The following is a 57671-nucleotide window of genomic DNA, read 5'->3' as shown; positions in this document are numbered from 1 at the left end:
TGGCTAGCCCGGTTGCACACATCTGGTTCTTAAAATCATTGCCGTCACGTATCGGCCTGATGCTAGATATGACATTGCGCGATATCGAGCGTGTACTGTACTTTGAATCTTACGTAGTTACTGAGCCTGGTATGACTACCCTAGAGCGCAGCCAGCTTCTGAATGAAGAAGAGTACCTGGATGCACTTGAAGAGCATGGTGATGAGTTTGACGCGAAAATGGGTGCAGAAGCTGTTTTCGATCTGCTTAAGGTATTAGACGTAGATGCAGATGTTGCTGCTATGCGTGAAGAGTTGCCTTCTATCAACTCTGAAACCAAGCGTAAAAAGATCACTAAGCGTTTGAAGTTGCTTGAATCATTCCAGCAATCTGGTAACAAGCCAGAGTGGATGATCATGACAGTTCTTCCTGTTCTTCCACCAGATTTACGTCCTTTGGTACCTCTGGATGGCGGCCGTTTCGCAACGTCTGACCTTAACGATCTGTATCGTCGTGTTATCAACCGTAACAACCGTCTTAAGCGTTTGTTAGATCTTGCTGCACCTGACATCATTGTACGTAACGAAAAGCGTATGTTGCAGGAAGCGGTAGATGCGTTACTTGATAACGGTCGACGCGGTCGTGCTATTACTGGCTCTAACAAGCGTCCTCTGAAATCACTTGCCGACATGATTAAAGGTAAGCAAGGTCGTTTCCGTCAGAACCTGCTTGGTAAGCGTGTTGACTACTCCGGTCGTTCTGTAATCACGGTTGGTCCTACACTGCGTTTGCATCAATGTGGTCTGCCTAAGAAGATGGCACTTGAGTTATTCAAGCCTTTCATCTATGGCAAACTGGAAGGTCGTGGTCTGGCGACTACCATCAAAGCTGCGAAGAAGCTGGTAGAGCGTGAAGCACCGGAAGTATGGGATGTACTGGATGAAGTAATCCGTGAACACCCTGTATTACTTAACCGTGCTCCAACACTTCACAGACTTGGTATTCAGGCATTTGAACCTACCCTTATCGAAGGTAAAGCAATTCAGTTGCACCCTCTGGTGTGTGCGGCATATAACGCTGACTTCGACGGTGACCAAATGGCGGTTCACGTACCTCTGACTCTCGAAGCCCAGTTAGAAGCTCGTGCCCTGATGATGTCTACAAACAACATCCTGTCGCCTGCGAACGGTGAACCTATCATCGTACCTTCACAGGACGTTGTATTAGGTCTTTACTACCTGACTCGTGAAAAAGTAAATGGTCGCGGTGAAGGCATGGTATTCACAAGTCCGCACGAAGCTGAAAAAGCGTATCGTACTGATGCTGCTGAATTGCATGCTCGTGTGAAAGTGCGTATCACTGAGTACGATGTTGCTGAAGACGGTACTAAGACAGAAAAAGTAACGCTGACAGATACGACTGTTGGTCGCGCTATTTTCTCGTTAATTTTGCCGAAAGGTCTGCCGTTTGAAATCATCAACCAGGCTATGGGTAAGAAGCAGATTTCACGTTTGCTGAATGCTTGTTACCGTACATTGGGTCTTAAGGACACAGTAATCGCCGCTGACCAAATCATGTATACCGGTTTCCACTACGCGATGATTGCGGGTGCATCTGTTGGTATCGACGATATGGTTATCCCTGATGCGAAGAAAGACATCATCGAGGGGGCAGAAGCTGAAGTTATTGAGATTCAGGAACAGTTCCAAAATGGTCTTGTTACCGCTGGTGAGCGTTACAACAAGGTTATAGATATCTGGTCAAATGCAAACGAAAAAGTTGCTAAGGCCATGATGGATAACCTGAAAACTGACACTGTTATCAACCGTGACGGCGAAGAAGAAGAGCAAGCTTCATTTAACTCTGTATATATGATGGCCGACTCCGGTGCTCGTGGTAGTGCCGCACAGATTCGTCAGTTGGCTGGTATGCGTGGTCTGATGGCGAAACCAGATGGTTCAATCATCGAAACGCCTATCACAGCTAACTTCCGTGAAGGTCTGAACGTACTTCAGTACTTCATCTCAACTCACGGCGCACGTAAAGGTCTTGCCGATACTGCATTGAAGACTGCGAACTCAGGTTATCTGACTCGTCGTCTGGTAGACGTTGCTCAGGATTTGGTTATCACTAACGATGACTGCGGTACCTTCGAAGGCGTTAAGATGACACCTTTGATTGAAGGTGGTGACGTTGTTGAGCCGTTGCGTGAGCGAGTGTTGGGTCGTGTGGTAGCAGAAGACGTAATCAAGCCGGGTACTGATGAAGTACTGGTTGAGCGTAACACGCTGCTGGACGAAGCACTGGTAGATTTGCTTGAGCAAAACTCTGTTGACCAGATGATGGTTCGCTCAGTAATCACTTGTGACAATGACTTCGGTGTTTGTGCCAAGTGTTATGGTCGTGACCTTGCACGTGGCCACATGGTTGCCAAAGGTGAATCTGTGGGTGTAATTGCCGCGCAGTCAATCGGTGAACCAGGTACACAGCTTACCATGCGTACGTTCCACATCGGTGGTGCGGCATCGAGAGCGTCTGCTGAAAACAGCGTACAAGTTAAGACGGCTGGTAGCCTGAAGATGCATAACGCTAAGTTCGTTCGTAACACTGACGACAAAGTTGTTATCGTTTCACGTTCAACTGAACTGACTGTAATTGACAGTCACGGTCGTGAAAAAGAGCGTTATAAAGTGCCTTATGGTGCGATTCTGTCTGTCGACGATGGCGCAGCAGTAGAAGCTGGCGAAATCGTAGCAAACTGGGATCCGCATAGTCACCCAATCATCGTTGAGCGTCCGTCTAAGATCTCTTTTGCTGATATCGACGATTCAAACACCGAAATGCAGCAGGACGAACTTACTGGTCTGACGCGTATCGTTGTAAAAGATCTTGCCAAGGTAAATGCCAAAGAGCCTAAGTTGATTCTCGAGAGTGAAGAAACTGGCTTGCAGGAAATCCGTTTGCCAAGCTTTACAACCATTGAAGCGGCTGATGGTAAGCTTGCTCATGCTGGTGACGTGTTAGCACGTATTCCGCAAGAGAGCTCGAAAACACGTGATATTACCGGTGGTCTACCACGGGTTGCTGACTTGTTTGAAGCGCGTAAGCCGAAAGAGCCTGCTATCCTGGCAGAAATTTCTGGTTCCATTGGCTTCGGTAAAGAAACCAAAGGTAAGAAACGCTTAGTTATCACCCCAACTGATGGCGGTGAAGCTTACGAAGAGATGATTCCTAAGTGGCGCCAGCTGAACGTGTTCGAAGGTGAGCAGGTTGAGCGTGGTGAAGTTATCGCAGATGGTCCTGAGTCACCTCATGATATCCTGCGCCTGCGCGGAATCAGTGCGGTTTCTAACTACATTGTGAACGAAGTTCAGGAAGTATATCGTCTGCAAGGTGTAAAAATTAACGATAAGCACATCGAGGTTGTTATCCGTCAGATGCTGCGTAAGTGTATTATTACTGCACCGGGCGATACCCAGTTCCTTGAAGGTGAACAGGTAGAAGTTGCTCACGTTAAGATCGCTAACCGTGAAATGGAAAAAGCCGGTAAATTACCAGCGCTGTATGAAACACAGTTACTGGGTATTACCAAAGCCTCGCTGTCTACAGAGTCATTTATCTCTGCAGCATCGTTCCAGGAAACAACTCGGGTTCTTACCGAAGCTGCGGTTCAGGGTAAAGAAGATGATCTGCGCGGTCTGAAAGAGAACGTAATTGTTGGCCGTTTGATCCCGGCAGGTACTGGATTCGCTTACCACGAACGCCGTATGCAGAAGCGTGCAGAAGATATCGAAGAGATGTCTGTGTCTGCTGCTGAAGCAGAGCAAGCGTTAACTGAAGCGTTAAACGCGGAAGTTGGCAACGACAGCTCAGCAGACGAGTAAGTGTATTGACAGATGGCAGATCGCTGTCATCTGTCTGTGTTTTGGTGGCGATCAAGGAATAATCATGTGGTTATCCTTTGTACACCTTGACACTGGCTTATGAGATCATTAGAATTCCGCGACCCGAATTTGGGATAAACCGCAAAATGCGGCTAACCAACAAAGGTCGCGGTTTTTATTGGTGCAGTAAAAAGATAGAGCGTCTTTTTACTTAAATCAGTAATCACATAATGCCGCAAAAGCAGACCCGTCCATGGTAACGGGTTTTTATTGTTTATAATCAGGAGCTAGTTAATGGCAACAGTTAACCAGTTAGTGCGTAAGCCACGCCGTCAGCCAGTTGCGAAAAGCAACGTAGCTGCACTGCAAGCTTGCCCACAAAGACGTGGTGTATGTACACGTGTATATACTACTACGCCTAAGAAACCAAACTCAGCACTACGTAAAGTGTGCCGTGTACGTTTAACTAACGGTTTTGAAGTTTCTTCATACATCGGTGGTGAAGGCCACAACTTACAAGAGCACAGTGTTGTGCTTATTCGCGGTGGTCGTGTTAAAGACTTACCAGGTGTTCGTTATCACACTGTTCGCGGTACTTTGGACTGCGCAGGCGTTAACGATCGTCGTCAAGCCCGTTCTAAGTACGGCGCTAAACGGCCAAAATCTTAACGGTTCTCCGTTAGTAAGGCCAAACTGAAGTAATTAGAGTTTTGGGATTTCCCTGAATTCATACGGAGAATAGTAAAATGCCAAGAAGAAGAGTCGTAGGTCAACGTAAAATCCTACCTGAACCAAAATTTGGTTCACAACTGCTTGCTAAATTCATGAATGTCGTAATGCTCGACGGCAAGAAATCAGTTGCTGAAAAGATTGTTTACGGTGCGCTTGATATTGTTGCTGAAAAAACCGGCAAAGCACACCTTGACGTGTTCGAAGATGCACTGGACAACATTCGTCCTACAGTGGAAGTAAAATCACGCCGTGTTGGTGGTTCTACTTATCAGGTTCCTGTAGAAGTTCGTCCTGTTCGTCGTAACGCGCTTGGTATGCGTTGGATGGTAGAAGCGGCACGTAAACGTGGCGAAAAATCCATGGCACAACGCCTTGCAGCTGAAATGTTAGATGCAGCAGACAACAAAGGTTCTGCGGTTAAGAAACGTGAAGACGTTCACCGTATGGCCGAAGCGAACAAAGCGTTCGCACACTATCGTTGGTAATCAACGTATAAACTGAGAGAGATGTATGCCTCGTAAGACCCCAATTGAACGTTATCGTAATATTGGTATTGTCGCTCACGTAGACGCGGGTAAAACCACGACCACAGAGCGAGTCCTGTTTTACACAGGGCTATCCCATAAAATCGGTGAAGTACATGATGGTGCTGCCACTATGGACTGGATGGAGCAAGAGCAGGAGCGTGGTATCACCATTACTTCTGCTGCTACCACCTGTTTCTGGTCGGGTATGCAACAACAGTACGACCAACATCGTATCAATATCATCGATACGCCGGGACACGTAGACTTCACTATTGAAGTTGAACGGTCTTTGCGTGTGCTTGACGGTGCGGTAGTGGTGTTCTGTGGGTCTTCAGGTGTAGAGCCTCAATCAGAAACAGTCTGGCGTCAGGCTGATAAATATCGTGTACCACGCATGGTTTTCGTCAATAAGATGGACCGTGCGGGTGCCGATTTTGAACGGGTTATTGCACAAATCCGTAAGCGCTTAGGCGCAAACTGTGTACCGATTCAACTTAATATCGGCGCAGAAGAAGAATTCCGTGGCGTCATCGATTTAATCAAGATGAAAGCCATAAACTGGAATGCCGAAGATATGGGTATGACTTTTACCTATGAAGACATTCCAGCAGAACTCGTGGATAAAGCTGAAAAATACCGCACTGAAATGATAGAAGCGGCAGCTGAAGCGTCTGAAGAGCTCATGGAAAAGTACCTGGAAGGTGAAGACCTGTCCGAAGAGGAAATCCGTGATGCGTTGCGTACCCGTGTTCTGAACAATGAAATCGTACTTGCTGCTTGTGGTAGTGCCTTTAAGAATAAAGGTGTCCAAGCAGTGTTAGATGCGGTTATCGAATATCTGCCTTCTCCAGTGGACGTACCGGCCATTGAAGGCATATTGGAAGATGAATCAGAAGGTGAGAGACACGCCGATGACAATGAGCCATTCTCTGCCCTGGCTTTTAAAATTGCTACTGACCCATTCGTGGGTACGCTAACGTTCTTCCGATGCTACTCTGGTGTGGTTAACACGGGTGACACTGTGTTTAACCCGGTAAAAGGCAAACGCGAGCGCTTTGGACGTATTGTACAAATGCACGCCAAAGACCGTGAAGAATTGAAAGAAGTCCGTGCAGGTGACATTGCAGCTGCAATCGGATTAAAAGACGTGACAACGGGTGACACCTTGTGCGATCCCAATCATGTTATTACACTTGAAAGAATGGAATTCCCGGATCCGGTAATTTCCATCGCGGTAGAACCTAAATCCCAGGCGGACCAGGAAAAAATGGGTTTGGCATTGGGTAAACTTGCCGCAGAAGATCCGTCTTTCAAAGTGCATACTGATGACGAAACTGGCCAAACAATTATCTCAGGTATGGGAGAGTTGCATCTTGATATAATCGTTGACCGTATGAAACGCGAATTTAAGGTTGAATGTAATGTTGGTAAGCCTCAGGTTGCTTATCGTGAAACCATTCGCAAAACGGTTGAAGCAGAAGGCAAGTTTGTCAGACAATCAGGCGGTCGCGGTCAGTTTGGCCATGTCTGGTTGAAGATCGAACCGCAGGAAGAAGGTGCAGGCTACGAGTTCGTAAATGAAATCGTTGGCGGTGTAGTACCTAAAGAGTTTATTCCAGCGGTGGACAAAGGAATTCAGGAACAGCTGCAAAATGGTGTGCTTGCAGGGTATCCGGTACTAGATGTCAAGGTTACGCTGTTTGATGGTTCATACCATGATGTTGACTCTTCTGAAATGGCGTTTAAAATCGCCGGTTCTATGGGTTTCAAGAAAGGGTGCGCTGAGGCAAATCCGGTATTGCTCGAACCCACTATGAAAGTTGAAGTGACAACTCCGGAAGATTGGATGGGTGATGTTGTTGGTGACCTCAACCGTCGTCGCGGCATGATCGAAGGTATGGAAGACGGTGTAGCGGGCGTAAAACTAGTACGCGCGAAGGTACCACTTTCAGAAATGTTTGGGTATGCCACAGATCTGCGTTCACAAACGCAGGGTCGCGCGTCATACTCTATGGAGTTCTTCAATTATTCTGAAGCGCCTAGCAATGTTGCTAAAGCAATTATCGAATCTAGAAATTAAATCTTAATGAAGGTTCGGTCCGGTCTGTATTGGGTCGGACTTTTAACTTAGGAAACGAGAAAAATGGCAAAAGAAAAGTTTGAACGTACGAAACCCCACGTAAACGTGGGTACTATCGGCCACGTTGACCACGGTAAAACTACGCTGACTGCAGCAATCACTACAGTTCTTTCAAAGACTTACGGTGGTTCTGCTCAGGCTTTCGATCAAATCGATAACGCACCTGAAGAAAAAGCGCGTGGTATCACCATTTCTACTTCACACGTAGAATATGACACGCCTACTCGCCACTACGCACACGTAGACTGCCCAGGACACGCTGATTACGTTAAAAACATGATCACCGGTGCTGCTCAGATGGACGGTGGTATCCTGGTAGTGGCAGCAACTGATGGCCCTATGCCACAGACTCGTGAGCACATCCTACTTGGTCGTCAGGTTGGTATTCCTTACATCATCGTATTCATGAACAAATGTGACATGGTTGATGATGAAGAGCTGCTTGAGCTGGTAGAAATGGAAGTTCGTGAACTTCTGACTGAATATGAATTCCCAGGTGACGACCTGCCAGTAATTCAGGGTTCTGCTCTGAAAGCACTGGAAGGTGACGCAGAGTGGGAAAAGAAAATCATCGAGTTGGGTGAAGCATTAGACAGCTACATCCCAGAGCCAGAGCGTGCAATCGATAAGCCTTTCATCCTGCCAATCGAAGACGTATTCTCAATCTCAGGCCGTGGTACTGTTGTAACTGGTCGTGTTGAGCAAGGTATCATCAAGGTCGGTGAAGAAGTAGAAATCGTAGGTATCAAAGATACTACCAAGACTACTTGTACTGGTGTTGAAATGTTCCGTAAGCTTCTTGACGAAGGCCGTGCAGGTGAGAACGTTGGTGTTCTTCTGCGTGGTACTAAGCGTGACGAAGTTGAGCGTGGTCAAGTACTGGCTAAGCCTGGTTCAATCACTCCTCACACTAAGTTTGAAGCAGAAGTATACGTACTGAGCAAAGACGAAGGTGGCCGTCACACGCCATTCTTTAAAGGCTATCGTCCTCAGTTCTACTTCCGTACAACTGACGTAACAGGTGCTGTACAGCTTCCTGAAGGCGTAGAAATGGTAATGCCTGGTGACAACCTGAAATTCGAAGTTGACCTGATCGCTCCTATCGCGATGGAAGAAGGTCTGCGCTTCGCAATCCGTGAAGGTGGTCGTACAGTAGGTGCTGGTGTTGTTGCTAAAATCATCGAGTAATCGTTGATAGCATCACGCTAGTCCAAAAAAAGGTCGCGCAAGCGGCCTTTTTTGTTTTTTTACTAATGCAGATTTGAGTATGCTGAGCTTTGCGGTAAGTTTTAACTTCACAAACCCTATCTCAAAGCTAAACACGTTTAATTTTCAACATGAGACGAAATGCAAAAGTCTTGTGGTGGGCCCATTGGCTTATTGCGTGTAATTGAATACTATTAACAGAATATAAACAATTACCACCGAAAAAAATGTTTTTTAAGGGGTCACTATGCAATCAGTTATGATTGTCGTTCTCGGTATCATCGGCATGATGCTTGGTTGGTTTGTTTACTCAAAATTTATCGCAACAAAGATTTTCAGGCTAGACGAGAAGTTCGTCACGCCAGCCCATGAACTTGCTGACGGTGTAGATTACGTGCCGACAAACAAAGTGGTATTGTGGGGTCATCACTTTACTTCTGTAGCCGGTGCTGCGCCTATTGTCGGCCCTGCTATTGCAGTTTATTGGGGGTGGGTTCCTGCTGTACTTTGGGTTGTGTTTGGTACCATATTCTTTGCCGGTGTACACGATATGGGCGCACTCTGGGCCAGTAACCGGCATAAAGGTAAATCCATGGGAGCGCTTTCGGAAGGTGTTATTGGGAAACGATCCAGGGCGCTTTTCATGGTGGTGATCTTTCTGGTTTTGCTTATGGTGAACGCGGTATTCGGCGTAGTCATAGCCAAATCCTTTGTCAGTCAGCCAAATGCCGTTTTTCCCGCATGGACGGCAATCGTGGTTGCCCTTGTCATCGGCCAACTATTGAAACGAAACTTTAGCCTTATCCCCATGTGTATTATCGGTATTATTGTTCTTTACGCTTCTGTATATGCTGGCAGCTATATACCGATATCACTTCCGGAAAACCTGTTTGGATTAACGGCTAATGCTAATTGGATAATCATTCTCTTTATCTACGCTGCAATCGCTTCTTTGTTACCCGTTTGGATGCTTTTGCAGCCCCGTGATTTCATTAATGGTATGCAATTGTTAGTGGGGTTACTTTTGCTTTACGGCGCTGTATTTATGTCTATGCCAGATATCACAGCCCCGGCGTTTAATACCCAAACGGCAATGGATACACCCAGTATTATTCCCCTTTTATTTGTCACTATTGCCTGTGGTGCTGTATCGGGTTTTCACGGTATCGTCGCATCCGGAACCAGTTCGAAGCAGTTGAATAAAGAAACGGATGCTCGTTTCGTGGGTTACCTTGGCGCCGTCGGCGAAGGAAGTCTGGCGCTAATTACGATTGTTGCGGTGAGTGGCGTGGCGCTAGCAGCATCACCTGAAGAATGGCACGAAGTATACAGCCATTTAGGCGACGGTAGTGTGAGTGCATTCATCACCGGTGGGGCAAACCTGATTCAGCGTGGGTGGGGTTTGCCCGTTGACTTTTCGTCTACCATTCTTGCGGTTATGGTCGTGTTGTTCGCAGGTACAACCATGGATTCCGGAGTAAGGCTACAGCGGTATATCATTCAGGAGTGGGGGGAAATTTATAACCTTCACTTCCTCAAGAATGGTATTGTCGCCACGTTGGTTGCGGTGACAACATGTTTATTGCTGGCCTTTGGCGCGGGCGGCTCATCGGGTTCGGGGGGCATGATCATATGGCCCTTATTCGGTTCCACGAACCAAATCCTGGCGTCACTGACATTATTAGTGATTTCAGTCATGCTGATTAAAATGAATCGTCCCGCAATATATACCTTGGTGCCGATGACATTCGTATTAGTGATGGCGTTTTTTGCTGGTGTTATTAAGCTTCAGGAATACTGGATAGAGCAGAACTACTTACTGGTATTTCTAGATGCAGTCGTACTGGTGGTAAGTGTCATGGTAATGCTCGAAGCCTGGTCAGTCATTGCTAAGTTTAGAAAAGAAAAAGCCCAAACTCATAGTTAAGGTTTGTAGCTAGCAAAATGTTTCTCAATAGGCCGTCTTTTAAAGACGGCTTTTTTCTTTCGTGTTGTTATTAACTTAGCCTGAATGAACTCATATAAGTAAAACAGAGCGGGTAAAGGTGTGATAAGGTGCTAGCGTTAAAATAGCAACCAATCGGAACACATGTTTTTACTAATTGTATACGTGCTAATTGCGCTGGGATTTTCATTTCTTTGCTCCATTGCTGAAGCGGTGATCCTGAGTATATCGTCAGCTTATATTTCGGTGCTTGAAAAAGAGCAAAAACCAACAGGTTCCTTATTGCGTCAACTTACCGATGATATCAATAAACCACTTTCTGCGATTCTTACGCTTAATACCATTGCTCACACAATGGGCGCTGCCGGTGCAGGGGCACAAGCCGCAGTAGTCTTCGGCGACGCTTATCTCGGTGTGATCAGTGCTATTCTCACACTATTAATTCTGGTTTTTTCTGAAATCATTCCCAAAACACTTGGCGCAACCTATTGGCGACTTTTGGCTGCTCCCACGGCCTGGTTTCTAAAATACTTAACCTTGATCCTCGCTCCTTTTGTTTGGTTCTCGGAAAAGCTCACGAAAGGGTTTAAGGAAGACAGTCCCTTGCGAGGACTAAGCCGGGACGAACTTCAGGCCATGGCAGAACTGTCTGGTCAGGAGGGACAATTAGCCGAGAAAGAAACGGCCTTTGTACAGAATATGTTGAATATGCACCATGTCAGTGTAAAAGATGCCATGACCCATCGCACTTCCATGTTCTCTCTGTCTGAAAATATGACCGTTGAAGCGTTTTTTCACAAGCACTCACATATGGAATACTCTCGCATTCCAGTATATAGCGACGACGATAACGAGAACATTCATGGGTTTGTGATGCGTTCAGATTTGCTGTTAGCTTATGCTAGGGGCAATACAGATAAGCAACTGAAAGATTACCATCGCGATATGATCACAGTTCTAAGTAGCATGCCCCTCTCTAACGTGGTGGACTTGTTCATAGAAAAACGCATTCATATTTTTATGGTTGTGGATGAGTACGGCGGGCTGGAAGGCATTGTGACATTGGAAGATGTCTTGGAGCATTTGCTGGGTATCGAAATTGTAGACGAGAAAGACAATACCGTTAGCATTCGCCGCTATGCACAAAATATGGCTCGCCGTAGAGCAGCGATGCTGATGAAAAACGTTCCCGACGATACGCTGCCGGAAAAAGACTAAACGCGGGTACCCTTATTTATGCATTTGAGGGGATCTGCACGATAACGCATACGCCTGTGTTATCCGGGAGATTTGAAAGTTGAATATTGCCTTTGTGATAATTGGCGATCATATTAGCGATAAACAAACCCAATCCAAGGTGAGGGTGGGCAGACGTTTTATGTCTGTCTTCATCCGGCCGAACCGATACCATCGACTGTAATAACTGGTCCTTCATTCCCTCAGGTAGCGCCGGGCCAGGGTTAGTCACAGACAGTTTCATCAATTTGCTTTCCCGCCAAGCATGAACTGTGATGGTGTCACTAATATGACTAAATTCAACAGCATTGGCGATAATCTTATCCAGCATTTGGGCGAATAAATCCGGAGAACCCTTAACAAGGGCCTCTTCTAATGAAAGCGTGAGTTTAAAGTTCCTGTCGGTAAATACATGTGCATAGCCATCGATACAGCCTGCGAGTACCTTTTTTGCATCGAAGGTTTCAGGGTCTTCCTGGGCAATAGCGTGTTCCAGTCGGGTGGCTTCGCTCATACTGTTTAAAATAGTGCTCAACCGCGTGATTCCGCTTTGTGCCCGCTCTATCAATAAGCCTTGTTGCGTGGGATCTTTTATTTCACCAATGGTGTCCAACGACGAGCGCACCACGGCAATTGGAGTTCGTAGTTCGTGGGAAAGGCGAGACGCCATATTCTCCAAGTAGGAATTGTATTGCTGTAATCGCGACAGAACATTGGAAAAGGCGTGATGTAGATCGTCAATTTCATCTACCTGACGGGTGTGAGGCAAGCTGCCGACTATTTTGCCGTTATCGTCAATCACAGCTTCGGTGTCGTCCCTAAGCTTGCGCACTCTGCTGGATATTCGGTTGGCAAAAAGAAATAAGCTTAGGGTGCCTAAAAGCATTACAGCCAGGATCACGTGGAATAATTGCTCAAGGGCTCTGTTTCTTAATGTGCGAATACCGTTTGTGGTTTGCTCAACGACCACGGCGCCCATGACATTGTCGCCAATAAATATGGGGTAAGCTGCAGACAGAATTACAGCTTTATTGTCTGATGTGAGTCGCCACAAAGAGTCCGCCTCTCCGCTCAAGGCTGAGGTAATGTCTTTGCCGGCGAGGGCGTAGGCGTCTTTTAGCTCATCAACAAATTCTGCTGGCGGTTTGGTAAGAATATGGTAATACAGAGGCAGTAAAAGTTTACTTTCTATCGTGTTCCACCAGGAATACTCAGAAGAAGGTTGGCGTCTCACTTTAAAGCCCGTTGCCGTTCGAATGTCACCGGCTTTAGCGAGCACTCGCTTATGATTGTCTACCACCCACACTCGTGAATCGGCGTATTTCAAGCCCGACAGTATTTGTTCTATTTCAGGGGAGGGCGTTAGGACAGTGCCCAGTGCATCAGCTTGATTAGTGTCTGCAGTACCTACTGCATATTTTTTTGCCCTTGTAACAGGGTTATCTATGTCTACCAGCGCGAAGGCGAGGGAGCCCGTCGTCATAGACAATGGAAAGCGTAACTCAATGTTATAACCGTTGTCTTTTTTTTGCCAACGCCCCTGAATATGCAAGGCATTATCCATTGCCCGATAACTGTCAATGTTGCCGTCGAGGTGGTAAGCATTTACCCAGCCAGGTTGGTAAGGCGCAATAATAAAACGCTCTAAGGTGCCTGATTCATCCAGCACACTTACCAAAAGGTGATCACTTTGGTCCACCGCAAGAGAGTTTGGGGCACGCCAGACTACAGTATCATCATCTACATCAAACATGGCATACAGGTATTTGTCATAGCGTCCTACCATGTGTCGGAATGAGAGGCTGACATCATTAAAGTAAGTGGGAGGGTTTCCATACCAATTAACCACTTGCTCGCTACTGTAGGTCTGGCTCAGATTTGCCACAGGCTGCCAGTCGTTGAACTTGCCATCCAGCTGAATGGGCGTGGGAATGGGCGGCGCATAGAGATCGGTACCTGGCCTAACGTTTTTCAAATACGCAGAACGGCTGTCAAACAATGCCTGCCTCTCGTGAAGAGCCGTCGCTACCGAGCGTGCAGTGCCTATCATTGTTTGTTCCTGTCCGGTGCGCAGGTACTGTTCCAACTCCCAAACATAGCGGTAACCCAGCCATGGAATGGTAAATAGAAACAGTGAGAGTACCAGCAGTTGTAAGCGAATAGAGAAACGAAGTTTCAACAGAATTTACCCTTGCCAGCGATAGCCCATACCATACACGGTATCGATATGGTCGAAGGTGGTATCCAATTGGATAAATTTTTTCCGCATACGTTTTATGTGTGAGGTAATAGTGGTGTCATCCACCACCATACGAGATTCATCCATGAGTTGTTGGCGACTTTTCACATGCCCGGGATGTTTAATTAATGCGTGAAGCATCCAGAACTCGGTGACGGTAAGCGCCACGGGTTCGCTTTTCCAGCTTACCGTCATGCGACTGACATCAACCAGTAAATGCCCCAACTGGATTTGTTCACTCTGTTGCTTGGGCGAAGAAAGTAAATCTGTTCTTCTGAATAAGGCTGCGATGCGCGCCAACAAATGTGCCATGCTGATGTCTTTCGTCAGATAATCGTCGGCACCCATTCGCAATCCGCTGATGGTGTCGACGTCATTATCTCTGGCTGTGAAAAAGATGATCGGCAAAGTTTGTGACAGTTGACGAAGCTGCTGGCAAAGCATAAAACCGCCTTCCATTTCTTCTTTTAAACCGATGTCGATGACCGCTAAGTCCGGCAAGGTGTGCGCAAATGCCGTAGAAGCAGAAGGCCGGTCGGCGTACGCGTTTACCTGATAGCCTTGAGCCTGAAGTGCGGCAATATAGTTTTCTCTGATAGCTGGGTCGTCTTCAACTAGGGCAATTGTTCTGGGCATAGGGTTCACAACTTTGATTAATCGTTCTGGTACTTGCAAGACTATACACCAGGTAAAGCTAACATTTCCTGATTCAGACAAAATTCCCCGATAACGCCACTTTTTGGCCATATTTGCCTCATTTATACAGGCTGTCAGCGCGTAAACGTCTTTTTAGGTTTGGATTGCCACTATTTCTCACCACCTTTCCCCATTTCATGTGCCCGACAGACAGAATCTTCGAGTGTAATGAAATCCTCAACAACGCACAGTCAAAGGTAAATAGTATGAAGAAAACAAACCAGCTCTCTCTCGCGCTAATCATTACTCTGGTTATGTCCGGGACAGCTTCTGCAAAAAATTATCAAGCCGAAAAAGACAAAAATGTGGCCATCGGCATGGGCTCTGGTGTGGTTATTGGCGCTTTGGTAGCCGGCCCAATTGGCGCGGGTGTAGCCGGGATTTTCGGCGCTATTGTTGGCGATCACAAAGCAACCTCAGATGAGCTTAAAGACAAACAACGAGAATTGTTAGCTGTAGAGCAGGCGCTGAGCACAACACAGCAACAATTGTTTGCTACTCGTGATGAAATGCGTGCTCTGAAAGATAACGTCACGGTAACGCCGGTTTCCCTTACGGCATATCCGGAGAAACAGGTAATGGCCATGGAAAGTCACGTGCAATTTAAGACGGGCTCTGATGAGGTGCAAGCCGATTATGATGCCCAGCTTAACTTACTGGCAAAAGCACTAAAGCAACATCGTGACCTAACCGTCCGTCTTATCGGCCATGCTGACAACCGGGGAGAGGATGACTTTAATCAGGTCTTATCGGAACAGCGTGCGGAAGCTGTGAAAGTGGCGCTGCTTAGCCGCGGTGTGAAATCTGTTCAGGTTGAAACCGTGGCAATGGGTGAATCGCTAAGCATACGTAGTGATATGGAGAATGCATTTTTCGATCGTAAAGTCGTTGTTCAGGTTATGCCCGGTGCCGCCGCTGTGGCAGCAAAAAGATAGCGTCCAACTTTAGAATTACCCTCCCCAACGTTTCGCGCCCGCAATGGGCGCTTTTTTTATGGTAAACTTAATGGTCTTCGCAGCACTTTCGGTATGGTTAATCTGCCATGCCGAAAAACGCGTAATCCCAAACTATTCATCTTGACCTCATAAATAACACGTATTTACGTGGGATGTGTTATGAGAGGCATAACGAAATTGAGCAGGAAAAACATGAAAGCGCTGGATATAGCGGGTTTGAAAAAATTGTACAAAGGTGGTGTGCAGGCCTTACGTGGTGTTGATTTAACTGTAGAAGAAGGCGATTTTTTTGCCTTGCTTGGCGCAAACGGTGCCGGCAAATCAACCACCATCGGCATTATCAGCTCGTTAGTGAATGCCACCGAAGGAAGTGTTCGGGTATTTGAATACGATTTACAAACTGAAAAGGAAAAAGCCAAAGCTTGCATAGGTTTAGTACCACAAGAATTCAATTTTAATCAGTTTGAAACGGTACTGCAGATTGTTCTTAATCAGGCTGGCTACTACGGCGTACCGCGATCTGTCGCTAAAGAAAGGGCAGAGAAATATCTCAAGCAATTGGACTTGTGGGGAAAAAAGGATATGGCAGCGCGCACGCTATCCGGCGGTATGAAACGCCGGTTAATGATTGCCAGAGCCTTGATGCACGAGCCTCGCCTGCTGATCCTCGACGAGCCGACCGCAGGCGTCGACATCGAAATTCGCCGTTCAATGTGGGATTTCTTAAAAACCATTAATCAACAGGGCATTACTATTATTCTTACCACGCATTATTTGGAAGAAGCTGAAATGTTATGCCGAAATATTGCCATTATCGACAAAGGCAGTATCGTGGAAAATACCAGTATGAAAGCGTTGCTGGCTAAATTAAATATAGAAACGTTCATTCTTGATTTGGGTGAGCACAGTACTTCCCCAGCTATTGAAGGCTTTACGTCCAGGTTGATAGATGCTCACACACTTGAGGTAGATGTGGAAAAAACAGCAGGCCTGAACCCGGTGTTCTCCCAACTTACTGAGCAGGGTGTGCCTGTTTTGAGCATGCGTAATAAATCAAACCGCCTCGAAGAGTTGTTTGTAACATTAGTCGAGCAGGGTAGAAAAACAGCGGGAGACGCCTGATATGCACGAGCAAAATAATCTGATTGCACTAAGTACTATATGGATAAAAGAATGCACCCGGTTTTTACGCATCTGGGTACAAACTCTGGTGCCACCCGCTATCACAATGACGCTTTATTTTGTGATTTTCGGTAGCCTCATCGGTGAACGCATAGGCCAAATGGGAGGTTTTACCTATATGGAGTTCATCGTCCCTGGTCTTATCATGATGTCTGTAATAACAAACTCTTATGCCAACGTATCTTCGTCGTTTTTCAGTGCGAAATTTCAGCGAAATATTGAAGAGTTACTTGTTGCACCGGTTCCTACCTGGGTAATTATCTTTGGCTATGTCGGTGGTGGTGTTGCCAGAGCTATTCTCATCGGAATTATTGTGACGTCGGTGTCTATGTTCTTTGTTGACGTTCAAATTCACAATTTTGCTGCCATCGTCATTACCTTGTTACTTACCTCCACCCTGTTTGCCACCGCAGGGTTAGTAAACGCCGTTTTCGCTCGTACCTTCGATGATATTAGTATGGTACCTACTTTTGTACTCACACCTCTTACCTATTTGGGAGGCGTGTTTTACTCATTGTCGTTGCTACCGGAATTTTGGCAAATTGTCAGTAAAGCCAACCCCATTGTGTATATGGTGAACGGTTTTCGGTATGGTTTTCTTGGCGTTTCAGATGTGAACGTTTCACTATCTATCGGCATTTTGGTTGTGTTCAACGTGGCGCTATATGCCATAGCCCATCATTTACTCACCAAAGGGCGCGGTATTCGGAGTTAAGTGCGGTGTCAGGTAATTCAAGGGAAGTTATCAGCAATCAGCAGGGTATTCACGACAAGTTGGATGACTTGGTTGAACGCTATAAAAATACGGATAACAAGCGCCCGATTAGTGATCATACCCAGGCCGCCTTCGACAATGTGTTAACGTGGCTTGGACACTGGCAGGGCGATGTTATCCTCGATTCGTGTTGTGGCGTTGGGGAAAGTACAGCAAATATCGCCCGACAATACCCTGATTGCAAAGTCATTGGTTTGGATAAATCAGCGCTACGCGTTAACAAGCACGAGCATTATGAATCCGGAGATGATAACTATGCTGTGTTTCGAGCGGACGTGAATGATTTCTGGAGACTGGCGCAAACTCAATCCTGGTCTGTAAGAAAGCACTTTTTACTTTATCCCAACCCTTATCCCAAAAGTAGCCAAATTCAAAAGCGTTGGTATGCCAGTGCGGCTATGGTAGATCTGATGGCTTTGTGTCCTCACATCGAAGTACGTAGTAATTGGTTGCTCTATTTGATGGAATTTAATCGGGCAGCCAGCCACTATGGATTAAAAGGTGATGTGCAGGAATTGGTAGGCCGTGATCCAATGACACCTTTTGAGCGAAAGTACCTTGCGAGCGGGCAGCCGTGTTGGCAACTTATTACCCATTCCGAGGAAGCAGAGTAGAGAGATTGTAAGCACTTGCTAACCTGTTGTTAGTGATTTTTGGGTGACGGTGCGGGTTCACTGAATACATAGCCCTGGGCATATTGAATGGGCAGGTTTCGTAGGCGTTCCAGCGTATCGACATCTTCAATGTGTTCAGCCACAATACTAATGTGCTTTTCATAAGCTATTTCACATACGCTCAGGATAAAGTCCTCCACTTCAGCGTGGGTCTCCAACCTCCTCAGCAAACCACCATCGAGCTTTATACCTCGAATAGGCAAGTTAAGCAGTTTTTTTATGTTCCCAGAATGCTTTCCGAGATTATCGATGAACACGCCCATGCCACTGTGAATGGATTTGTCGATAAAGCGTTGTAAATCTTTGTGGTGATTCAGAGCTGCGTCAGCGCTAATTTCAACACTAACTCTTGATGGGTTAGGGTAGTTGGCCAGTTGGGTTATCAGTGAATTAACGAGATTATCGTTTTGCAGGTCTTCAGCGTTCAGGTTGAAGTTCCACGGTACGTTACTCTCGGCAAAATAAACAGCACTTTTACAGAACATGGTTTCAGCTAATTGCTGTATGTGATTGTTTCGTTCTATGAGATAAAGAAAATCACAGGGAAGAAACACCTTTTGCTCAGGTGTAATAAGTCGAGCCAGGCATTCATAACGCCAAACTGTCTCAGCGTGTATGTCGACGATGGGCTGGAAATAAGGCACAATGCTTTCCAGTGCGTAGCTTTCAGTTATTTCCCGTATTGGCATTTCACTCGCCTTTTGCTGTTCCTGTTCTATCACTATAGCAGAGGATGACAGAATACCAATTCTCTACTGGTAACTGGTTTTTAATATTAAGATAGTCTTCTTTTTGCCGAAAGTTAGCCGTTTTTCATTACTGTTTCTGTGCAGTTCTACTTGGCTGTATTACAATTCTGCGGTAAAGTTCGGCACTTTGTATGATGCGTGCTAAGTTTTCAAAGTAACTGACGAAACGGTCAGTGTGCAGATGGAGTTGTACTTTTGCCCGGGGCGAAGCGCGGTAAGCTCCAATTTTTTAAGAGGTGTGTTGAGTGGGTGAAGCTCAAGTTAGTCTGGAACATTTGTTTCGGGTTTTTACCAAACCGGAACACAAAGACTCAAAACTCGCACAAATCGAACAGCATTTGTCCGACAACATTCTTGATTTTCTTTCGCAACACGTCGTTACTAAGAAAACGTCGCTAGAGGAAATAGAGCAAGATTTTTCTGATGCGTTGGTGCCTGAATCCCCAGAGTTTGTCTCTACACACGCAGAATCTCTGCTGGATAAGCTTGTAGCCCATTCAGTGAATACCTATTCGCCCACGTTCATTGGGCATATGACTTCTGCACTGCCATATTTCCATTTGCCTTTGGCTAAGTTACTGGTTGGCCTGAACCAAAATTTGGTCAAGATTGAGACCTCTAAAGCGTTTACTCCTCTGGAGCGTCAGGTGCTTGGCATGATGCACAATCTCGTGTATGGCCAGGACGAAAACTGGTACCAGCAATATCTGCATAGCGCCAGGCATGCACTTGGTGCATTTTGTTCTGGTGGCACGGTGGCTAACATCACTGCACTATGGGTTGCCAGAAATAAGTTGCTCGGCCCTAAAAAAGGTTTTGCCGGTGTTGCCAAAGCCGGGTTGGCTGCAGCCTACCGCCATTACGGTATTAACAATATGGGGGTTATGTGCTCTAAGCGAGGTCACTATTCCCTGTCTAAAGCTGTTGATGTGCTTGGTATTGGCAGAGACAACCTAATCACCCTGCCGTGCCCAAGACAAACCCTGTCTCCAGAATTGGCATTGGCGGAAGGTAAGCGCTATCAGGAAGAAGGTAACCAATTATTGGCACTGGTGGGCGTGGGCGGAACCACTGAAACCGGCCACGTTGACCCCCTGGATGAATTAGCTGATGTGGCCAGGGAGCTGGGTTGTTGGTTCCACGTTGATGCTGCTTGGGGCGGTGCCACTTTGTTTTCAAAAACTCATCGCGCACACTTAAAAGGCATCGAGCGGGCAGATTCTGTGACCATAGATGCGCATAAGCAAATGTATGTCCCCATGGGGGCGGGTATGGCGTTGTTTAAAAACCCCCAGGACGCCAATACGGTGCGTCACCACGCTCAGTATATATTGAGGCAGGGGTCAAAGGATCTCGGCGCAACAACGCTTGAAGGCTCGAGAAACGGCATGGCGATGATGGTATATGCATCATTACACATTTTTGGTCGTCGTGGTTACGAGCTGTTAATCGATCAGAGCATCAGTAAGGCCAAGGCTTTCGCCAGTATGATTGATGCCCACCCCGATTTTGAGCTGATCACGGCACCTACACTGTCATTGCTGACTTACAGAGTATGTCCGGAAGTTGTCCGTAACAGGTTAAAAACGGCTGATTTAGAAACCAGAGCAAAATTAAACGCTAAAGTAGATGGCCTTGTGGTGAATGTGCAGAAATTGCAACGGGAAGCCGGTAAATCTTTTGTCTCCCGAACCAGGTTGGAAAGCCCAGATTACGACGGTCAAACGATTACCGTTTTCAGGGTGGTGCTGGCAAATCCGCTAACTACGCAGGAAGACTTAGCAAATATACTCGCTGAACAGTCGCGTATCGCCCATGACAGGCACGCCTGGAAAGAATTGGTTAAAAGTGAAGACTCACTAACTGTATAGGTTACTTAGAAAAACTGTATAGGTTACTTAGAAAAGAAGAAGCCGCGTCAATCAAACGCGGCTTTTTTACGTCTTGAAAACTGACTTACTCGTCTGCCACGTCGAAATACAGGTTATCTATCAAGCGCGTACTGCCTAAATAGGCGGCGACTAAAATAACAAGCTGTGATGTATTAACTGAAGCCGGTGTTAAATCGGCGGCATTTTTAATAACCAGATAATCAGTTTTAAAGCCCGCCTTGTCAATTTGTGCAGCAAATCGGGTTTCCAAAGAAGCGAAATTCCGCTCGCCATCCATAATTGCCTGACGCATCGCCTTCAACGTCTGATACAGCATGGGAGCAATGTTGTGTTCGGCCTGGGATAAATAGCCATTTCTCGAACTCATGGCGAGACCGCTGGATTCACGCTCTGTGGGAATACCTACAATATTTAAATCCATCGACAAGTCTTTCGCCATTAGCTTGATTACCTGCAATTGCTGATAATCTTTCTCGCCAAAGAAGGCAACATCAGGCGATACCATATTAAACAGCTTACACACAATGGTTGCTACGCCGCGAAAGTGGCCAGGTCTGCTTGCGCCGCACAATATTGCTGAAATATCGGGCACTTCAACGAAGGTTTGCTGGGCGATGCCTCTTGGATACATTTCATCAACTGATGGGAGAAACAGTGCATCAACTGCCAGCTCGCGGAGTTTCTCCATATCGGCTTCCAGAGTACGTGGGTAGCTGTCTAAATCTTCATTTGCTCCAAACTGCATAGGATTGACAAAGATAGACACAACGACAATGTCGCAGCGAGCTTTGGCAGCTCTGACCAACTGAAGGTGACCATTGTGCAAATTGCCCATTGTGGGTACAAACCCGACGGTTCTCTGATTTATAAAGCTCTCTTTGCGTAATTCACGCAATTCGTCGACAGTGGTGATTTTTTTCATCGGTTACTCAAAACTGTGTTCCGGACCTGGAAACGTCCCGTTTCTAACATCATCAATGTATTTTTTCACTGCACTTCGCATATCGCCTGTATCGCTTAGGAAGTTTTTCGAAAACTTAGGCATGTAATTGGCACTAATTCCAAACATATCATGCATCACCAGAATCTGACCGTCAGTTTCCGGGCCAGCACCAATACCGATAACAGGAATGCTAAGAGCCCTGGAAACAGCCTTTCCAAGCGAAGTGGGTACACACTCTAGTACGAGCATTTGTGCGCCTGCACGCTCCAGAGCTACTGCATCTTCGATGAGTTTGGTGGCCTTCTCATTGTCTCTGCCCTGAACTTTAAAGCCACCAAACACATGCACTGATTGTGGTGTTAATCCCAGGTGTCCGCAAACAGGCACGCCTCGCTCAACAAGGGCTGCAATGGTGTCACATAACCATGCGCCACCTTCCATTTTAACCATACTGGCACCGGCCGCCATGAGGGTTGCTGCATTGGTAAAAGTTTGTTCGGGCGTAGCGTAAGACATAAAAGGCATATCAGCGAGGACAAATGCCTGCTGAGTACCTTTTCGTACAGCTCGGGTGTGGTAGGCCACATCGGAAACAGTGACAGGTAAGGTGTCATCTTCGCCCTGCAACACCATACCCAGAGAATCACCAATCAGCAGTACATCAATGTGCTGCTCATCGAACATTTTCGCAAAACTTGCGTCATAGGCGGTAAGCGCAGTAATTTTAGTGCCTTCAGCCTTTTGGGCTATCAGACGTGAAATGGTGATTTTTTTCATAGAACAACCTCAGTTGATCCCAGGTAACACTGGCTATTGTAAATTGCGAACTATACGGATTTTAGCGCTGATTGGAAGCAGATAGGCGTTTTAAGCCTTCAAGGTTGCACTTTGCAACCCAAAGGGCAATGGGTTTTCCATCAGGCATTATCATATTCGGCGCGATTTCAAACAGAGGAACCAACACAAATTCTCTGTCGGCCATGCCGTAATGGGGAATAGTTAAATCCGGCGTGTCGATGTGTTGATTACCATAGAGAAGTATGTCGAGATCCAGCGTACGCGGTCCCCACCGCTCTGCTTTACGCACGCGGCCGTGAGTTTGCTCGATATTTTGCAAAGCGCTAAGTAGTTCCTCTGGCTGCAACGACGTTTCCACAAGGCAAACTGCATTCAGGAAGTCTGGTTGGTCCTGTGGCCCCATGGGCGAAGATGAATACAGAGAGGACTGAGCTAACAGCCGACTGTTTTCAAGTGCGTTTATCTCGGCCAAAGCTTGCGACAACAGGTTCCCGCTATCGCCCTGGTTACTGCCCAGACCAATATAAACGTGTTCCCTATGCATTGCCTTCGCTCCGCTTTGTTGCAGGTCGTTTTCTGCGTCGCCGTGGGCGAGACGCGCCGCCTTCATCCTGTCGAAGTTGGGTGAGCATTTTCTTCTGCTTGCCGTTATCTGCGTGTTGGAATTGGGTCCACCAATCTGCAAGCTCCATGGTATCTCCACCTTCGATTTCACCACGAACAGCTAAAAAATCATATCCGGCGCGAAATTTAGGGTGAGTGAGAAGTTGAAATGCCCGGCGGCCGAAGCGGCGGGGTAAACGGTGCTGCAAAACCCAAATGTCGCGGATAACCGTTGAAAAACGCTTAGGGATCATAATGCGCTGAACCTGCCGGTGGATCACTTCACCTGACGCAATATTGAAAGCGTCGTGAGGGTTCAGACCGCTTTCAGCCTGTAGTTTTTGAGCGTGTTCTTCTAAGGGGTACCACAATAATGCTGCGTAAAGAAAGGCAGGGGTAACACGCTGGTTGTTATTAATTCTGTGATCTGTGTTCTCCAACACCTTATAGATAAACTGGCATTCACGGCTGTCTGGTGCCTTGAGAATATTTTCCAACTGCGGGAAAAGAGGTGTTAATAATCCATAGGATTGAAGTTGCCTGAAGGTCTCTACACCCGCTCCGCTAAGAAACAGTTTAAGGGTTTCTTCGAACAATCTGGCTGGTGGAATATTTGCCAGTAAATGAGCCAGCTTGGGAATTGGATCACCGGTCCGCGGTGTAATTGTCATACCGAGTTTAGCGGCAAAGCGCACTGCTCGCAGCATGCGTACTGGATCTTCCCGATAACGGGTTTCAGCGTCTCCAATGAGTTCCACTTCCCGTTTGGCGATGGCGTCTCGGCCATTAGCAAAGTCAGTAACAGTGAAGTCTGCCACGCTGTAATACATGGCATTAAAGGTAAAATCTCTGCGTTCTGCGTCTTCTTCTATAGTTCCAAAGACATTGTCGCGAACTAACTGGCCTTCTGAATCCTGCTGCCCGAGTTTCTTAGCACTTTCATCTTCACTATGATGGCCGCGAAACGTGGCTACTTCAATGATTTCCCTGCCAAACACAATGTGGGCTAGACGGAACCGGCGCCCAATAAGGCGGCTATTTTTAAACAGCCCCTTTATTTGTTCTGGTGTCGCATTTGTGACTACATCAAAGTCTTTCGGTGATTTGCCAAGCATGAGATCACGAACACAGCCACCGACTAAATAGGATTCAAACCCGGCGTTGTTCAGTCTATACATCACTTTCAGCGCGCTATCACTGATATCTTCCCTGGAAACACCGTGCTCGGCCCGGGGAAGTGTATAGGCCTGTATTGCTGCATCAGAGGCCGGGTCTTTCGTAAGTGCCCGTTTAACCGATTTTAATACGCGCGTAATAATGATGTTCTCTCCGAGTGAAAGTTAACTACGTATAATAAGTGGATTCTTCGGCTGCCACAATAATTTCCCGCTTCTGTGGGATATTACTGATACGCCAGTTGTCAATCGCCCATTGTAACACGTCCTCAACACAACGGGGTGAATTGGTAGACGGTATAGGGTGATTTAGAAAGCTGAGGGCCTCGCAAAGATTGCGCACAGGCGTATTTGTATCCAGCGCGGCAGCGTGGTTTTGCTTGCTGAGTTTTCTTCCCGGAACCACCGAGGCTACGGGAATGTGCGCGTAGCTAGGCGGCATTTTTTCCATCATGTTGTAAAGGCTCAAGTGTGTAGCTGTCGTTGGTAGCAAGTCACTGCCACGTACGACATGGGAAACACCTTGCTCCATATCATCCAGAACCACGACAAGGTTATAGGAGAACAGGCCATCCCGTCGCTTCAACAGGGTATCTTCCAGTGCATGAGGGTCTGTTACTTCAATGGAGCCGAGTATACGGTCTGTAAATGTATTTACCGGGTGATTGAGTTCAATCCTGACCGCAGCGCCATTTGCTTCTCGCTTTTCTAGACGACACGTCCCGGGATAAACACCGCCGTGTTGTCGAATCATTGCTCGGGTGCAGGTACAGTAATAAGCTTGATGCCTCGATAGCAGGATGTCGAGTTGCTGCTGATAATAGTGATGTCTGCGGGATTGATACACAACGTCGCCATCCCAAACAAGACCGTGTGTTACGAGCGTGTCCAAGATGAGCTTATCGGCATGGGCAATACAACGGGGTTCGTCTATATCTTCCATGCGTACCAGCCACCGCCCGTGGTTCGCCTTGGCGTCGAGATAGCTTGCCAGCGCGGCAATCAAAGAGCCAAAATGTAAAGGGCCGGAGGGTGTCGGGGCGAATCTGCCCACGTATGACGCTGAATCCATGATGAAGCAACGGAACTAAAAAACCAGCGGCGCTGAGTGAATTCAGCGCCGTTGGTACTGCATGTGCCCGTTAATTAGCCCTGCAGTTGCTTTTCTTTGATTTCGGCCATAGTTTTGCAGTCAATACAGAGATCTGCTGTTGGGCGGGCTTCGAGACGGCGAATACCAATTTCGATACCGCACTGGTCACAAAAACCAAAGTCGTCATCTTCTATACGTTTCAGCGTTTTTTCAATTTTCTTGATCAGCTTGCGTTCCCGGTCCCGGGTACGAAGTTCGAGGCTGAATTCTTCTTCCTGTGCAGCCCGATCTACCGGGTCAGGAAAGTTAGCCGCTTCGTCCTTCATATGAGTAACGGTTCTGTCGACTTCTTCGCGAAGTTGATCTCGCCATGCTTTCAATAACAGACGGAAGTGTTCCATCTGCTTATCGTTCATGTATTCTTCATCGGGCTTTGGCTGGTACGGCTCTAGGCCGGCTAAGGCTAAAAGGCCCAGGGATTTCGTTTCTTTTCCTGTTGGCATGTGCCACATCTCCTACACTACGACACCCACATGTCCTGAATCAATCGAGTATCTATAGCAGAATCGCTATATTCAGGCAACGTTACGTGTCAAAGTTACCCTTCCGTTAATTAATGCTTCCAGTGCTCTTTGAAGCAATGCACTGTTGTCAGTGCATTCACTACAACGGTAAAAAGCAAGCCGCAAATATGGCCTTACTTCGTAAAAATGCAACCACTTTTTTACAAAATAACTGGTAGTGCTTGATTTACTGATATATTTTGTTCGTTGATTTCGCACCCAAGGGCGACAATCTGCATACCTTTGTTCAGCGCATCACTTACAGCTTTACCGTAGTTTGGGTCAATATGTTCTGCAATACGAACGCTGTTAATACCGCTGTGCTGTACACAAAAAACCAGTGCAGTGTGTATACCCTGAGCTGCAAGCTCGCCAAGCGTATCACAGTGTTTTGCACCACGGGTTGTTTTAGCGTCAGGAAAATATCCCTGACCATCTTGTAAAAGCGTGACCGATTTAACTTCTACGTAGCGCGTCAGGCCATCGTTATAACGAAGAAAAAAATCAAATCGACTGTCTGCGCCAGGTGGCGTGACCTCCCTTTTGCATTCCACAACATCAGTAAACAGGTCTATAACCTTGTTTTCAACAGCCTCTGCCACTAACGCGTTAGCGGTATGTGTATTAATGCCGATAAAATGGCCGTCATGGGTTCTGGCTAGTTCCCAGGTGTACGCCAGTTTGCGTTTAGGATTGTCTGATCGGCTCAGCCAGACTTCGTAACCGGGCTCAGCACAACCCGTCATGCCTCCTGTATTCGGACAATGTGCGGTCACCTCCGTACCGTCTGGCAACAATACATCGGCGAGAAACCTTTTGTATCGACGAATGAGTTTTCCGCGTAGTAATGGCGTAGTAAACTGCATAAAAACACCTATCTGACAATTTGCGGTAGTGTATCAACCAATAAAGGTATTGTTATGTCAATTTTTTCTGTTTCCTTAACTTCAGACAAGGCCCCTGCCAAGTGGGGCGAAAACGCTCGCCTGAGTATGACGGCTGATGGTGCCGTTATCCACACTACTGGCAGCACTGATATTGAAAGGCAAATACGACAAGCCGCCCGACGCATCGATGGTTTGGGGGTTGCGGAGGTTGCGTTGAAGGGGCAGTGGCTGAAAGATCAGCAATGGGCGTTTGCCTTGAGTTATACCCGGGCTCGAAATCCTGGTCGAATACACTGGGCTGACGACGACAACAAAGCGGAACTGGAGAAGATGTACGCTGCACTTCTGTTTACCCGTAAATTGGTGAATGATACGCCGGAAGATTTGTCTCCTGAAAATTTGGCACAGCGTGCAGCATCCTGGCTACAAACCTTAGGGGGTGACAAGATATCGGTAAAAACCATAGTTGGCGAAGCGTTGAAAGAGGCTGGTTGGACGGGAATATACAACGTAGGACGAGGCAGTGAACGCCCACCGGTACTTCTGGAGCTCGATTACAACCCCACCGGCGATTCAAACGCGCCCGTCGACGCAGTACTGGTTGGCAAGGGCATCACGTTCGACAGTGGCGGTTACAGTATTAAATCCAGTGAAGGCATGCTGGATATGAAATGTGATATGGGCGGTGCCGCTACTGTTACCGGCGCACTGGGGCTGGCCATCAGTCAGGGGCTTGATAAGCGCGTAGTGTTGCTGTTGTGTTGTGCAGAGAACCTGATCAGTGGCCATGCCTATAAACTTGGCGACGTGCTGACATACAAAAACGGTCTCACGGTGGAAATTGTCAACACCGATGCGGAAGGACGTCTGGTATTGGCCGATGGATTGTTGCGAGCGACTGAATTGGGCGCGCCTCTCATCATTAATGCCGCCACACTGACGGGCGCTGCAACGGTAGCTTTGGGTAATGACTATCATGCTGTATTCAGCCTTGACGAAAACGCCAGAAGTACCATGCTGGCTACTGCAAAAGCTGAAAATGAAGGGTTCTGGCCACTGCCTTTGGCGGTTTGGCATCAGGACAAGTGCCCATCGGCCTTCGCTGATACGGCTAATAGCAGACCACAGAAAGGCGGTGGTGGCGGTGGTGCATCTAACGCTGCAGGGTTCTTATCAAGATTCGTAAATAACGAGGGTAAAGGGTGGCTGCACCTGGATCTGGCAGCTGCTTACAATGGTAACGCCACCAATGAAATGCCGGCGGGCGCTACAGGTATTGGCATTCGTTCTATCGCCAGAATGTTAAAAAACTATAGCGGCGCATAAGAGAAACGGGGTGATGCAAGGTAGGCGTTACCCCGGTTTCCGCTATTAAATACCGCCAAGGCGTTCGGCAAGTTTTTTGTATTTTTCTACTTCTTGTTGATCGAACATGGGATTGCCGTCAGCGTCTTTTTCTTTTGCAATTAAAAGGTGTTCGCGCTCCAGGCGCTCAACGCGAATGGGCTGAACGTCAAGAAATTTGGCGACCTCGTCAGTTGACATTAAACTCATAATTTTTCTTTCCTAGTATAAATAGTAAAATAACTGTTTAAATGCGACAATTCCCGCTTTTGCTTGGTGTTGTCGGCGCATTTCCACATTGACCGTTTTTAAACATAGCACTTAATTTTAATTTCGCTCAGGAAAGCCTGTTTTACATTTAAGAGAGGAATAACATGGACACTTGGTCTGCTGCTGTCATGCTGTTTTTGATCATGGACCCACTAGGGAATTTACCGGTATTTATGTCCGTGCTGAAAACCATTGAGCCCAAGCGTCGCCGCATCATACTCATACGTGAATTATGCTTTGCCTTTGCAATCTTACTGATTTTTCTTTACAGCGGTCAGGCTGTGCTGGATTTCCTCAACGTCCAACAGGAAACGGTGAGCATAGCCGGAGGCATTATTCTTTTTCTCATTGCCCTTAAAATGATTTTTCCTCAATCGGGAAATCCTCTCGGGCTTGCCGTCGGAGAAGAGCCTTTTCTAGTTCCTCTTGCTATTCCCATGATTGCGGGCCCGTCAACCCTCGCGGCATTAATCTTATTGGCGAATCAGAACCCAGACCGCATGATTGACTGGACTATTGCCCTCACTGCATCCTGGGTGGTCAGTGCTGTTATTCTACTGTTTTCGAATATATTTCACCGTTTATTGGGTGAGCGTGGCCTGACTGCGATGGAACGATTAATGGGGATGATCCTGGTGATGATCGCAATACAAATGTTACTTGATGGTATCAGCCATTATTTCACCCAGACCACAGGAAGCCAGTGAAATGAAAAAGTTATCCACGTTTGCCAGAGTGCGTAATTTAGAAGGCTGGCGAGCAATTGCATTTAGTGCCGCTTTGCTAGAACGAATGCTGCCAAACTACGCCTTATTTAAAGAGGTGACAGGCTACGATGATGAAGGTGTTTGTCGCAACTGCCTGAACCTTTTATGGGAATCGGTGAAAAGCCCTAAGAGTAAAATTAACTTTTCACTTCAATTAGAAAAAGTTGAGCTAGTCACTCCTGATACAGCCGACTATGACACCTTTGGGGTTTATCCGGCAATTGATGCCAGTATTGCTCTGGCTGCGGCTGTTAACCTGGTGCTTAAACAAGATCTCCAGGGAGCTGTCGTGGTCAGTAAATTGTCTCAGGGCAGTGTAGAGGCTTACTTACTGGCGAGCGGTGTTGATGAGGAAGAGATAAAAAATCATCCGCTGATGGTCTTTGAGGTTGAATTGCAAAATGCGCTGTTAGATGTGGTTGAAAACGACAGGTCACCCCAAGAGGTTTGTGACTCTTTGTTAACACTGGCTTTAGAAGAAGGGATCTCAAACATAGGTCTGGAGATCCATCCTTAGTCTGCTAAAGGCGAGGTTAACACTTGCTTATTGCGTCACTCTATGCATTCAAACAGCTGGTAGTGTAGCAGGGCAAGGCGCTTTTCCTTTGTGAGGCTGAGTTTTGGGTGAGCAACCGCAGGCGCCTCATTTTCTTGCTCGACGTATACTACACTGCCTGGTTTTATTAACCCTTGTTTGAATAGTGCGTCTAAAGCTGGCGCGACAAGTCCCTGATTAAAGGGAGGGTCCAGAAAAATAATGTCAAATGGGTCAGTAAGGGTAGTCACTGATTTTATGGCATCACCCTGATACACGGTGGCATTGGCTTTCAGTGTCAGCACATTTTTTTCTAATTGGGCGGCTACAGCCTTGTCTTTTTCTACAAAAACACAATGTGATGCATAACGAGACAATGCTTCTAAGCCAAGACTGCCCGAACCGGCAAACATGTCCAGACATCGCGCATCAGGCAACTCATGCATGAGCCAATTAAACAGGGTTTCTTTATTCCTGTCGGTGGTGGGGCGAAGGCCTTCGGTATTGCTAACAGGTAATTTCCGGCCTCGCCATTGGCCGGCAATAATTCGTACACTACCTGCTTTGGCCTTTTGAGCCTGAGGTTTTCTGGATACTCGCTTCATGGGGTCTGACAATGTATGATAACGCCAATTTAAAGTTGGCCATTTTAGCCGAATTTTCCCGTTTAAATAAGGATTTGACCAAACAATGTCGAAACTTTTTGGCTGGTTCAAAAAGAACAAGCAACCTAAACAAGAAGAAAATACCAATGAATCCAAGGGGACTGAGGACAATTCCCAGCGACCGTTGGTGCCAGATGCCCAGCCTAACGACGTGGATGACAGCGAAGTAGCAGGCAGTGATGCAAACTTAGAAGAGGAGCAGGGCACAAACCCCCATGCACCTCAAGACGGCGAAGCGCACCCGCCTACAGATGATACTGTGGTGGTGACTGAAGCCATCAATAAAGACGAAAAAACAGCTGACATTTCAGAACCAGCCGAAATACTTAATGCAGAGCCAGAGCCAGAGCCAGAGCCAGAGCCAGAGCCAGAGCCAGAGCCAGAGCCAGAGCCAAAACAATCGTTGTTTAGTCGTTTAAAGGCAAGTTTGTCGCGCACCAAAACTAATCTGGGTAGTGGGTTCGTCAGTTTATTTAAAGGTAAAGCCATTGACGACGATTTGTATGAAGAGCTCGAAACGCAACTGCTGGTAGCAGATGTTGGCATGGACACCACTCAAAAGATTATCGATAAGCTCACTGACAGTGCTAAGCGCTCTCAGTTAAAAGACGCGGAAGCGCTGCTCGATATCCTTAAACAGCAAATGCGGGATATGCTTACACAAGTGCAACGCCCATTAGCTGACGATATGGCCGGTCACGATAAGCAAAGTGGACCTTATGTCATTCTTATGGTGGGGGTAAATGGAGTAGGGAAAACCACGACTATAGGTAAGTTGGCCAAGCAGTTCCAGCAGCAGGGCAAGAAAGTGATGTTGGCAGCGGGTGACACATTCCGCGCAGCAGCGGTGGAGCAACTGCAGGTATGGGGAGAGCGAAATAACATTCCGGTTATCGCACAACCCACAGGCTCAGACAGTGCGTCGGTGCTCTATGATGCTCTTGAATCCGCGAAGTCCAGAGGAACGGATATTCTTATTGCCGATACTGCCGGACGTCTTCAAAACAAAAATAATTTGATGGAAGAGCTCAAAAAAGTTGTCCGGGTGATGAAAAAGTTAAACCCGGACGCACCCCATGAAGTTATGCTGGCGTTAGACGCAGGAACGGGGCAAAACGCGGTGAGTCAGGCAAAATTATTTAACGAGGCCGTTGGCCTGACTGGCCTGACGTTAACGAAATTAGATGGCACTGCTAAAGGTGGGGTTATCTTTTCTATTGCTGATCAGTTTGGCATTCCCATTCGTTACATTGGGGTGGGTGAGGGAATCGATGATCTTCGCACTTTCAATGGTGATGAGTTTATAGACGCACTTTTCAGTGAGACTGAAAACGATTAGTGTAGACGTTTATCCTTATTCATCGTTGCAGGAAAACAGATGATAAAATTTGAGCAGGTCAGTAAAACCTACCCTGGAGGCCAGCGGGCGCTGTCTAAAGTTAGCTTTCACATAGAACCCGGCGAAATGGCGTTTCTTACAGGTCACTCAGGTGCAGGAAAAAGTACGCTGCTCAAGCTTATAAGCATTATGGAGCGCCCTAGCGTGGGAAAGGTGCTGATAAACGGCCATGATTTAAATACTATTAAGCGCCGTCAAATTGCTTATATTCGCCGTGACATCGGCATGATTTTTCAAAGCCCACAACTGCTCGATTCTAAAACTGTCTTTGACAACGTCGCTTTGCCCCTCGTTATTGAAGGCTACACTCACAAAGAAACTGCCAAGCGTGTACATGCCGCGCTGGATATGGTGGGATTGCGCAACAAAGCTCGCAGCATGCCAATGATGTTGTCCGGAGGTGAAGCTCAGCGGGTGGGGATCGCCAGAGCTGTTGTTAACAAACCGCCGCTGTTACTGGCTGACGAACCTACAGGGAACTTAGATCCTAAATTATCAATGGAAATTATTCGGCTGTTTGAAGATTTTAATCAAGCTGGGGTTTCCGTGTTTGTGGCCACCCATGATCTGGGCCTTATAGCGCGTATGAAGTACCGCACATTAACGTTGAGAAACGGGCAAATGATTACAGACGGTCTATCGGCAGACAGTGAAGAGGCCTGGCAATGAGTATCTTATTTAAAGGACGTTCTCAAGGGGCCAGTGACTCAAGAATTGGTTTCTTGCAAATGATAAGCGCATTTTTTATAAGTCACTTACGCCAAGCGCTGGGGAGTTTAGGAGAGTTATGGCGTCAACCAGCTGCCTCGCTGATGACAATTGCCGTGCTGGGCTTGAGTATCACCCTCCCAAGTACATTGTATATTCTTGTGAAAAATACAGAGAAAATCAGCGCTGGCTGGGAGCAGGCTTCGGAAATTTCGTTGTTTTTGAAAGATGACACGTCTTCTGCCCGTGCCCAGCAACTGATTGCCCGACTGAATACATGGCCCGAAATCGACAGTATTACCTTTATTCCCTCGGATGATGCGCTCAAGGAGTTTCAGCACTTGTCAGGCCTTGGCGATGCTATTGCTTACCTTGAATCAAACCCTTTGCCAGACGTCGTATTGGTGTCGCCTTCAGAGAAAAATAGCAGTCCTACTGCGGCAAGAATTCTTCTTGAAAAGTTAAAAGACCAGCGGGAAGTCGATATTGGTAAATTGGATATTGAGTGGCTGGAACGACTTTACGCTCTGCTGGACATCGCCAGAGAGCTGGTATCGTTAATCGGGGTACTGTTGTTTGTATCTGTAGTATTGATTATCGGTAACACAATCAGGCTTAACATTCTGAGCAAGCGCGAAGAAATTATCGTAATGAAGCTCGTGGGTGCGACAGATGCATTTATCCACAGACCCTTTATGTATACAGGGTTCTGGTACGGACTGCTTGGCGGACTAATTGCCTGGTTTGCGGTTATATTAATCTTGTGGTGGATGGATGCCAGCATTCAGGCATTTGCCAGCTTATACCAAAAGGAATTTAACATTACCGGCTTGTCAGGCAATGCACTGTTACTGATGCTGGGGTTGTCTATTGCACTTGGGTTAGTGGGCTCAATGATTTCGGTTCAGCGACACGTCAGGGATATTGAGCCTCAATAGCCCTTCTAGCCGTCTGCTGAGGGCAGCTTCTGGAGAGGCTGATATCAATTAGTCAGCCCTCAGCGTATAGCCGGCCTTGGGAAATAGGCAGAAATAGTAGCGCGTACGCCATTGCCCCATTGTATCGCCTGGTTGTAGAGTGCGTGCAGACGTTTTTGGTCGATATCCAATACTTTTGCCTGCTTGATAATGTTCATCCACAGTGCACCTTCAAACGCCCTCGTCAGTGCCAAATAGCTATTGAACTCTTCGGTTTTACCCAACAATGCATCGTTAACATTATCACTCAGGGGAAGTTGCTTGAGCACATCAGGCATATCCTGGTCGAGTAGGGCATCGAGCATGGAAAACAGTCCTACCAGAAAGCCAATGGGTGGGTCGGTATTAATACCGCGCTGGTGAGATAACAAATCAAAAAACTTCGCTCGCACTAAAGACATGTGTATTAGCTCAAGAGGTTTGTCATCACCGAGGTTTGCCAGCGACAGAAGGGCAATAAATTTCTTTATCTCCACTTCGCCCATATAAGTCAAAGCGTGCTTCAATGAGGTGATTTTATAGCGTTTGTTCACTGTCGGATTATTGATAAATTTCAACAACAGGAAGCTAAGAGCAGCATCGCGTTCGATAATTTGATTAATGCGACTAATACTGAATTCACTGCGTGCACTTTCACCCATTAAATCAACCAGATTCATTTTGGATGCAGGTAGATGCCGTTGAATGCGAACTTCAGGTGTTGAGAAAAAATAGCCTTGAAAGAGGTCAAACCCCAGTGACCTGCAACTGTCGAAATCTTCGTGAGTATTTACTTGTTCGGCAACTAAGCTGATATTTGCATCGAGGTAGCGGGGTATATTGCGTTCAATTAAGTCGTATTTAGTTTTAGTGACATCGACTTTAACGATATCAATAAGTGGGAAAATCTCGTGACTTCCACTTTTCATCATTGGGTCGTCGATAGCAATTTTAAAACCCAGGGCTTTGATGTGCGTGCAGGCTTCCTGCAGCCCCGTTGTTGGCTTCATGGGCTCGTTGAGTTGTACGACAACTAGATCCGGGTCCAGGGAAGTGGGGAAGCGGGATATTAGCGTATCCGGGTTAAAGTGAATAAAGGATTTCTTGTCACCAGAAATATCATCCAAACCCAATGGATGGAAATGCTGTGCAATATAACGGGCTTTCTCCGGCTCTAATTCGGGGTAAGCACCGCTTTTTCCATCACGAAAAAGTAACTCGTAAGCGAAAACATCCTTTTCACGGTCGAGTATCGGCTGGCGAGCAATAAATGCGAACATACGTCCTGGTATTCCCTTCAACTGGTATTAAGTATGGTATATGACAATTGCTGCCCGCCGGCAGCAGTACAAAAACTGTCACAATCCCTACTTTATCTTAAGGCTAGCGGATTATCTACGTATTGAGATTAGTTTGTTCTAATACTTTTGCTTTAGTTCTTGATTCCATTGCCAACGACGTTAGCCCATTTTAACGCTTCGATATAAAAGCCGTGAATGAGTTGTTGTTTAAGTTTATGTTTATCCGCAAATGCTTTTATCGCCCCCCAGCGGGCAATTTCTATTTGTTTTACCAGTATCAGGCAGTCCCGTAATTTTCCAGGTTTTCCGAATAGCGCGTTTTTACAAGAATCATCAATGGGGACTTTATCAAGAAGTTCCTCCATTGGTTGTTGCATCATTGCATCAAGCAGTGAAAGTAAGCCGGTCAAAAATCCGGTTGGCGGGTTTTCCTGCTCATTTAAAGCAACAGATAAATACTCACAAAATTTGGCGCGAACCAATGCCTGCTGGAGTAATTCGCTGGGGTTCGAATCGTTGAGATTGGCTAGGGCAACCAGCGAAATAAACTTTTTCACTTCCACTTCGCCAAGGTAAGTCAGTGCGTGTTTTAGCGATTTAATTTGATATCGCTTGTTGTGAAGTGGGTTGTTAATAAAGCGAAGCAGGAGGTAAGTGAGGGACACATCCTTTTCAATAATTTTGTTTATCTTATCAAAATCGAAGTTGTAACCACCGCTAACAGCCATAAGCTCGAGCATGGCTAACTTTGATACCCGCAAGCCTTTGTGGCGAACAATTTCCGGGCGCGCTAAAAAGTACCCTTGGAAGTAATCAAAACCCATATCCCGGAAATATTCGAACTCTTGGTAGGTTTCTACTTTCTCAGCAACGAGCTTGACGTTATGGGCTTTTATTTCGGGCAATATCGCGCGTATTCGTGCTTCAGGCATTTCCCGAACATCAAATTTCACTATGTTCACAAACGGTAGAAATGGATGCCATTTTTCATCTGCATCGAAATCGTCCAAGGCGAGGTGATATCCCAGACCACGAATATGCTTGCAAGCTTTAATCAAGGCCTCATCCACTTCCACACTTTCCAGTATTTCTATCACAACCTTACTGGCATCCAGCGACGTAGGAAAACGATACATGAGGCTTTCACGGTGGAAATTAATGAAGGCGATTTTACCTCCGGTAATTTCATCTAACCCCACGGTAAGGTGGGTGGAGGTAAGTATTTTAGATGTTGCTTCATCAGGATTGATATCTGGAAAGCAGTTTTTGTCGCCATCGCGAAAGAGCAACTCGTAAGCGTAAACGTCCAGGTTTACGTCGAAGATAGGTTGTCTCGCTACGTATGCAAACATGTCGACCTCCCTCTGACCATGTGCAACTTCAGGTTTCAACTAGCGCAGCCTGTGCATTTCAAACAATTAGTTAAACGGTAACCTTGTTACGTTGAACAACAGTGTATATTGCTTTGAACAGTCTAAACTGATTTTCGTCTCCAATGAAAGTGACTTTATCGCTCTGGCGAAACTTTTTATTGAAAATCAGGTCTTGATATTTAGAAAAGAGTCACTATATTTCCTAATTGGATTTATCTGCTGACGGTTTAGGACTCGTAAGGCATGTCAATTTTTGATAGAATGGCGTGCTTAGCAAATTGAGGTGAATATGAGCAATAACATGCAATCAATGGCCCTTTCGGTGCCCCACAGCGGTAGCATTGAAGGCTACATTCAGGCTGTGAGTAGTATTGACATGCTTTCGGCTGATGAAGAGCGCAATCTGGCAACCCGCCTTCGTGAAGACGGTGATCTCGAATCTGCGAGAAAGCTTGTAATGTCGCATCTTCGTTTCGTTGTGCATATTGCCAAATCTTATTCCGGTTACGGGCTTCCCCAAGCTGATTTAATTCAGGAAGGTAATATCGGCCTGATGAAAGCTGTTAAGAGGTTTGACCCAACCGTTGGCGTTCGTTTGGTGTCTTTCGCTGTACACTGGATAAAAGCTGAAATTCACGAGTTCGTGCTGAAAAACTGGCGTATCGTGAAAGTGGCGACAACGAAAGCTCAGCGCAAACTGTTTTTCAATCTTCGTAAAGCGAAGAAGCGTCTGGGTTGGTTTACCCACGAAGAAGTACAGACCGTAGCCAACGAGCTCGGTGTTAGCACGAAAGAAGTGCTACAAATGGAAGCTCGCATGAGTAGTCAGGATCAGGCTTTTGATTTGAGTGCTGACGATGATGAAGGTGGTAATTTTGCGCCGGTACAGTTTTTAGAAGACAAAACTACAGACGTAGAAATGGATGTTATCAACAACGACTGGGATACTAACGCGTCCAAGCGTTTGTATTCAGCCATTAAGACGCTGGATGATCGTTCTCAGGACATCATCGAAACTCGCTGGTTGGCGGATAACAAAATCACTCTGCAGGATCTTGCTGACAAGTATCAGGTGTCTGCTGAACGCGTTCGTCAAATCGAAAAGAACGCGATGAAAAAACTGCAGGCTGCTATGTCTGCATAGTAGGCATCACCTGGTTTGAAAAAAGCGCCTTAAGGCGCTTTTTTTGTATTACTCTTCTTCATCTTGCTTTTCTTGTGGCGGTAACACCCAGAATATCCCTTTAAATTCGGCGACTGGCGTGTCGTTATCCAGAATGTCAACCTGAAGGGTAAAGCTACACTTTTTTCTTTTTTCCAATGGTGCGAATTTGCCGTGTAAATTTTCTTTATGGCACACCGCACGAGGCTTCATGGTAATAGGCTTGTGGTAATGAATATCGCCATCGCCAAGCACAATGTCTCCTGTGAGTTGTCGTTCTTTCAATTGCAGAAATATCATTCCCCAACCGGTTAGGGTGGCCAGAGAAAAAATACTGCCAGCAAACATGGTCCCGTGAATATTAATGTTCTTGTTGAGGGACGCCCGGGTTTCGAAAGAGCGGCCGGTGTACTGGTGTAACTTAATTCCCATATGTTCGGTAATGGGAATGGTTTCACTCCAGGTATTCTGCAGTTCTTTACACCACTTAGGGTGCAGCATCACAATATTGGGGTCAGTAAGCTTTTTGACCATTTGCTGGCGTTTGAGCATGCCAAGTTCATTAGGTGCTTCCCGCTCAATGACAAATCCACATGAACTGAAAAACGAGATAGAGGTCTCGCGACTATTGGTAACTGCGCGAACAGCACCAAGGTCACGTGCGACACCTTCCAAAGCACCTAATATCATCTGACCAAGACCGCGTCTTTGATAATCAGCGTGAACGGCAATATGACGAATTTGCGCTTCTTCTGCGGTATTCAGATGTACCCGCCCCGCCGCGACTATATCTCCCTGGCCATTCACAATAATACGGTGTTCTGCGACCAGTTCGTATTCATCTTTTTCTGAACCTGGAGGAAAATTCCAGGGCTGACGGAGGTATGTCCATCTAAAGGTAAAGTACCTTTCTAACTCGTCTTCTGTTTTTGGTGTGGCTACCCTAAACACGATACGCGCACCTTATGCTATTCCATTGGCCACCATTTAAACCTATAGGACGTGCCTTTCACAAGCGTAAACCGAAAAACTCTTTACGAAAGTGTAAATAAGCAACAAAAAGCTGTCGCTTGTAGTGGGTTTTAAAAAGAATAATGGTCGTTAGATCAGTAGATTAGATGTCAAAGTGAAAGGTTACAGGTCCATCGTTTACCAGAGCGACCTTCATATCAGCACCAAACTGGCCGGTACTTACTTTCAGATCCTTTTGCCGTAGTCGTTGAACAAATTGCTGATAAATAGCCTCGCCATGTGCAGGAGAAGCGCCTTTGGAAAAACCCGGGCGATTTCCTTTCTGCGTATCAGCAACCAGTGTGAATTGAGACACCACAAGTATTTCGCCCCCCACCTGTTTGATATTCAGGTTCATTTTGTCGTTTTCATCAGAAAACAGGCGGTAATTAGCCAGCTTGTTGGCCAGTTTCTCAATATGCGTCTCGTTGTCCTCTTTCTCAACGCCTAACAATACCAGCATCCCCTGTCCGATATGACTAATTACCTGATTATCGACTGTTACCGACGCTTCAGTTACCCGTTGTACTAAACCTATCATTGTACCTGTTCCTTCAAATATCTGGACATATCACGAGTGGCACGACAAAGTGCCAAGCCGATGCCCGGTTCTGAGGTACTGTGGCCAGCATCCTGAACAATCTGAAGTGTGCTATTTTCCATTGCTTTGTGCAGGGTGAAGGCGCCTTTAGTGCTGCAAATGACATCGTAACGGCCGTGTACAATGGTCGTGGGGAGATGGCAAATTTTATCAATGTTGTCGAGAATATAGCCTTCAGGTATAAAGCAGTGATTAAGAAGGTAGTGACACTCGAGTTTGGCCAGGCTGGTCATCAGGTCGATAGGGTAATGGCAAGTAGCATCACCAGTGCCTGGGGGCAGAGATACTTTCGATAAACGTTCTTCCCACACGTACCAACGTTTAAGCGCACTCATACGAAGCACTTCATCTTTAGATTCAAAGCACGTTTGGTAGTACTCACAGACACTTTTCGTGGTGAAGGGAGGTGTAAGCCCCTGAGTAAACGTCTCGTAGTGGTCTGGAAATAACGTCGCGGCAGCGCCACCTTCAGATAAAAACCAGTCACGATCACTTTGACGGGCTAAGAAAACCCCTCGTAAAATCAGGCTGGTAACAGATTGTGGGTCGTCAATGGCGACTAAAAGTGCCAGGGTAGAACCCCAGGAACCGCCAAATAGTAGCCATTTCTCAATTCCGAGTTGTCTGCGCAACTGTGCGATGTCGGCAATAATATGCTCGGTGGTATTATTCTTCAGGGAACCGAAGGGTTTAGAGCGGCCACAGCCCCGTTGGTCGAAACCAATGATTCTGTATCTGTTCGCATCAAAGAAGCGGCGGTAGCCGGCAGCGAGCCCCGCACCAGGGCCGCCGTGCAAAAAAAGCACAGGGAGACCTTCGGGGTTGCCGCTTTCCTCGTAGTACAAACAATGGCCATCAGGCGTTTCTAAATACCCACTGCTGTAACTTCCTATGTCAGGGTAGAGTCGTTTCATTTTGTTTCGGCGCGTTGTATCACTGGATTTTTTAGTTTAGTTTAGCTACTAAAGCACATAATGACACAACATGCGAGGAAGTTTATATGGCAGGTCAGGGTTCAGGTGGTAACGTAATTGCGGCAATCTGTAACTTTTTTATTCCGGGATTAGGGCATCTTGTCCAGGGGCGGATTTTAGGAGCATTGTTTTTCTTTGTTGTCTGCGCGGCCTGTTATGGTCTTGCAGCCACGGTAATATTCTTTTTCCTCTGGCCGGTTGGCGCTATCTTCCACCTGTGGGCTATCATTGATGCGGCCCGTTATCGCGGAGCGTGAGGATAAACTATGGTACGAAGAATAAAAGCGAGCCTGGTAGTGACTACCGCTTGTCTGTTGCTGAGTGGTTGTCAATCTGCTTACTACTCCGCTTGGGAGAAGCTGGGCGTAGAGAAAAGAGATATTCTGGTAGACAGGGTGGAAAATGCCAAAGAGTCTCAAGAAGACGCTCAGGCGCAATTTGCTGATGCGTTGGAAGAATTCAGTGCCCTTATTAATTTTGACGGTGGAGAATTAGAAGACGTTTACGATGAGCTCAACAGCGAATTTGTTGATAGTCAGGCTGCCGCGGAAGATGTGTCAGACCGCATTGATAAAGTGGAAAGTGTAGCGGAAGCTTTGTTTTCTGAATGGGAAGACGAATTGGAAAAGTACGACAGTGCTACCCTGAGACGCTCCAGTGAGCAAAAGCTGCGTTCAACCCGTCGTCAGTACAGCAGTATGATCAAAGCTATGCGCAAAGCGGAAAGCCGAATGGACCCCATTCTCACAGCGCTGCAGGATAACGTGCTTTATCTGAAACACAACCTGAATGCGAATGCGATTGGTGCTCTTGATGGCGAATTGAAATCAATTCAACAGGATGTGGCAAGGCTAATGTCTGAGATGAAAGCGGCAGTGGCGGAATCTGACGCATTCATTCGCACAATGAAAAACTAAAGGAAAAGTGCCAATCGGCCCTTTGTTCACTCTTTCGGAACTTTGCGGGGAGACTCACTGGCGCGAATATCGCCGTATGCATCTTCAAGGCTGCAGGTAAATTCAGCGCCAATTAATACTACCATCCAGGATACATACACCCACAAAAACAAAATAGGTAAGACTGCCAGTGCGCCGTAAATCACCTGATAAGACGTAAAGTTAGTTATGTATAAGGCAAACCCTTTTTTGGTAAATTCGAAAAAAATCGTGGCCACCAAAGCCCCTATAAGTGCGTGGGAGTAGCGAACCCGTCGATTAGGCACCAGCAGGTATAAAATAACAAAAGCCAGCAATGCGGCAAAACTTGGCACAAGCTTTAGCATAAACGTACCCACACCAGGCGTGTATTCTTCAGCAAATTCAGCCACACCTACCAGATACGAACTTATCGCCACACTTGAGCCCATCAGCATCGGCCCCAGCGTAATGACCATCCAGTAAATCGCGAAGGTGTAAATGATCGGGCGGTCACTTTGGGTCCGCCAAATCCGGTTGAGCGTTTTGTCTACATTGGATATCAGTAAAAGCGCAACGACCAGTAATGACAGAATACCCACTGCGCCCATCTCAGAGGCATTGGACACAAAGTCTGACATATACTGATGAACAACATCACCAGCGGTGGGCACAAAGTTAGAAAAAACAAATTGCTCGAGCTTACTGCGTACGGAAGCGAAAGCGGGAAAGGCAGACATTACTGTAAAGGTTACCATGATAAACGGCACCAAAGACAACAGTGTCACATAGGCCAGGTGACCTGCAGAAATGGTGATATTATCTTGTCGGCATCGTCGCAGAAAGATGTGAAAAAACGCAATTAGCCCAGGCAACTTGTCCTTTATGCCTTTTACCCAGCGATTATCTGTCAAAACAGACTCCTAAATTAACCCCAATACAACAATAACAGTGTACTGGGTCATGTGCGCTGGGCAAAATGCTTTTTTGCAGACGGTGATTAACCAGCGCGCACTCCGAGCATATGGCAAATTGCATAGCTGAGTTCACAGCGGTTCAGCGTGTAGAAGTGAAAGTGCTTTACGCCTTCTTTTGCGAGAACCTTCACCTGCTCCATGGCGATGTTGGCACCAATCAGATTTCGAGTGGCCTGATCATCGGCATCCAGGCCATCATACATTTTATGCAACCAGCCGGGGACGTGTACGTTCGTAAAGCCCGCAAATTTAATCAGGGTCTGGTAGTTTGTAACTGGCAGAATTCCCGGCACGATATCAAGATCAATACCAGCGGCGGCGGCTCTGTCGCGAAAGCGCAGATACACACTGGTATCGAAGAAAAACTGTGTAATAGCTTCCGAAGCGCCCGCTTCAGCTTTACGCTTTAGGTTGAGTAAATCAAACTGTGCATTTGGGGCTTCGGGGTGCTTCTCAGGGTATGCGGCTACTGAGATATCAAAATCTGCGACGTCCTTGAGCAAACTCACGAGATCTGATGCGTACATTTCGGTTTTATCGACCCCTTCGGGGAGATCGCCTCGCAACGCAACAATGCGGCGAATACCAGAATCCCAATATTCTTGTGCAATGTGTTTTAGTTCATCGCGGCTGGCATCTACGCAGGTCAGGTGAGGTGCAGCTTGTACACCCGTTTGCTGTTGAATGCGCTTAACCACATCGTGAGTGCGATCGCGCTCGCCGCTATTTGCGCCATAGGTTACTGACATGTAAGAAGGCTTTAACGGCGCCAGACGCTCGACAGATTTCCACAGCGTTTGTTCCATCTTTTCCGAGTTTGGTGGAAAAAATTCAAAAGATACATCGATGTCTCGTAGTTCAGACAGTGATTGATTTAATGCATCTATACCCTGTGCATAGGAAACCATTAGCTTATTCTCATATTTGGACGTTTAGACGTCTAAACTAAATAATATATGTCTGGACGTCAAGAGGTTTACACGGCTTAATTGACCTTTTCGCTACATTGTTTAGAATTTCCGCTCATAATATAAAATAACAGACAGATTGAGAGTCAAAAATGGCAGAATGGAACGGTAAATATATTCACCCCTATGCAGAACACGGGAAGAAGAGTGAGCAGGTTAAAAAAGTTACCGTCTCTATTCCAATCAATGTATTAAAAGTGCTTACCGATGAACGAACGCGCAGACAGATTAACAACCTGCGTCACGCTACGAATTCAGAGCTCTTGTGCGAAGCGTTTTTGCACGCGTTTACCGGGCAACCCCTTCCAAACGATGACGACCTGCGCAAAGACAACCCTAACCGGGTGCCAGCTCAAGCGCGTAAAATGATGGAAGAGATGGGCCTCGACCCAAGTGTAGACAACGAAGAAGAGTAAAGACAAACAAGCCAGCAATTTTTTTGCTGGCTTAATGCAAAACCGTTTACTAGTAAGAAGGTGGTAAAGTTTCGATACCTGCCACGCCGGAGTCGATAGCAGCCTGAGCCACGGCCCTGGCAATGCGTTGTTTTAATCTTGGATCCATAGGTTTGGGAATGATGTAATCTTTTCCAAATGTCAGGCTTTGGGATTTACTGGCTTTAAGCACTTCTTCAGGTACAGGCTCCTTAGAAACAGAGCGCAATGCTTCAACCGCTGCCACTTTCATTTCATCGTTAATTGCTGAGGCGCGTACGTCCAGAGCACCCCGGAAAATAAAAGGAAAGCACAGTACATTATTCACCTGGTTCGGATAGTCAGAACGGCCCGTGGCCATAATGAGATCGGTTCGAACTTCGTGTGCCAGCTCGGGTTTTATTTCCGGGTCAGGATTAGAACAAGCGAACACAACAGGGTTAGGTGCCATTAATGCCAATGCTTCAGGAGGCAGCACATCAGGACCGGAAACCCCTACAAATATATCTGCGCCATCCATAACATCTTCCAGTGTTCGCTTGTCGGTGTTGTTGGCAAACAGTTTTTTGTGCTCAGTTAAATCTTCACGTCGCGTGTGTATAACCCCTTTGCGGTCGAGCATGTAGATTTTCTCACGCTGCGCGCCGCACTTTATCAGTAGCTCCATACAGGCTACTGCGGCAGCTCCGGCTCCCATACAGACAATTTTGGCTTCATCGATTTGCTTGCCCTGAATTTCCAGAGCGTTGAGCATACCTGCTGCGGTTACAATAGCAGTACCGTGCTGATCGTCGTGAAATACGGGAATTCTGCAGCGCTTAATTAACTCTTGTTCAATTTCAAAACACTCAGGAGCCTTAATGTCTTCCAGGTTTATACCGCCAAAAGTGTCGGCAATATTGGCGACGGTATTAATAAACTCTTCGGTGGTTCGGTGTTTTACTTCGATGTCGATGGCATCAAGCCCTGCGAACCGTTTAAATAATAGCGCTTTACCTTCCATGACTGGCTTTGAAGCCAGGGGCCCGAGATTACCTAACCCCAGAATGGCTGTTCCATTACTGATCACCGCGACCATATTGCCTTTGGCCGTGTATCGATACGCCGCATCCGGGTCTTCTGCAATTTCTCGGACCGGTTCTGCGACGCCAGGGCTGTAAGCGAGCGCTAAGTCATCCACACTATCTGCCGGTGTAGACAGTTCTACTTTAATTTTACCTGGGGTAGGGTACTCGTGATAATCCAGGGCGCGTTGTCGAAAGTCTGACATTCTTGGTGTGTCCTTATCGGGGGGATTAAACAATGACAATTTTCACTGCACCATTGTGTCGTTATAATTGTTAAGTACAGTCGCTAACCAATGTAACACAACAATTTTCACAGTACACAATGGAGCAAGAAGTAACTAAGCTCTATTGACAATACGCCAATGCTCGGTACTCATAATTTAAATGTAAAGATAAAGCAAGTAGGAAACAAATGGAAAAATGCGATGATTAACATCCACTACATAAATGGACATCGTTAAAATAATTAATTCTCGGAATAAAAGCGACGCATATGGCGTTTAATCAGCGGTATACCTTGCCAAGAACATAGCAACGGTATGTTTCACCACGCGAGCAACTTGCTTATCATCAGGAATGTCAAACTGATACAGATGGGGATAGAAAATAAAGGATTTCAATTGATAGATAAATTGTTTAGATGCGAAGGGAATATCCTCTATGTAAAGGCTTCCTGCATTGACAGCGTCTTGCAAAAAATCATCGAGAAAAGTTGCACATCCAATTTTATTTGCAGTAAGTTGCTTTGCCAGTGCTGGCTGTTGGAGCATGTGCATGAATGCCACTCTGGCTACTTTCAACAAGGGCGCAGACGATAAAAATTCGGCTTCTTGTTGAGCAATCGTCAGTAACTGAGATTCTACAGGCAATGTCTTATCGTAGGTAATAACATTACCCGTACGCAATTGATTTTGTAGTCTTAGCAATATGGCGTGAAACAAAGTGTCCTTTGTTTCAAAGTGATTGTACAAGGTGCGCTTTGACACATTCGCTTCCCTGGCAACCAGGTCCATACTGGTATTTTCCATCCCTTGCACAAAAAACAAGGTTTCTGCCGCTTGCAGTATTGAGAGCTTTTTCTGTTCGCTTAACTTCATCATCATCTCCTGTATAGGGTAGTGTAACCTGTCCACAAAAAAAGTGAACTACATGGTTTACTTTTTTTGCTTCTTCTGTAAACTAAACTGTGTAGTTTACCTTTTGGGGTGATCATGAAGCCAATATTTTGGACCCTCGTTATTTGTGTTGTGATGATAGTTGTCGGAGGCATTATAGTGAATAGTCGTTTAGAGGCAGAGGGCTTAACGAGTGCGCAGCGGGAAGCGGTTACTCAGGCACCAAAAGAAAAAGGGCGATTTGTTAATCCGTCACCGGTTCCACCAAATGGCTTTTTTAAAATACTGGGCGTGATGAGCCGATACATTACAGAGCCCCAGGTGGACAAAACACCAGACGCGCAAATTCCAGTCATCGAATTGAGTAGTGACACGCTAGAGGCATTGTCTAACGATACGGTCCACGTGGTAAAGCTGGGTCATTCTTCAGTGTTGATGAAAGTACACGGTGAGTACTGGTTATTCGACCCGGTATTTTGTGAACGGGCGTCGCCGTTTAGTTTCGTTGGGCCAAAGCGGTTTCATCCATCACCGATTAGTATTGATGCATTGCCGGCCATTGATAAAGTGTTTATCTCTCACAATCATTATGATCACCTCGATGAAAAAGCCATAAAAGCTCTCGCAAAGAAAACTGCGCGATTCTACGTGCCGCTGGGAGTGGACAATTCACTTACTGCATGGGGAGTGGACGAGGCAAACATTGGTGCTTTTGACTGGTGGCAGGAAGAAGTTACGTCAGTTGGCATGGTCGCTTTTACGCCGAGTCGCCATTTTTCGGGGCGAGGAATTACCGATGCTAATACTACTTTGTGGGGGTCGTGGGTAGTGAAGGCGCCGTCGGGTTCAGTGTATTTTAGCGGTGATTCTGGCTATTTCGATGGCTTTGCAGAAATTGGCGAACGTTATGGACCTTTTGAAATTACCCTTATAGAGACAGGTGCCTATGATAAAGACTGGCCGGATATTCACATGATGCCAGAGGAAAGCGTAAGGGCGCATGTGGATCTAAAGGGCCGGGTTATGATCCCTGTACACAATGGCACTTTTGATTTAGCTTTTCACAGCTGGTATGAGCCGATGGAGCGGGCTGTTGTTAGTGCGCAAACGCTTGGTGTCACACTGAGTACGCCGGTATTTGGCGACATTGTTTCACTGTCATCGCCCATGCGAGAAAATCGCTGGTGGCGAGATGTAAGAAAGCCGGATGCAGAATCAAAAAAAGCGCCATAAAGGCGCTTTTTTCCGTTTGGTGAGGGCTTATTTTTTACCCAGGGCACCAAAACGTTTCTTGAAGCGATCAACACGACCACCAGTGTCAACGTTACGTTGCTTACCAGTATAGAAAGGGTGGCAGTTTGAGCATACGTCAAGGTTCAGGTCTTTGCCCAACGTTGAACGTACTTTGATCACGTTACCGCAAGAGCAAGTTGCAGTAATTTCTTTGTATTCAGGGTGGATACCTTGTTTCATGGGTTACCTCATCATAAAGGCCGTATCGCTATCCAGCCCGAAGCTGAACACCATACGCAACTATATTCAAATGCAAGACACAACTGGCCTTGCCGTAAAGAGCGGCGCATATTAATGTATGACGCCCGTTTGATCAAGAAAGATAAGCAAAAAACGCAGAAAAAATAGTCAGGCAGGTCTGCCAGGCCAGTGTTTATGATGGAAAACCGATGATTTTTGTAGAAGTGGCGGTACCGGTACCGTTGCGACAAGTATTTACCTATCAGTGTGAACAGCTTCCTGAACCAGGCTGTCGTGTTTCTGTGCCCTTTGGCAACCGGCAATTAATAGGAATGGCTTTGGGGCCAGCTGACACGCCGGGTGATATTAGCAAAATTAAACCTGTTACTGACATCATTGACACTACACCTTTATTAAATGACATCATGCTCAGGTTGTGTCACTGGTTATCTCAATATTACCTCCACCCGATAGGAGAAGTCATTCACACCGCTTTACCTGTACTTTTGCGCAAAGGAGAATCGGCAGAACCCGTAGAGGAAAAATGGTGGCAACATACTGGCGATATTGACGGGAATTTAGTTGCGTTAAAGCGCTCAAAGCGGCAGGCAGAATGTTTACAACTTATAGCCAATGAAGAACTTCGGGACAGTGAACTCAAAAACACTTTTTCGAGCACTGTGATAAACGAATTGGAAAAAAAAGGCTTTATCGCCCCTGATTTTCGCAAGCCACCTTTACAGCCAAAGTTGTGGCTCAATCATTTTTCTGTTGGTAATAAACCTGTACCCGATCGTGAGCAAAGTGTAGCGATTACTGCCATTAGTCAGGCGCGAGGGCAATTTGCTCCTTTTTTGCTAGAGGGTGTGACCGGTAGCGGTAAAACGGAAGTGTATCTTCAGGCCATTGAAGATGTATTGGCAGAAGGTAAGCAGGTTCTTATTCTGGTACCTGAAATAGGGTTGACACCGCAAACTGTGTCACGTTTTGCTCAACGCTTTGGCATTGATGTGGGAGTGTTGCATTCCCAACTCAACGACAAAGACCGTTTAGCCGTGTGGCAACGAGCACGGTCCGGCGAAATCGGCATTGTGATTGGAACCCGGTCAGCTATTTTTACCCCGCTGAAATTTCCCGGTATGCTCATTGTGGACGAAGAGCATGATGAGTCGTTTAAGCAGCAGGATGGTTTGCGATATCATGCTCGAGACCTTGCCGTTATGCGGGCAAATGGTGAAAACATTCCATTGGTCTTGGGTAGCGCAACACCTTCTCTTGAATCGCTGAACAATGCGCTTACGAAAAAATACGGGCACCTGCATTTAACTCAGCGGGCTGGTGGTGCATCGAAAACCCATCAACAGCTTCTCGACGTGCGCGACCAGCGCATGCAGTTTGGTTTAGCAGATGGCATGATTAGCATTATGCGACAGCATCTGTCAATGGGGAATCAGGTGTTGGTTTTCGTTAATCGCCGAGGCTATGCACCGGCTTTGCTCTGTCATTACTGTGGACACTCTGCTGATTGTCACCGGTGTGAACGCCCCTTTACCGTACATCGTTCTCAGCAGCGTTTACAGTGCCATCATTGCGGCGCTGTTAAGCCTATTCCAGTGCGCTGTGAGCAATGTGGCAAAACAAGCCTGATGACTGCAGGTGTTGGTACTGAACAAATCGAGGAAGGCTTAAGGCAACTGTTTCCTGACAAAAAGCAAATAAGGATCGACAGCGATTCAGTGCGCGGAAAAGACAAGCTGCAACGAATGCTAAGTGATGTCAACGCACAGAAGTACCAACTTTTGGTAGGCACGCAAATCCTATCAAAAGGGCATCATTTTCCCCATGTCACTCTTGTTGTCATTATGGACTGCGACGGCGCATTATTCAGTGCAGATTTTCGAGCCAGTGAAAAGCTCGCTCAGTTGGTAACGCAGTTAGCCGGGCGCGCTGGCAGAGCCAGTAAACCCGGAGAAATGTGGCTACAGACGCACAATCCTGGGCATCCGTTGCTTCAGGATCTCATTCACAATGGTTATGATCATTTCGCGAGACAGCTTCTTGAAGAACGCCAACTCGCTGCGCTGCCACCTTACCAGTCGCAGGCTGTTATTCGGGCCGAAGCGACGAGTGGAGAACTGGCCTGGACGTTTTTGCAACAAGCTCGCCAATTGTTAAACGAGGGGGCAGTAAGAACCCATGGGCCGCTTCCTTGCTTAATAGAAAAACGTCAGGGAAGATTCAGATTTATGTTGGTGATGCAGTCAACACAACGCAATGCGTTGAACGCGAAACTTCGGCACGCTTTACCCAATATTTCCGCCATGCCCCTTGCTACGAAAGTTCGTTGGTCCGTTGACGTGGATCCCTCAGACTTTAGTTAATTTGTTCTTATTTGCCCAAGAATACGGCAGCAATATGAGATAAAAAACGCTACACTGCCACAATAATAAGGCGATGTTGAGCCACGATGGCAATCTGTGGAAACACGCGATAATGATAATTAGTAATTTGTATTTAATGGGGTTAGTTGCGGTTTATGGCTCAGCGTGATTATGTTTCTCGTGGACGTGCGTCGACGAACAAAAAAAAGCAACCGAATAAGCGTCAGTCTTCAGGGCCAGAAATGCAAAAAGGCAAAATCTGGGCGCGGTTGGTGGTAGTGATTATTGCCATTTTATTGCTTATTTATTTCCTCTTTTCCATTAAAGATAACGTAGATGAGACTGCTGACGCACCAATGGCACCTTTACCTCAATTAACTGAGGAGGAAGAACTGCCAGAACTGCCGGAAGAAGAATGGGATTACATAACAACCTTGCCCGGTTATGAAGTGGAAGTACAAGTAGCCGAGCAGAAAAAGTCAGACAAACTTTACTTATTGCAGTGTGGCTCTTTTAGAACCAGAGCTCAAGCCGAAGAAATGAAAGCTAAAATTGCATTTCAAGGCTTTGAAGCACAAGTTAGAGCCACTACTGGCTCAAATGGCGAATGGTTCCGCGTCATTATGGGGCCACTGCAGACAAAACGCGATGCTGAACGAGCAAGACACAGCCTGCGAAAAGTGAATATCACAACCTGCATGATCCTATACTGGAACCTTTAGTGCTTTGTTACGTCGCATTGAGGGCGGCTGCAGCTTACCTGCGCTAGATACGCTGTGATCCTGCAGTTGGAAACCAAGCGGTGAATTCGCCTCAAAGCACGCCGTGAATCCATCCCTGGAGGCTCCACTGCCGCGTCCCTGCGGCAGAGGGCTTTGAAACGAACTCACCTCATGTTTTCCCTATTTACAACGCGTGTGCTCGGTGATGGTGGTTGCAGCTTACCTGTGCTAAACACGCCGTGAACCCATCCATGGGGGCTCGACAGCCGCATCCTTGCGGCTGACGGTTTACCGCAGATAAGCTTTCACCGCCTATTCATGCTTTGTTACGCCGCAGTGACGGCGGTTGCAGCTTACCTGTGCTAAACACGCCGTAAACCCATCCGTGGGGTCTCGACAGCCGCATCCCTGCGGCTGACGGTTTACAACAGATAAGCTTTCACCGCCTATCCGCGCGTGTCACACCTTGGTTCTGCAGTTGGAAACCAAGCGGTGAATTCGCCTCAAAGCACGCCGTGAATCCATCCCTGGAGGCTCCACTGCCGCATCCCTGCGGCAGAGGGCTTTGAAGCGAACTCACCTCATGTTTTCCTTTTGCGCAGTGACGGCGGTTGCAGCTTACCTGCGCTAAACACGCCGTGAACTCATCCATGGGGGCTCGACAGCCGCATCCCTGCGGCTGACGGTTTACCGCAGATAAGCTTTCACCGCCTATTCATGCTTTGTTACGCCGCAGTGACGGCGGTTGCAGCTTACCTGTGCTAAACACGCCGTAAACCCATCCGTGGGGGCTCGACAGCCGCATCCCTGCGGCTGACGGTTTACCACATATAAGCTTTCACCGCCTATCCGCGCGTGTCACACCTTGGTTCTGCAGTTGGAAACCAAGCGGTGAATTCGCCTCAAAGCACGCCGTGAATCCATCCCTGGAGGCTCCACTGCCGCTTCCCTGCGGCAGAGGGCTTTGAAGCGAACTCACCTCATGTTTTCCTTTTGCGCAGTGACGGCGGTTGCAGCTTACCTGCGCTAAACACGCCGTGAACCCATCCATGGGGGCTCGACAGCCGCATCCTTGCGGCTGACGGTTTACCGCAGATAAGCTTTCACCGCCTATTCATGCTTTGTTACGCCGCAGTGACGGCGGTTGCAGTTTACCTGTGTTAAACACGCCGTAAACCCATCCGTGGGGGCTCGACAGCCGCATCCCTGCGGCTGACGGTTTACCACATATAAGCTTTCACCGCCTATCCGCGCGTGTCACACCTTGGTTCTGCAGTTGGAAACAAAGCGGTGAATTCGCCTCAAAGCACGCCGTGAGCGCCCCCCTTGAAAAAAAGTGGTTTCCCCCCACTTATTGATTCATCGAGTTAAATAGTACGTTTTGGCGTACAGCACCCACAAACGGGGAAATATTGTGACTACTATTGTATCTGTAAGACGTGACAATCAGGTGGTGATTGCCGGTGATGGTCAGGTTTCATTGGGTAACACCGTGATGAAAGGCAACGCGAAAAAAGTTCGTCGGTTGTATAACAACAAAGTACTGGCTGGATTCGCCGGTGGCACAGCTGATGCTTTCACGTTGTTCGAACGGTTTGAATCGAAACTGGAAATTCACCAGGGGCACTTAACCCGGGCTGCGGTTGAGCTGGCTAAAGACTGGCGTACAGACCGCATGTTAAGGAAGCTTGAGGCATTGCTTGCCGTCGCTGACGAAACGGCTTCTTTTATTATTACCGGAAATGGCGACGTTGTTCAGCCAGAGAATGATTTAATTGCTATTGGTTCGGGTGGCGCTTACGCTCAAGCGGCCGCCACTGCGTTGCTAGCAAATACGGAATTATCTGCGAAAGACATCGCTGAAAAGAGCTTAACAATTGCTGGTGATATTTGTGTTTATACCAATCATCATCAAACGGTTGAAGTACTGGATTATTAATCGATTGCGTTACAAATTCGCTAATGTAATTGATAGCTGCCAAGGCAGCACAAGTGAGAAAAGGTTTAATTATGTCTGAAATGACACCCAGAGAAATTGTTCATGAGCTCGACCGCCATATTATTGGTCAGCAAGGTGCCAAGCGCGCCGTATCTATTGCGTTAAGAAATCGCTGGCGTCGTATGCAATTGCCAGAAGAGTTGCGCCAGGAAGTTACGCCTAAAAATATCCTTATGATTGGTCCTACCGGTGTGGGTAAAACCGAAATTGCCCGTCGACTGGCCAAGTTGGCTCAGGCTCCATTTATAAAAGTGGAGGCGACTAAATTCACAGAAGTGGGTTATGTGGGCAAAGAAGTTGAGACTATCATCCGCGATCTTGCAGACATCTCAGTTAAGATGACCAAAGAGCGGGAAATGGCGAAGGTGAAGTTCCGTGCTGAAGAAGCCGCTGAAGAGCGGATCCTAGATGCCTTGTTGCCACCACCTGAAGATGTGTGGGGCAAGAAAGAAGAAGTGGAAGATCGTGGCACTCGTCAAAACTTCCGTAAGAAACTTCGCGAAGGAAAATTAGACGACAAAGAAATTGAAATCGACGTAGCGTTGCCGCAGATGGGCGTTGAAATAATGGCGCCTCCGGGCATGGAAGACATGACGAATCAGCTTCAGTCTATGTTTCAGAATATGTCTGGCTCACAGAAGAAAAAGAAGAAATTAAAGATTAAAGAAGCCTTTAAACTTCTTATCGAAGAAGAGGCGGCACGATTGGTTAATCAGGAAGATCTCAAAGAGCGGGCCATTGAAGCGGTAGAGCAGAATGGTATCGTGTTTATCGATGAAATTGACAAAATTTGTAAACGTGAAGGAAACTCTTCAGCCGACGTTTCTCGTGAAGGTGTACAGCGAGACTTGCTGCCCTTAGTTGAAGGTTCAACGGTATCTACGAAACACGGAATGATTAAAACAGACCATATTCTGTTTATTGCCTCCGGTGCTTTCCAAATGAGCAAACCCTCAGATCTTATTCCCGAGTTGCAGGGTCGTTTACCAATTCGCGTTGAGCTTTCTGCGCTGAAAGTGGAAGACTTTAAGCGTATTCTCACTGAACCAAATGCTGCGTTAACTGAGCAATATCGCGCTTTGATGGCCACTGAAGGTGTTACGATTGATTTTGACGAATCAGGTATTCAGCGAATTGCTGAAGCTGCTTGGCAGGTAAATGAACGCCTAGAAAATATCGGCGCGAGGAGGCTACATACGGTGTTGGAGCGTCTTATGGAAGACATATCCTTCGATGCTTCTGAAAAGTCAGGTGAAACTTTCACTATCGATGCCGCCTACGTAGACGCACATCTTGAAACGCTGGTAGATAACGAAGATTTGAGCCGCTTCATTCTTTAGTCGTTGTCTTGGTGACGGCGGCTGCAGCTTACCTGCGCTAAACACGCCGTGAATCCATCCCTGGAGGCTCCACTGCCGCTTCCCTGCGGCAGAGGGCTTTGAAGCAAACTCACCTCATGTTTTCCTTTTGCACATCGGCGGCTGCAGCTTACCTGCGCTAAACACGCCGTGAACCCATCCATGGGGGCTCGACAGCCGCATCCCTGCGGCTGACGGTTTACCACAGATAAGCTTTCACCGCCTATCCGCGCGTGTCACACCTTGGTTCTGCAGTTGGAAACCAGGCGGTGAATCCATCCCTGGAGGTTCCACTGCCGCTTCCCTGCGGCAGAGGGCTTTGAAGCGAACTCACCTCATGTTTTGTTACGCCGCATTGACGGCGGTTGCAGCTTACCTGCACTAAACACGCCGTGAACCCATCCATGGGGGCTCGACAGCCGCATCCTTGCGGCTGACGGTTTACCGCAGATAAGCTTTCACCGCCTACTCATGCTTTGTTACGCCGCAGTGACGGCAGTAACAGCTTACCTGCGCTAAACACGCTGTGATCCTGCAGTTGGAAACCAGACGGTGAATCCACCTCAAACCACGCCGTGAGTGTTAGTTGTGGGCCATACTGTGTTTGTCGAGATGGCCGCTGTATCGTGTAATAAGAAGTGCTGCGACAGAAATCAGGGCGCCTACCCATGCTGTATCTCTAAGACTCATGCCTTCTACAATGGCGCCACCTAAAATAGAGCCAAGTGCGATGCCGATGTTAAATGCAGCGATGTTCAGGCCCGAGGCTGCGTCAACTGCGTTTGGCGTAAAACGCTCTGCCAGCTTAACGACATAAACCTGTAAGCCCGGTACATTGCCGAAGGCGAATGCCCCCCAAATAAGTACTGTTATTCCTGCGCCAATTTTTGATCCCATGGTAAACGTTAGTGCGAACAAGATAATGGCCAGCGCACTGAAAATAAGTGTTAGCGCGGAAATAGGACCTTTTTTATCGGCCAGTTTGCCGCCATAAATATTGCCTATGGCAACAGAAACACCATAAACCAGCATGATCAAACTAATAGCAGATGGCGCAAAACCAGATTCATTTTGTAGTATTGGAGCAAGGTAGGTAAATGCGGTGAAAGTACCGCCATAGCCCAGTATGGTCATCAGATAAACCAATACTAAGCGAGGCTGGACGAGTACCGCGAATTGTTCTTTCAATTGTGCCGGGCGGCTTTGTTTCAGATTACCGGGAACGAGAAGAGCACTTCCAATAAGGGCAATTAACCCCAAACCGGATACCACCAGGAATGTAGCTCGCCAACCGAAGCTTTGTCCTATCCACGTGCCCAGCGGTACGCCTGTAACGAGAGCCACGGTTAAACCTGTAAACATTATTGCGATGGCACTGGCTTCTTTTTCTTTTCTCACAAGACTAGTGGCAATGGTAGAGCCAATGGAGAAAAACACACCATGGGCAAGACCTGTTAATATCCTCGCTGCAATCAGACTTTCATAACTGGGAGCCTGCCAGGCGAGCATGTTGCCACCAACAAATAATGCCATCAGACTAAGCAATACGTGCTTACGTTTCCATCGTCCGGTAAGTGCGGTGAGCACTGGCGCCCCTATGGCTACGCCAATGGCATATAAACTAACCAGTAAGCCCGCACTGGGTAAGGTGACGCTTAAATCTTCTGCAATGGTTGGTACTAGCCCAACGATCACAAATTCAGTTGTGCCAATAGCAAAGGCACTTAGTGTTAACGCGAATAATGCAATAGGCATTTCAGTTCCTCATCAGAAATGGTTATAACAAAGTGAAACGCATTCTGAAGGTTAATTTATTTGCAAAAAACAGCAGTAGTGACAAAATACTTTTGTGAATAATGAAAAGGTATTGCTATGCCCGTTCTATCGAAAACCGAAGATCTGGAAGCTTTTGTGACCGTGGTTGATACGGGAAGTTTTTCTGCAGCTGCAGCGTTACTGGATCAGCAAGTGGCCAAGGTTTCACGCGCAGTGTCACGGCTTGAGAAAACAGTAAATGTGACGCTGTTAAACCGCACTACCCGGCGCCTTGAACTCACCGAAGAAGGTGAAATGTTCTTAGCTTATGCCCGGGAAGGGTTAAACACTCTTGAAAAAGGGGAAGAATCTCTGCGCCTGCTAGGGCGGACCCCATCGGGGAAGCTTCGGGTGGATGCTGCCAGTCCGTTTGTTTTTCATCAGCTAACACCACTCATTGATGGCTTTTGCCGCACTTATCCAAAGATAACATTGGACTTGACTAGCCATGACGATATTATCGATTTGCTCGAACACCGCACTGATATAGCTATACGAATTGGCGACCTTAGCGATTCCAATCTCCATGCGCGAAGCTTAGGACGCAGTAAGTTACACATAGTGGCAAGCCCGGATTATTTGGCGCGAAAACCGGTTGAGGACAATGTAACATCACTTTTGTCACACCGTCTGATAGGCTTCAGCGATTCACCTCATTTAAATAGCTGGCCGTTACAAACACCGCTTCAATTAAAGTTTTCAATCAGTGCGTCGAGCGGTGAAACCCTCCGACAACTCTGTTTAGCCGGGCAGGGGATTGCATTGTTATCGAACTTTATGGTGAAAGACGACCTGGATGCAGGGCGCTTGGTGAGTGTACTGAACCACCGTATCCTTAGCCCTAACCGCAGGGAAGCGTTACAAGCGGTTTACTACCGCAATAGCGCCGTATCCTCGCGTATTAGCGCATTTCTCGATTATATCCAGCCTCGATTAACGTTATAAAGCTGGCCGCTTCCAGGCTTTTATATTTCACACTGATACAGGAAAGCTTCTTGGACAGTGTGAAAAAAAGCAATGTAGCGCGCCTAACAGGTATTTGTTAGCAACTGGCCACCGACGTTAACGCATTGCAAAGGGTTTCTGTAATAGGGTGTTGGGTGTCGTGCTCGAATTTAAGAAACTGCGGGCAGGGGTTGGCTTCCAAAAAAATAAACTCGCCATCAGCTGTTCTTCGCCAATCGATGGCACACCATTTCATACCCAGTTGTTGGCAAATGGCAATGCTTTGTTGTTTGACCCGCTGTGTTGTAAGAATACTCTCTGCGACAGCGGTTTTGTCTTCGCGATAGTCTGTCTTATCAGAATAGATGACGCCACTAAACACAACCTCGTCGATAACGAAGGTTCGAACATCGTCCCCTTCAATAAAGTTTTGATAGGTCAAAGAGGGAATATTTGTCTCACTTAAGAAAGGCAATTCATCTGACGAGGTAACTCGTTGTGTGTGGCTGCCCCCAAAAACAGGTTTAACAGCAACTTGTTTTACCTGTTGTAAAAACGCCGTTATGTCGCGGCGGCAATTGGAAATAAGTGTATGTGGAATGCTGACACCGAGTTGCTGCACTTCTTGAAGCTGAACTGGCTTAGCCTGGTGGAAGCGAATGGCGTCCAGTGTGTTATACCACCGATGTGGCGCGTAATGAAAAAGTGCAGACAATGCACTTATTTGATTTTTTAAGGTAACACTGCCGTGGCTGGGTGGAGGGAAAAAACGCTGCCAGTAAAAAGCACCTATCTGCTCAATCTCCACCGTTATATCGTCGAGTACAAGAGCAAGTTCCTGAGTGTATGGTCTGTGCGATATTGTCAGGTGCTGCGACTGACCGGAAGTATTCAACACCAGAGCGTCGTGTTGCATATCGTTTAGCACCATAATTAGGTGACAAATTTGCGGATCGTCACCATCACCGAGGCAAAGGGTTAGCATGATATTATTCCTGAAAAGCACAAAAAGGCCGCTGGCGTAACAACACACCGAGCGGCAACGGGTCAGCGGGAGTTAAAAGGTTGCTTCTTCAGGGTAGTCGCCGCCATTTTCGCCCAACGCCATCGTGTAAAAAACTGGCGGACGAATAGGTAATGGTGACAGTCTGTTAGCGAGTGGCGAAGGGCGCAAGCCTCCTGATACCTGTGCTGTCTCAGAGGCACTGAGCACGCGAGTGTCATTAGTTTGTGCGGAAGTTTGGGTATTTCTATGCATGTTGTTCTCCTTGAACGTTGGTGGTTTCCTTTCCAAGTCTGTGCTGGTTTGTACAGACTTCACGTTCTACTCTAGTGTGTTAAAAATGCCATGTAAGCTGGTTTAAGGGCCGGTTATTTCAGAAGTACCTGATCTGTTGGTTCATGAAACTCCCTGTAGTAGCTGGCCATCAGGCTGGTGCGATTTCTGATATCTAATTTTCGATAAATATTCGCACAGTGAAATTTAACCGTTCGTTCACTTATGAAAAGTTGGGAGGCAATGCGTTTGTTGGGTAACCCCTCCATTATTTTATAAGCAACCTG

Annotated in this window: 54 protein-coding genes (2 of these 54 running past the window's edge); 28 read left to right on the top strand and 26 right to left on the bottom strand. The window is 46.9% G+C overall.

The window, feature by feature from the left end:
* From rpoC to ACXACM_RS00755, 7 genes are all read left to right on the top strand, one after another.
* Window positions 1-3863, top strand: the 3' portion of a protein-coding gene (rpoC, locus tag ACXACM_RS00785) for a DNA-directed RNA polymerase subunit beta' (RefSeq protein WP_474819137.1). It extends 319 nt beyond the left edge of the window; 3863 of the gene's 4182 nt are visible here — the last part of the coding sequence; its start codon lies beyond the left edge, outside the window; the stop codon is at window positions 3861-3863.
* A 294-nt stretch (window positions 3864-4157) separates the two neighbouring features.
* Window positions 4158-4532, top strand: a complete 375-nt coding sequence (rpsL, locus tag ACXACM_RS00780) for a 30S ribosomal protein S12 (RefSeq protein WP_070123207.1) — start codon at window positions 4158-4160, stop codon at window positions 4530-4532.
* A gap of 77 nt (window positions 4533-4609) precedes the next feature.
* Window positions 4610-5080 carry a 30S ribosomal protein S7 gene (rpsG, locus tag ACXACM_RS00775; RefSeq protein WP_070123208.1) on the top strand — a complete coding sequence of 157 codons (471 nt, stop codon included), beginning with the start codon at window positions 4610-4612 and terminating at the stop codon, window positions 5078-5080.
* A gap of 25 nt (window positions 5081-5105) precedes the next feature.
* Window positions 5106-7202 (top strand): elongation factor G, encoded by a 2097-nt coding sequence (gene fusA, locus ACXACM_RS00770; protein ID WP_474819136.1) that lies wholly within the window; start codon window positions 5106-5108, stop codon window positions 7200-7202.
* Window positions 7203-7265: 63 nt separating this feature from the next.
* Window positions 7266-8450, top strand: coding sequence for an elongation factor Tu (gene tuf / locus ACXACM_RS00765; RefSeq protein ID WP_474819134.1), 1185 nt, complete (start codon window positions 7266-7268; stop codon window positions 8448-8450).
* 265 nt (window positions 8451-8715) lie between these two features.
* On the top strand, window positions 8716-10395 hold the full coding sequence (locus tag ACXACM_RS00760) for a carbon starvation CstA family protein (RefSeq protein WP_474819132.1): 1680 nt from the start codon (window positions 8716-8718) through the stop codon (window positions 10393-10395).
* Window positions 10396-10557: 162 nt separating this feature from the next.
* Window positions 10558-11631 (top strand): CNNM domain-containing protein, encoded by a 1074-nt coding sequence (locus ACXACM_RS00755; RefSeq protein WP_474819131.1) that lies wholly within the window; start codon window positions 10558-10560, stop codon window positions 11629-11631.
* Between the two features lie 16 nt (window positions 11632-11647).
* On the opposite strand, the gene pdsS is transcribed toward ACXACM_RS00755, so the two are convergent.
* On the bottom strand, window positions 11648-13828 hold the full coding sequence (gene pdsS / locus ACXACM_RS00750) for a proteobacterial dedicated sortase system histidine kinase (protein ID WP_474819130.1): 2181 nt from the start codon (window positions 13826-13828) through the stop codon (window positions 11648-11650).
* Window positions 13829-13834: 6 nt separating this feature from the next.
* Window positions 13835-14524 carry a proteobacterial dedicated sortase system response regulator gene (pdsR, locus tag ACXACM_RS00745; protein WP_474824177.1) on the bottom strand — a complete coding sequence of 230 codons (690 nt, stop codon included), beginning with the start codon at window positions 14522-14524 and terminating at the stop codon, window positions 13835-13837.
* A 266-nt stretch (window positions 14525-14790) separates the two neighbouring features.
* Here pdsR and pdsO point away from each other — a divergent pair, with 266 nt between their 5' ends.
* From pdsO to trmB, 4 genes are all read left to right on the top strand, one after another.
* A complete protein-coding gene (pdsO, locus tag ACXACM_RS00740; RefSeq protein WP_474819128.1) occupies window positions 14791-15519 on the top strand; it encodes a sortase-associated OmpA-like protein PdsO in 729 nt (242 codons plus the stop codon).
* 213 nt (window positions 15520-15732) lie between these two features.
* A complete protein-coding gene (locus ACXACM_RS00735; RefSeq protein WP_474819127.1) occupies window positions 15733-16662 on the top strand; it encodes an ABC transporter ATP-binding protein in 930 nt (309 codons plus the stop codon).
* 1 nt (window position 16663) lies between these two features.
* Complete coding sequence (locus ACXACM_RS00730; RefSeq protein ID WP_474819126.1) at window positions 16664-17437, top strand: ABC transporter permease; 774 nt, start codon at window positions 16664-16666, stop codon at window positions 17435-17437.
* Window positions 17438-17442: 5 nt separating this feature from the next.
* A complete protein-coding gene (gene trmB / locus ACXACM_RS00725; protein ID WP_474819124.1) occupies window positions 17443-18111 on the top strand; it encodes a tRNA (guanine(46)-N(7))-methyltransferase TrmB in 669 nt (222 codons plus the stop codon).
* 29 nt (window positions 18112-18140) lie between these two features.
* On the opposite strand, the gene ACXACM_RS00720 is transcribed toward trmB, so the two are convergent.
* Window positions 18141-18860, bottom strand: a complete 720-nt coding sequence (locus ACXACM_RS00720; RefSeq protein ID WP_474819123.1) for an EAL domain-containing protein — start codon at window positions 18858-18860, stop codon at window positions 18141-18143.
* Between the two features lie 305 nt (window positions 18861-19165).
* On the opposite strand from ACXACM_RS00720, the gene panP reads away from it, so the two are divergent.
* Window positions 19166-20791 carry a pyridoxal-dependent aspartate 1-decarboxylase PanP gene (gene panP, locus ACXACM_RS00715; protein WP_474819122.1) on the top strand — a complete coding sequence of 542 codons (1626 nt, stop codon included), beginning with the start codon at window positions 19166-19168 and terminating at the stop codon, window positions 20789-20791.
* Window positions 20792-20876: 85 nt separating this feature from the next.
* On the opposite strand, the gene panC is transcribed toward panP, so the two are convergent.
* The 7 genes from panC to sfsA form a co-directional block, all read right to left on the bottom strand.
* Window positions 20877-21734 (bottom strand): pantoate--beta-alanine ligase, encoded by an 858-nt coding sequence (panC, locus tag ACXACM_RS00710; RefSeq protein WP_474819121.1) that lies wholly within the window; start codon window positions 21732-21734, stop codon window positions 20877-20879.
* 3 nt (window positions 21735-21737) lie between these two features.
* The gene (gene panB, locus ACXACM_RS00705; protein ID WP_474819119.1) at window positions 21738-22532 is read right to left on the bottom strand and encodes a 3-methyl-2-oxobutanoate hydroxymethyltransferase; all 795 of its coding nucleotides are present in this window, start codon (window positions 22530-22532) and stop codon (window positions 21738-21740) included.
* A gap of 61 nt (window positions 22533-22593) precedes the next feature.
* Window positions 22594-23097: a 2-amino-4-hydroxy-6-hydroxymethyldihydropteridine diphosphokinase gene (folK, locus tag ACXACM_RS00700; RefSeq protein ID WP_474819118.1), complete on the bottom strand. Its 504-nt coding sequence runs from the start codon at window positions 23095-23097 to the stop codon at window positions 22594-22596.
* On the bottom strand, window positions 23090-24409 hold the full coding sequence (pcnB, locus tag ACXACM_RS00695) for a polynucleotide adenylyltransferase PcnB (RefSeq protein WP_474824175.1): 1320 nt from the start codon (window positions 24407-24409) through the stop codon (window positions 23090-23092). The genes folK and pcnB overlap by 8 nt, the downstream gene beginning before the upstream one ends.
* A gap of 91 nt (window positions 24410-24500) precedes the next feature.
* Complete coding sequence (gene gluQRS, locus ACXACM_RS00690) at window positions 24501-25403, bottom strand: tRNA glutamyl-Q(34) synthetase GluQRS (protein ID WP_474819117.1); 903 nt, start codon at window positions 25401-25403, stop codon at window positions 24501-24503.
* A 74-nt stretch (window positions 25404-25477) separates the two neighbouring features.
* Window positions 25478-25927, bottom strand: coding sequence for an RNA polymerase-binding protein DksA (gene dksA / locus ACXACM_RS00685; protein ID WP_474819116.1), 450 nt, complete (start codon window positions 25925-25927; stop codon window positions 25478-25480).
* Window positions 25928-26148: 221 nt separating this feature from the next.
* On the bottom strand, window positions 26149-26853 hold the full coding sequence (gene sfsA, locus ACXACM_RS00680) for a DNA/RNA nuclease SfsA (protein WP_474819114.1): 705 nt from the start codon (window positions 26851-26853) through the stop codon (window positions 26149-26151).
* 54 nt (window positions 26854-26907) lie between these two features.
* Here sfsA and pepB point away from each other — a divergent pair, with 54 nt between their 5' ends.
* Window positions 26908-28200 carry an aminopeptidase PepB gene (gene pepB / locus ACXACM_RS00675; RefSeq protein WP_474819113.1) on the top strand — a complete coding sequence of 431 codons (1293 nt, stop codon included), beginning with the start codon at window positions 26908-26910 and terminating at the stop codon, window positions 28198-28200.
* A gap of 45 nt (window positions 28201-28245) precedes the next feature.
* Here pepB and ACXACM_RS00670 read toward each other — a convergent pair whose 3' ends face one another.
* A complete protein-coding gene (locus ACXACM_RS00670; RefSeq protein WP_474819112.1) occupies window positions 28246-28428 on the bottom strand; it encodes a helix-turn-helix domain-containing protein in 183 nt (60 codons plus the stop codon).
* A gap of 164 nt (window positions 28429-28592) precedes the next feature.
* On the opposite strand from ACXACM_RS00670, the gene ACXACM_RS00665 reads away from it, so the two are divergent.
* Together ACXACM_RS00665 and ACXACM_RS00660 are read left to right on the top strand one after the other, a co-directional pair.
* Entirely contained in the window at window positions 28593-29195 is a 603-nt protein-coding gene (locus tag ACXACM_RS00665) for a YhgN family NAAT transporter (RefSeq protein WP_474819110.1), read from the top strand.
* Between the two features lies 1 nt (window position 29196).
* Entirely contained in the window at window positions 29197-29772 is a 576-nt protein-coding gene (locus ACXACM_RS00660) for a YjaG family protein (RefSeq protein WP_474819109.1), read from the top strand.
* Window positions 29773-29807: 35 nt separating this feature from the next.
* Here ACXACM_RS00660 and rsmD read toward each other — a convergent pair whose 3' ends face one another.
* Entirely contained in the window at window positions 29808-30395 is a 588-nt protein-coding gene (gene rsmD, locus ACXACM_RS00655) for a 16S rRNA (guanine(966)-N(2))-methyltransferase RsmD (RefSeq protein ID WP_474819107.1), read from the bottom strand.
* An 85-nt stretch (window positions 30396-30480) separates the two neighbouring features.
* Here rsmD and ftsY point away from each other — a divergent pair, with 85 nt between their 5' ends.
* From ftsY to ftsX, 3 genes are read left to right on the top strand one after another with little or no spacing between them, the layout of a single operon-like run.
* Complete coding sequence (gene ftsY, locus ACXACM_RS00650) at window positions 30481-31794, top strand: signal recognition particle-docking protein FtsY (protein ID WP_474819106.1); 1314 nt, start codon at window positions 30481-30483, stop codon at window positions 31792-31794.
* A 39-nt stretch (window positions 31795-31833) separates the two neighbouring features.
* Window positions 31834-32523 (top strand): cell division ATP-binding protein FtsE, encoded by a 690-nt coding sequence (ftsE, locus tag ACXACM_RS00645; RefSeq protein ID WP_474819105.1) that lies wholly within the window; start codon window positions 31834-31836, stop codon window positions 32521-32523.
* A complete protein-coding gene (ftsX, locus tag ACXACM_RS00640) occupies window positions 32520-33500 on the top strand; it encodes a permease-like cell division protein FtsX (RefSeq protein ID WP_474819103.1) in 981 nt (326 codons plus the stop codon). The genes ftsE and ftsX overlap by 4 nt, the downstream gene beginning before the upstream one ends.
* 59 nt (window positions 33501-33559) lie before the next feature.
* On the opposite strand, the gene ACXACM_RS00635 is transcribed toward ftsX, so the two are convergent.
* Together ACXACM_RS00635 and ACXACM_RS00630 are read right to left on the bottom strand one after the other, a co-directional pair.
* Window positions 33560-34798, bottom strand: a complete 1239-nt coding sequence (locus ACXACM_RS00635; RefSeq protein WP_474819102.1) for an EAL and HDOD domain-containing protein — start codon at window positions 34796-34798, stop codon at window positions 33560-33562.
* A gap of 152 nt (window positions 34799-34950) precedes the next feature.
* Window positions 34951-36171, bottom strand: a complete 1221-nt coding sequence (locus ACXACM_RS00630; RefSeq protein ID WP_474819101.1) for an EAL and HDOD domain-containing protein — start codon at window positions 36169-36171, stop codon at window positions 34951-34953.
* A 310-nt stretch (window positions 36172-36481) separates the two neighbouring features.
* Between ACXACM_RS00630 and rpoH the strand changes: the two genes are divergently transcribed.
* On the top strand, window positions 36482-37336 hold the full coding sequence (gene rpoH / locus ACXACM_RS00625; protein ID WP_474819099.1) for an RNA polymerase sigma factor RpoH: 855 nt from the start codon (window positions 36482-36484) through the stop codon (window positions 37334-37336).
* A 48-nt stretch (window positions 37337-37384) separates the two neighbouring features.
* Here the strand turns inward: rpoH and ACXACM_RS00620 are convergent, their stop codons facing one another.
* The 3 genes from ACXACM_RS00620 to pip form a co-directional block, all read right to left on the bottom strand.
* Window positions 37385-38305, bottom strand: a complete 921-nt coding sequence (locus ACXACM_RS00620) for a bifunctional GNAT family N-acetyltransferase/hotdog fold thioesterase (protein WP_474819098.1) — start codon at window positions 38303-38305, stop codon at window positions 37385-37387.
* A 163-nt stretch (window positions 38306-38468) separates the two neighbouring features.
* Complete coding sequence (gene dtd, locus ACXACM_RS00615; RefSeq protein WP_474819096.1) at window positions 38469-38906, bottom strand: D-aminoacyl-tRNA deacylase; 438 nt, start codon at window positions 38904-38906, stop codon at window positions 38469-38471.
* Complete coding sequence (pip, locus tag ACXACM_RS00610; RefSeq protein WP_474819095.1) at window positions 38903-39880, bottom strand: prolyl aminopeptidase; 978 nt, start codon at window positions 39878-39880, stop codon at window positions 38903-38905. The genes dtd and pip overlap by 4 nt, the downstream gene beginning before the upstream one ends.
* 86 nt (window positions 39881-39966) lie before the next feature.
* Here pip and ACXACM_RS00605 point away from each other — a divergent pair, with 86 nt between their 5' ends.
* Window positions 39967-40197: a hypothetical protein gene (locus ACXACM_RS00605; RefSeq protein WP_474819094.1), complete on the top strand. Its 231-nt coding sequence runs from the start codon at window positions 39967-39969 to the stop codon at window positions 40195-40197.
* 9 nt (window positions 40198-40206) lie between these two features.
* Complete coding sequence (locus ACXACM_RS00600) at window positions 40207-40857, top strand: DUF2959 domain-containing protein (RefSeq protein ID WP_474819093.1); 651 nt, start codon at window positions 40207-40209, stop codon at window positions 40855-40857.
* Between the two features lie 26 nt (window positions 40858-40883).
* On the opposite strand, the gene ACXACM_RS00595 is transcribed toward ACXACM_RS00600, so the two are convergent.
* Together ACXACM_RS00595 and metF are read right to left on the bottom strand one after the other, a co-directional pair.
* Window positions 40884-41768 (bottom strand): virulence factor BrkB family protein, encoded by an 885-nt coding sequence (locus ACXACM_RS00595; RefSeq protein WP_474819091.1) that lies wholly within the window; start codon window positions 41766-41768, stop codon window positions 40884-40886.
* An 86-nt stretch (window positions 41769-41854) separates the two neighbouring features.
* On the bottom strand, window positions 41855-42739 hold the full coding sequence (gene metF / locus ACXACM_RS00590) for a methylenetetrahydrofolate reductase (RefSeq protein WP_474819090.1): 885 nt from the start codon (window positions 42737-42739) through the stop codon (window positions 41855-41857).
* A 152-nt stretch (window positions 42740-42891) separates the two neighbouring features.
* Here metF and metJ point away from each other — a divergent pair, with 152 nt between their 5' ends.
* On the top strand, window positions 42892-43215 hold the full coding sequence (gene metJ / locus ACXACM_RS00585; RefSeq protein WP_474819089.1) for a met regulon transcriptional regulator MetJ: 324 nt from the start codon (window positions 42892-42894) through the stop codon (window positions 43213-43215).
* A 49-nt stretch (window positions 43216-43264) separates the two neighbouring features.
* Here metJ and ACXACM_RS00580 read toward each other — a convergent pair whose 3' ends face one another.
* Complete coding sequence (locus ACXACM_RS00580) at window positions 43265-44503, bottom strand: malic enzyme-like NAD(P)-binding protein (protein ID WP_474819087.1); 1239 nt, start codon at window positions 44501-44503, stop codon at window positions 43265-43267.
* Between the two features lie 297 nt (window positions 44504-44800).
* Complete coding sequence (locus ACXACM_RS00575) at window positions 44801-45397, bottom strand: TetR/AcrR family transcriptional regulator (protein ID WP_474819085.1); 597 nt, start codon at window positions 45395-45397, stop codon at window positions 44801-44803.
* Window positions 45398-45511: 114 nt separating this feature from the next.
* Here ACXACM_RS00575 and ACXACM_RS00570 point away from each other — a divergent pair, with 114 nt between their 5' ends.
* Window positions 45512-46648: an MBL fold metallo-hydrolase gene (locus ACXACM_RS00570; RefSeq protein WP_474819084.1), complete on the top strand. Its 1137-nt coding sequence runs from the start codon at window positions 45512-45514 to the stop codon at window positions 46646-46648.
* Between the two features lie 27 nt (window positions 46649-46675).
* On the opposite strand, the gene rpmE is transcribed toward ACXACM_RS00570, so the two are convergent.
* Window positions 46676-46888 (bottom strand): 50S ribosomal protein L31, encoded by a 213-nt coding sequence (gene rpmE / locus ACXACM_RS00565; protein WP_474819083.1) that lies wholly within the window; start codon window positions 46886-46888, stop codon window positions 46676-46678.
* A 209-nt stretch (window positions 46889-47097) separates the two neighbouring features.
* Here rpmE and priA point away from each other — a divergent pair, with 209 nt between their 5' ends.
* The 4 genes from priA (at window position 47098) to hslU (ending at window position 53330) form a co-directional block, all read left to right on the top strand.
* Window positions 47098-49269 carry a primosomal protein N' gene (gene priA / locus ACXACM_RS00560; protein ID WP_474819081.1) on the top strand — a complete coding sequence of 724 codons (2172 nt, stop codon included), beginning with the start codon at window positions 47098-47100 and terminating at the stop codon, window positions 49267-49269.
* A gap of 155 nt (window positions 49270-49424) precedes the next feature.
* On the top strand, window positions 49425-49991 hold the full coding sequence (locus ACXACM_RS00555) for an SPOR domain-containing protein (protein WP_474819079.1): 567 nt from the start codon (window positions 49425-49427) through the stop codon (window positions 49989-49991).
* A gap of 1414 nt (window positions 49992-51405) precedes the next feature.
* A complete protein-coding gene (hslV, locus tag ACXACM_RS00550; protein ID WP_474819077.1) occupies window positions 51406-51930 on the top strand; it encodes an ATP-dependent protease subunit HslV in 525 nt (174 codons plus the stop codon).
* A gap of 71 nt (window positions 51931-52001) precedes the next feature.
* Complete coding sequence (gene hslU, locus ACXACM_RS00545; protein ID WP_474819075.1) at window positions 52002-53330, top strand: HslU--HslV peptidase ATPase subunit; 1329 nt, start codon at window positions 52002-52004, stop codon at window positions 53328-53330.
* A 600-nt stretch (window positions 53331-53930) separates the two neighbouring features.
* Here hslU and ACXACM_RS00540 read toward each other — a convergent pair.
* Window positions 53931-55103, bottom strand: coding sequence for an MFS transporter (locus ACXACM_RS00540; protein WP_474819074.1), 1173 nt, complete (start codon window positions 55101-55103; stop codon window positions 53931-53933).
* Between the two features lie 117 nt (window positions 55104-55220).
* Here ACXACM_RS00540 and ACXACM_RS00535 point away from each other — a divergent pair, with 117 nt between their 5' ends.
* The gene (locus ACXACM_RS00535) at window positions 55221-56108 is read left to right on the top strand and encodes a LysR family transcriptional regulator (protein WP_474819072.1); all 888 of its coding nucleotides are present in this window, start codon (window positions 55221-55223) and stop codon (window positions 56106-56108) included.
* Between the two features lie 97 nt (window positions 56109-56205).
* Here the strand turns inward: ACXACM_RS00535 and ACXACM_RS00530 are convergent, their stop codons facing one another.
* From ACXACM_RS00530 to ACXACM_RS00520, 3 genes are all read right to left on the bottom strand, one after another.
* The gene (locus ACXACM_RS00530) at window positions 56206-57093 is read right to left on the bottom strand and encodes an ATP-grasp domain-containing protein (RefSeq protein ID WP_474819071.1); all 888 of its coding nucleotides are present in this window, start codon (window positions 57091-57093) and stop codon (window positions 56206-56208) included.
* A 72-nt stretch (window positions 57094-57165) separates the two neighbouring features.
* Window positions 57166-57366, bottom strand: a complete 201-nt coding sequence (locus ACXACM_RS00525) for a hypothetical protein (protein WP_474819070.1) — start codon at window positions 57364-57366, stop codon at window positions 57166-57168.
* 113 nt (window positions 57367-57479) lie between these two features.
* A protein-coding gene (locus ACXACM_RS00520) for a helix-turn-helix domain-containing protein (RefSeq protein WP_474819068.1) crosses the window boundary here: on the bottom strand, window positions 57480-57671 show its 3' portion. 60 nt of this gene lie beyond the right edge of the window; the window shows 192 of its 252 coding nt (coding positions 61-252); its start codon lies off the right edge, out of view — the gene reads right to left on this strand; the stop codon is at window positions 57480-57482.

It is taken from the genome of Alteromonas sp. AWQ4_252, from assembly GCF_056158205.1.
The sequence above is the reverse complement of the archived record's forward strand: the minus strand, read 5'-3'. Positions and strand labels throughout refer to the sequence as shown.

Bases quoted from the DNA above. Each gene is read 5' to 3' on its own strand.
- rpsL (WP_070123207.1), top strand. From the start codon at position 4,158: ATGGCAACAGTTAACCAGTTAGTGCGTAAGCCACGCCGTCAGCCAGTT.
- rpsG (WP_070123208.1), top strand. From the start codon at position 4,610: ATGCCAAGAAGAAGAGTCGTAGGTCAACGTAAAATCCTACCTGAACCA.
- fusA (WP_474819136.1), top strand. From the start codon at position 5,106: ATGCCTCGTAAGACCCCAATTGAACGTTATCGTAATATTGGTATTGTC.
- tuf (WP_474819134.1), top strand. From the start codon at position 7,266: ATGGCAAAAGAAAAGTTTGAACGTACGAAACCCCACGTAAACGTGGGT.
- ACXACM_RS00760 (WP_474819132.1), top strand. From the start codon at position 8,716: ATGCAATCAGTTATGATTGTCGTTCTCGGTATCATCGGCATGATGCTT.
- ACXACM_RS00755 (WP_474819131.1), top strand. From the start codon at position 10,558: ATGTTTTTACTAATTGTATACGTGCTAATTGCGCTGGGATTTTCATTT.
- pdsR (WP_474824177.1), bottom strand. From the start codon at position 14,524: ATGCCCAGAACAATTGCCCTAGTTGAAGACGACCCAGCTATCAGAGAA.
- pdsO (WP_474819128.1), top strand. From the start codon at position 14,791: ATGAAGAAAACAAACCAGCTCTCTCTCGCGCTAATCATTACTCTGGTT.
- ACXACM_RS00735 (WP_474819127.1), top strand. From the start codon at position 15,733: ATGAAAGCGCTGGATATAGCGGGTTTGAAAAAATTGTACAAAGGTGGT.
- ACXACM_RS00730 (WP_474819126.1), top strand. From the start codon at position 16,664: ATGCACGAGCAAAATAATCTGATTGCACTAAGTACTATATGGATAAAA.
- ACXACM_RS00720 (WP_474819123.1), bottom strand. From the start codon at position 18,860: ATGCCAATACGGGAAATAACTGAAAGCTACGCACTGGAAAGCATTGTG.
- panC (WP_474819121.1), bottom strand. From the start codon at position 21,734: ATGAAAAAAATCACCACTGTCGACGAATTGCGTGAATTACGCAAAGAG.
- panB (WP_474819119.1), bottom strand. From the start codon at position 22,532: ATGAAAAAAATCACCATTTCACGTCTGATAGCCCAAAAGGCTGAAGGC.
- folK (WP_474819118.1), bottom strand. From the start codon at position 23,097: ATGCATAGGGAACACGTTTATATTGGTCTGGGCAGTAACCAGGGCGAT.
- gluQRS (WP_474819117.1), bottom strand. From the start codon at position 25,403: ATGGATTCAGCGTCATACGTGGGCAGATTCGCCCCGACACCCTCCGGC.
- dksA (WP_474819116.1), bottom strand. From the start codon at position 25,927: ATGCCAACAGGAAAAGAAACGAAATCCCTGGGCCTTTTAGCCTTAGCC.
- sfsA (WP_474819114.1), bottom strand. From the start codon at position 26,853: ATGCAGTTTACTACGCCATTACTACGCGGAAAACTCATTCGTCGATAC.
- pepB (WP_474819113.1), top strand. From the start codon at position 26,908: ATGTCAATTTTTTCTGTTTCCTTAACTTCAGACAAGGCCCCTGCCAAG.
- ACXACM_RS00670 (WP_474819112.1), bottom strand. From the start codon at position 28,428: ATGAGTTTAATGTCAACTGACGAGGTCGCCAAATTTCTTGACGTTCAG.
- ACXACM_RS00665 (WP_474819110.1), top strand. From the start codon at position 28,593: ATGGACACTTGGTCTGCTGCTGTCATGCTGTTTTTGATCATGGACCCA.
- ACXACM_RS00660 (WP_474819109.1), top strand. From the start codon at position 29,197: ATGAAAAAGTTATCCACGTTTGCCAGAGTGCGTAATTTAGAAGGCTGG.
- rsmD (WP_474819107.1), bottom strand. From the start codon at position 30,395: ATGAAGCGAGTATCCAGAAAACCTCAGGCTCAAAAGGCCAAAGCAGGT.
- ftsY (WP_474819106.1), top strand. From the start codon at position 30,481: ATGTCGAAACTTTTTGGCTGGTTCAAAAAGAACAAGCAACCTAAACAA.
- ftsE (WP_474819105.1), top strand. From the start codon at position 31,834: ATGATAAAATTTGAGCAGGTCAGTAAAACCTACCCTGGAGGCCAGCGG.
- ftsX (WP_474819103.1), top strand. From the start codon at position 32,520: ATGAGTATCTTATTTAAAGGACGTTCTCAAGGGGCCAGTGACTCAAGA.
- ACXACM_RS00635 (WP_474819102.1), bottom strand. From the start codon at position 34,798: ATGTTCGCATTTATTGCTCGCCAGCCGATACTCGACCGTGAAAAGGAT.
- ACXACM_RS00630 (WP_474819101.1), bottom strand. From the start codon at position 36,171: ATGTTTGCATACGTAGCGAGACAACCTATCTTCGACGTAAACCTGGAC.
- rpoH (WP_474819099.1), top strand. From the start codon at position 36,482: ATGAGCAATAACATGCAATCAATGGCCCTTTCGGTGCCCCACAGCGGT.
- dtd (WP_474819096.1), bottom strand. From the start codon at position 38,906: ATGATAGGTTTAGTACAACGGGTAACTGAAGCGTCGGTAACAGTCGAT.
- pip (WP_474819095.1), bottom strand. From the start codon at position 39,880: ATGAAACGACTCTACCCTGACATAGGAAGTTACAGCAGTGGGTATTTA.
- ACXACM_RS00605 (WP_474819094.1), top strand. From the start codon at position 39,967: ATGGCAGGTCAGGGTTCAGGTGGTAACGTAATTGCGGCAATCTGTAAC.
- ACXACM_RS00600 (WP_474819093.1), top strand. From the start codon at position 40,207: ATGGTACGAAGAATAAAAGCGAGCCTGGTAGTGACTACCGCTTGTCTG.
- metF (WP_474819090.1), bottom strand. From the start codon at position 42,739: ATGGTTTCCTATGCACAGGGTATAGATGCATTAAATCAATCACTGTCT.
- metJ (WP_474819089.1), top strand. From the start codon at position 42,892: ATGGCAGAATGGAACGGTAAATATATTCACCCCTATGCAGAACACGGG.
- ACXACM_RS00580 (WP_474819087.1), bottom strand. From the start codon at position 44,503: ATGTCAGACTTTCGACAACGCGCCCTGGATTATCACGAGTACCCTACC.
- ACXACM_RS00575 (WP_474819085.1), bottom strand. From the start codon at position 45,397: ATGAAGTTAAGCGAACAGAAAAAGCTCTCAATACTGCAAGCGGCAGAA.
- ACXACM_RS00570 (WP_474819084.1), top strand. From the start codon at position 45,512: ATGAAGCCAATATTTTGGACCCTCGTTATTTGTGTTGTGATGATAGTT.
- rpmE (WP_474819083.1), bottom strand. From the start codon at position 46,888: ATGAAACAAGGTATCCACCCTGAATACAAAGAAATTACTGCAACTTGC.
- priA (WP_474819081.1), top strand. From the start codon at position 47,098: ATGATTTTTGTAGAAGTGGCGGTACCGGTACCGTTGCGACAAGTATTT.
- ACXACM_RS00555 (WP_474819079.1), top strand. From the start codon at position 49,425: ATGGCTCAGCGTGATTATGTTTCTCGTGGACGTGCGTCGACGAACAAA.
- hslU (WP_474819075.1), top strand. From the start codon at position 52,002: ATGTCTGAAATGACACCCAGAGAAATTGTTCATGAGCTCGACCGCCAT.
- ACXACM_RS00540 (WP_474819074.1), bottom strand. From the start codon at position 55,103: ATGCCTATTGCATTATTCGCGTTAACACTAAGTGCCTTTGCTATTGGC.
- ACXACM_RS00535 (WP_474819072.1), top strand. From the start codon at position 55,221: ATGCCCGTTCTATCGAAAACCGAAGATCTGGAAGCTTTTGTGACCGTG.
- ACXACM_RS00530 (WP_474819071.1), bottom strand. From the start codon at position 57,093: ATGCTAACCCTTTGCCTCGGTGATGGTGACGATCCGCAAATTTGTCAC.
- ACXACM_RS00525 (WP_474819070.1), bottom strand. From the start codon at position 57,366: ATGCATAGAAATACCCAAACTTCCGCACAAACTAATGACACTCGCGTG.